This window comes from Embleya sp. NPDC055664 (assembly GCF_053618075.1).
This window is the reverse complement of the sequence record NZ_JBSHGZ010000049.1, coordinates 1-57,671: the sequence shown is the minus strand read 5'-3', so window position 1 is coordinate 57,671 and position 57,671 is coordinate 1. Positions and strand designations below refer to the sequence as shown.

The following is a 57,671-nucleotide window of genomic DNA, read 5'->3' as shown; positions in this document are numbered from 1 at the left end:
TTCCCGGCCCCGCCGATCCCGCGCGAGCTGGTCTTCGAAATCGACGAGCGCACCACCGCCACCGGTGAGGTCCGCACCGCCCCGAGCGAGGCCGAACTCGACGCGCTGGCCGTGCGGTTGGCCGCGCACGAGGTGGAGTCGGTCGCGGTGTGTCTGCTCAACTCGTACGCGGACGCGACCAACGAGAGGACGGTCGCCGAGGGGTTGGCCAAGCGGCTGTCCGTGCCGGTGTGCGCGTCGCACGAGGTGACGCCGCAGATCCGCGAGTATCCGCGCATGGTCACCACCGCGTGCAACGCGGCCACCATGCCGGTGATCGGGCCCTATCTGGCCGAGTTGCAGGCCTGGTTGAGCGCCGAGGGCTTCGGCGCGTCGGTGCTGATGATGCTCTCCAACGGCGGGGTGGTCTCCGCCGACGACGCCCGCCGGGTACCGATCCGACTGGTCGAGTCCGGGCCGGCCGCGGGCGCCCTCGCCGGTGTCTGGTATGCCCGAAGGCTGGGCGAGGAACGGCTGTTCTGCTTCGACATGGGTGGCACCACCGCCAAGTCCTGCCTGATCGAGGACTATCGGCCGGAGTTGACCAACGCGTTCGAGGTGGCCCGGGTCTACCGGTTCAAGAAGGGCTCGGGCTACCCCTGTTCGATCCCCTCGGTCGACCTCGTGGAGATCGGCGCGGGCGGCGGCAGTCTGGCCCGGGTGGACGAACTCGGCCTGCTCAAGGTCGGTCCCGACTCCGCCGGGGCCGATCCGGGCCCGGTCGGCTATGCCCGAGGCGGCACCGTACCCGCCACCACCGACGCGGACCTGGTGCTCGGGCTGCTCGACCCGCAGTACTTCCTGGGCGGCGAGATGCCGCTCGATCTGCCCGCCGCCCGGGCCGCGTTCGCGCCGCTCGCCGAACGGCTCGGCGCCGGCGCCGACGCGGACCACGTCGCGGTCGGCGTGTACGAGGTGATCAACCAGAACATGGCCGCCTCCGCGCGGATGCACGCCGTCGAGCGCGGCATCGACCTGCGCGGCGTCTCGCTGATCGCGTTCGGCGGCGCGGGACCGGTGCATGCGTGCGGAGTCGCCACGCTCCTGGAGGCGCCCCGGGTGATCTTCCCGGTCAACGCGAGCGTGTTGTCCGCGTTCGGCACGCTGGTCAGCCCGGTGCGCATCGACCTGGCCCGCAGCATGGTCCGCACCCTCGACGAGGGGGTGTCCGCCGACCGGGACACGCTGCTCGCGGACATGCGCCAGGAGGCACGTCGGGTACTGGCCGCCGCCGGGGCGGAGGCGGGCGATGTGCGCTACCGCTACGGCCTGGACGCGCGCTACGAGGGCCAGGGCAACGAGATCACCCTGTGGGTGGGCGAGGGCGACGCCTGGCCGACCACACTTGCCGACACCGTCGAGCAGTTCCACACCGAGTACCAGAAGATCTACGGGCTGCGGATCCCCGACGTCGGCGTCGAGGTGGTCACGTGGCGGGTCGCCGCGTGGTCGGACGCGCCGGGCTTCGAGGTACCCACGGTGCCGATCGGCGTGGGCGAGCCCACGCCGAACCGGTATCGCGCCGCGCGCTTCCGGTTGGGCGCGCCCGCCGTCGACGTCCCGGTGTACCGGCGGGCCGAACTCGGGGCGGGGCACCGGTTCGTCGGGCCCGCGCTGGTCGAGGAGCGGGAGACCACGTCGGTCATTCCCGACGGCTGGACCTGCGAGGTCGCGCCGGACGGGTCGATCGTGGCCACGGCGACGGCTGCCGCTCCCGCTGCTTCCGGTGTTTCTGCCGCTCCTGCTGTTTCTGCTGCCGCCGCCGGCGCTGCCACCGCTGCCACCGAGGAGGGATCCGCGTGACTCGCACCTTCGACGCGATCGAGTTGGAGGTCCTGTGGGGCTCCCTCGTCGCGACCGTCAACGAGCAGGCCAAGGCACTCCAGCGGGCCGCGTTCAGCCCGATCGTGCGCGAGGCCGGCGACCTGGCCAACGCGCTGTTCGACCGGCGCGGTCGGATGGTCGCCCAGGCCGTCACCGGTACCCCCGGGCACATCAACTCGCTGGCCATCGCCTGTCGCAACATCCTGGACCGGCACCCGGTCGACTCGCTCGCCCCCGGGGACGTACTGGTCACCAACGACCCGTATCAGACCGCCGGGCAACTGCTGGACGTCACCGTCCTGGTGCCGGTCTGGCGCGGCGGCCGGGTGATCGCCTTCTTCGGCTCCACCATCCACCACACCGACGTCGGCGGCTACGGCATCGGCGCGGGCGCGCGGGACGTGTTCGAGGAGGGCCTGTGGATCCCGATCAGCAAGCTCATGGTCGGCGGCGAACGCAACGAGCCCGTCTGGGACTTCATCCTGGCAAATGTCCGCCAACCCACGCACATGGCCGGTGACCTGCACGCCCAGATGGCCTCCGGCGAGGTGGGCGCGGCGCGGCTGAAGACACTGCTCGACGCCTATGCGTTGGCGGACATCGAGGATCTGGGCAACGAGGTGATCCGCCGCTCCGAGGAGGCCACCCGGCGAGCGATCCGGGCGCTGCCGGGCGGTACGTACGAGGCCGCGTCGGTGTTGGACCTGGCGGACGGCTCGGAGATCACCATCAAGGTGGCGGTCACGATCGACGCCGAGGCGGGCGAGATCCTGGTGGACTACGCCGGTTCGTCCGGGGCGAGTCCGTTCGGGATCAACGTGGTGAAGAACTACACGCACGCCTATACGACGTTCACCCTGCGCAGCCTGCTCAATCCCGATGTGCCCAACAACGCGGGCTCGTTGGCGCCGATCCGGGTCGAGGCGCCGGTGGGCAGCATCGTCAACGCGGTGTCGCCGGCGCCGTGCACCGCGCGCCACGTGGTGGGCATGTTCCTGCCGATGCCGCTGCTGAACGCGATGTCCCAGGCGCTGCCGGAGGCGGTGATGGCCGAGGGTTCGGCGGCCGTGTGGACCATGCAGGTCAGCGGACACGACGCGGAAGGCAGGCCGTTCATCACCGCGATGTTCACCTACGCGGGCGGCGTCGGCGCGCGGGCCGGCAAACCCGGGCTGTCCACCACCTCGTATCCGACCGGCGTGTCCGCCGTGCCGTTGGAGGTGGTCGAGGCGTCGGCACCTATTCGGTTCCTGCGCAAGGAACTTCGGCGCGGTTCGGGTGGACTCGGCGCGCAGGAGGGCGGGATGGGGCAGACCATCGAGTTCACCGTGGACTCGCCGTCGCCGTGGGTGCTCAACGCGGTCGCCAGCCGGCTCGCGCGCGGCCCGCGCGGGATCTTCGGCGGCGGGGAAGGGGCCACCGGGCGCTTCCTGGTCAACGGCGAACCGGTGCGCACGCAGGCCCGGATCACGCTGCAACCGGGGGATGTGGTGCGGCTGGAGCTGCCGGGCGGAGGAGGGTACGGGACGCCGGTGGCGGCGGGGGTGGCCGGGGCTGCTGGGGCGGGCGGCTCGGCGTGACGCGTGGGCGTCGGCGCGCGGCTCCTGCCTGGTCGCGCGTCGGCGCCCGGTCGCGCGTCGGCGCCTGGTTGTGCGTCGACGCTTCGCTGGGCGTCGACGGCCGGTTGTGCTCCGACGCCCGATTGTGCGTCGACGCTCGGTTGCGGCGCACCCGTACGGTGGCGAAGTTCCGTGAGTTTTGTGCCGTCAGCCGAAGTCCTCATGTCCGTACGACTGTTGCCTTGGAGGTTCATGTGGCGTCCGAAGCGCCCACCTTCGCCGCGTGCTGGTCCGCGACCGTGGCCGGTCGGCCGCATGCGCCGTTCCTGATCTGGGAGGGGCCGGACGGGGAGGTTACCCGCTGGACCTATGGCGAGTTCGACGCTCTCGTGGCGCGGGTGGCCGGCGGGCTGACCGCGCGTGGCGTGCGGCCCGGGGACCGGGTCGGCATCGTGCTGCGCAACTGCCCGGCGTACGTGGCGTTGTGGCTCGCCTTGGTCCGGCTCGGTGCGGCGATGGTCTGCCACGATCCGTCGGCGACTGCCCCGGAACTGGCCGCGCAGCTGCGGCGGACGGGGGCTCGACTCGGGTTCTGCGCGCCCTCGCGTGCCGCCGACTACCGGGCGGCGGCGCTGGATTCGGACTCGGCCGTGGTCGTAGTCGAGGTCGGGGAGGACGACACCGCTCTTGCGGTCCTGTCGGGTCGGCCGGCAGTGGTCGGTGATACTCCCCCGCCGGGGCCTCACGACCTCGCGGGGTTGATGTTCACCTCCGGCACGACGGCCGCGCCCAAGTGTGTGATGGTCACTCAGGCCAACTACGCCTTCGCCGGAGACGTGATGGCAGCTGCTGCCGAACTTGGCTCTGATGACCGGCAGTTCGTTGTGCTGCCGATGTTCCACGCGAACGCGCAGTACTACTCCTTCGCGGCGGCGATCGCGGTGGGGGCGAGCGTGGTGTTGTTGCCCACCTTCTCCGCGAGCCGCTTCGTCGCCCAGGCCGCTCGGCATCTGGTCACCCACGTCAGCCTGTTCGCCGCGCCGATCCGGATGATCCTGGCCCGGACGGCGCGGCGGGAGCCGGTCGCCGGTCTGCGGGTGCGGCATTGCTGGTACGCGCAGAACGTGACGGACGAGCAGTACGAGCGCTTCGCGACGCTGCTCGGCGGTTGTCGGCCGCGCCAGTTGTACGGCATGACCGAGACCATCCCGGCGGTGCTGAGCAATCCCGTCGCGGCGCCGATCCCGGGGTCGATGGGTCGGCCGACGCCCGGGTGCGTGGTGGCGGTGCACGACGGGGAGATCGTGGTCGGCGGTGCGCCCGGGGTGAGCCTGTTCGCCGGGTATCTCGACGATCCGGCCGCCACCGCCGCCGCCTACCGGGACGGCTGGTTCGTCACCGGGGACCGCGCTCGGGTGGACCCGGACGGCCACTTCCACTTCGCCGGCCGGCGTGGCGATGTGCTCAAGGTGGCCGGGGAGAATGTCTCGATCGTGGAGATCGAGGCGGTGTTGGCCGAGCATCCGGCGGTGCTGGAAGCGGCCGTGGTGGGTGTACCGGACGAGATGCGCGACGAGGTGCCGGTGGCGTTCGTGGTGGCCGCGCCGGGGGTCGAGCCGGCCGCGCTCGACGACCTGGCCGACTGGTGCGCGGCGCGGCTCGCGAAGGCGAAGCGGCCGGTGCGCTTCGAGCGGGTGGCGGAGTTGCCGCGTACCTCCGTGGGCAAGATCCGCAAGTTCCTGCTGACCGAGAGGACTTCTCCGTGACCGACGTCGTACCCTGGCCGCTGCCCGCCACCGCCGCGCTTGCCGATGTGCTGCAACTCCGGGGTCGGGCGGGGTGGTTGACGCCGCCGTTGCGGCCGTTTCATCGGGGTTCGGGCGCTGTGCTCGGGTCGGCGCGTACGGTGCGGTTGGCGGCCGGGGCGGGCACGCACGGGCTCAAGCCGCTGCATGCGCTGCTCGCGGAGGACCTGGCCGGCCGGGTGGTGGTGATCGGCGGCGCGGACGCGGCTCCGGGGGCGGTGTGGGGCGAGATCCTGAGCACCGCCGCGCTGGCCCGCGGGGCGGTCGGCGCGTTGATCGAGGGGGCGGTGCGGGACGTGCCGGCGGTGGCCCGGCTGGGGTTGCGACTGTGGGCCCGGTCCGAGGCGACGGCGGGTCCGGGCGGGGCGGTACATGTGGCCGAGATCGGCGGCCCGATCCGGATCGGCGACACCGCACTGGTGGAGGGCGATCCGATTCTGCTCGACGAGGGCGGTGCGGTGGCGTTGCCGGCCGCCGACGCGGACGTCCTGCTGGCGGACGCGCTGACGTATCACCGCGCGGAGGAGGAGGTGCTGGCCGCCCTGACGGCGGGCCTGCGCCTCCCCCGGGCCTACACCCCCAAGGCCGAGGCGATCACCCGTCTGCGCAACCGCTGACGCTCGGGACGCACGTGTGGGCCGCCGGCGCGGTGCTCGGCGGCCCACACGTGATCGGGGCGGACGTCAGTCGTGGGCCGGCTGCTCCAGGAAGGAACGGATCGCATCGGCGACCCGGTCGGGGAACTGGGCGTGCGCGTAGTGGCCCGCGCCCTCGACGAGTTCGAGCCGGGCGAGGCCCTTGGGCATGGCGTCGACGACGGCCCGGCCCTCGGCGCCGGCGTCGGGCCAGTCGGGGTCGAGGGTGCCTTCGAGGACGAGCGCCGGGCACTGGATGTTGCCCAGTTCGGCGCCGGCGTCGGTGGGCGGGACCATGCCCATCCTGGCCACCACGGCCATCCGTCCCGGGCGGCGCAATTCGGTGTCGAGCGTGGCGATTTGGGCGGCGAAGTCGGCCGGCTTGGTACCCGGGTAGGCGTGGTCGAGGTAGCGCTTCCACACCCCGACGTTGCGGAACATGCCGGCGCCCATCAGCAGGGTCATGCCCTTGCGGTAGCGGGCGTTGGACCCCAGGGCCCGGAAGTCGACCTTCTGGGCCCGGGTGAACGGGGCGATCTCCACGATGGCGTCGACCAGTTCGGGCGCCCGAGCCGCGGCGATGGTGGCCGATCCGCCGGAGAAGGAGTGTCCGACGATGACGGCGGGGCCGCCGCCCAACTCCCGGATCAGGGCGAGTAGATCGTTCGCCGTGTCGGTGCGGGTGTAGGAGGGCCATCCGACGGTCGACTCGCCGTGCCCGCGCAGGTCCACACAGGCCACGCGGTATCCGGCGGAGAGCAGGATGTCCGCAAGCTCCCGAAAGACCGACCGATTGTTGCCCATGCCGGGCGAAAGCACCACCAGCCGCCCCTCGCCGCGCACATCGTAGGCTAGCCGCCCACCCTCGATCTCCAGGAACTCGGTCATCGCCGTCGCCTTCTTCCCCGTGACGCATCCTCGAACACCCCGAAGCTAACACCGTTAGCCACCCAAGTCAACGACCCCACCCACCCCAAGAACCCCACCCACCAGCCCAGCCGAAAGAACCCGACACGGGAGCGAGACGAGACCAAAGGCGGGCACAGCCACGCACCCGGAGACGGCCGGACGCGAAGGCGCACGGTCGGGCGCGGTCGGATGCGGAGGCCGGCGGGCGCGGTCGGCCCCGAAAGAACCCGACACGGGAGCGAGGCGAGGCCCAGACGCGGGTACAGCCACGTACCCGGAGACGGCCGGACCCGAAGGCGCGCGGTCGGGCACGGGCGGACGCGGGCGCGGTCGAGTGCGGAGGCCGGCAGGGCACGGTCGCGGTCGCGGTCGCGGAGAGGTGACGCACGGCGTGGCGCAGCGTGGTGGCACCGGCGGCGAACCGACGACGGCGCGGAGCGGCGAGGGAACGCGGTGAGACGACCGAGCGGGTTGCGCAGGGCGGAGACGTCGGCGAGGCAACAGCACACGGCAGCATCTCGGGAATCCCGGCCGACCGGTGGATATCACCGGGTGACCCAGCGGATCTCCCGATCCCCGGATCCGCGACCCACCGGGCCGGCGGATCGGCGGGCGGGTGCGGGTGCAGAGCCGGGCGGGTGCAGGCCCGAAGGCGAGCGGGTGCGGGCGCGGAGGCGAGGGGTGGGGCTGCCGTGGCCGGAAGGAGGCCGGCGTGAGCGTGGGTGGTGTCCGGCGCCCTCCGGCGGGCGGGGGTGGGCGTGCGTGCGTGGTGGATCGGGTTTGGGCGGTGGCTTTGTGGTGTGTGTGGCCCTGTGGAGGGCTGGGGTCTGGTGTCGATCAGGTTCTGCGGGAGATGACCATGATGTATTCGCAGGGGGCGTTCGTTCGGTTGGCGAAGCCATGGTCCGCGTCGGCTTGGAAGAACAGCGAGTCGCCTGTGTCCAGCGTTTCGTTGATACCGCCGATCGCGACGGTGAGGGTGCCTTCGAGGACCACGAGTTGTTTCTCCGTCCCCGGCGGGTACGCCGGCAGCAGCCCCGTGGAGACCTGTGCCGGGAGGTGATGGACGACCATCTCGGCTCGCCCCGCACCCGGCGCCGCCGACACGATGTGCCGCTCGAAGCCCGTTTCCGGGTCACGGAAAACGGGGCGATCGTTCCTGCGCATGGCAACGGCCACCCCGGCCCCGGCGGCAGCCGGCGCACCGATCAGGTCCGAGAGCGACGCGTCGAGCGCGTGGGCGATCCTGGACGCGACACCGATCGTCGGGCTCTTCTCGCCGCGTTCGACCTTGGACAACATCGCCCGGCTCACCGACGACCGCGTGGACAACTGCTCCAGCGTCAGGCCCGCCTCCTCGCGGCGTCGCCGCACATTGCCGCCGAACGCGCCGGCCAGGTCGTCACCGTGCCGTGGCTCGGCCGCGTTCTCGTCTTGCTCGACCACCGTGCTCCTCGATCGACGGATGCCTCACTGCCCACAGTGTAGGGTTTCTTCTATAGAAGATTCATCGTCTTCTATCAGAGACATGCTGTGTGCGCCCGATACGACGGAGGGGTTCCATGCGTTTGATCTCGAGTGGCCGGCACCATGCCACGTTCGAATTCGGCGATCTGCAGGTGGTCGCATTGCGAGACGGGTACATCGACATGCCGCCGACCCGGCTCCGCGACGAGCACGGGTGCACGCTCGACGAGTTGCCGGCCGCCGTACCGCTGGCCGGCGACAACCTGCGGCTGTCGGTCAACGCCTTCTTCTTCACCGACGGCACGCGGTCGGTGCTCGTCGACACCGGCGCGTCCGACGTTTGGCACGAGCCCACCATGGGATTGCTCCACGACGCGTTCGACGAAGCGGGCATCGACCGCGCGCGAGTCACCGATGTGGCCATCACCCACAGACACGAGGACCACGTGAGCGGCCTGATCGCGCCGGACGGTTCGGAGGCGTTCCCCAAGCTCGAACGCGTGTGGATCGGCGCGGGCGACGTCTCGGTGTTCACGGGCCGGCTCGAACCGATCCGCGACCGGGTCGTACCGGTGACGGACAAGGTCGCGATCAACGACTGGACCACCGCAATCCCGACGCCGGGCCACACCCCCGGTCACACCGTCTACGAGGTCGGGAGCGGCGCCGGCCGGCTGCTCGCCTGGGGCGACACCGTGCACGTTCCCACGCTTCAATTCGAACGGCCGAAGGTGACCTGGGAGTTCGACGGCGACCAGTCCCAGGCCCGCGCCGCACGGGCGGCACTGCTCGAACAACTCGGCCGGCCACACCACTTCGTGGCCGGCGCCCACCTCGACTCACCCGGCATCGCCCGCGTGACCCCCTCCGGCGACGGTTACGCGCTGGAATACCTCGCACCACCGATCGGCTGATCGAACCCGCCGGCGGCGGACCGCGCCCGCGTTCTGCGGGTAGCAGGCGTATTCCCCGCGCGTACAGCCGGGCCACGGGCACCACCGGGAAAGCCCGGGCGCTCGTCCCACCCGCGATCGCCCGTCGACTCTTGCCACAGGGTGTACTACGGCAAAGGATGGTCGGCGCAAGAACGCGACCCGGCCCGCCCCCGGTTCGGTTCGGGGGGCGGGCCGGGTCGTTCTCGGGTGTGGTGGCGTTACTTCGCTGCGGCCTCGGCGGCGGCGAGCTTGACGCAGACCGCGACGGCCCGCATCGCGCGGTGCACCTCGTCGACGGTCGGGTAGCTGGGGGCCAGCCGGATGTGGTGGTCGCGCGGGTCGTTGCCCTCGGGGAACGCGGCGCCGGCCGGGGTCAGCGCGACGCCGACCTCCTTGGCCAGCCGGACCACCTCGGCGGCGCAGCCGTCCGGCACCTCCAGGCTGACGAAGTAGCCGCCCTCAGGCCGGGTCCAGCTCGCGATGCCGAGCGCGCCCAGTTCGCGATCCAGGACCTCGTACACCGCGGCGAAGCGCGGCTCCAGCAGCTCGCGGTGCAGCTCCATGTGCGCGAGCACGCCCTCGGCGTCGCCGAAGAAGCGCACGTGCCGCAGCTGGTTGACCTTGTCCGGGCCGATGGTCTGCTTGGCCAGCAGCCCTGTCAGCCAGGCAGTGTTCGCCGCGGAGGAGCCGAAGAAGGCCACCCCGGCGCCGGCGTGGCTGATCTTCGAGGTCGAGCCGAAGACGAACGCGCGGTCGGGGTTGCCCGCCTCGGCACAGGCGTCCAGGATCGACAGCAGCTCGACCGGCTTGTCGGTCAGGTGGTGCACCGCGTAGGCGTTGTCCCAGAACAGCCGGAAGTCCGGCGCGGCGGTGGGCATCGCGGCGAGCCGGCGCACCGTCTCGTCGCTGTAGCTCTCCCCGCTCGGGTTGCTGTACTTGGGCACACACCACATGCCCTTGATCCGCGCGTCGGCGGCGACCAGCGCCTCGACCGCGGCCAGGTCCGGGCCCTCGCCGGTGAGCGGGACCGGGACCATGCCGATTCCGAACCGCTCGCACAGCGCGAAGTGCCGGTCGTAGCCGGGCACCGGACACAGGAACAGCACCTCGGGCTCGTCCACCCAGCGACGCTCGGCGCCGGGCACCTTGGACAGCAGCGCGTGCGCGATCACGTCGTGCATCAGGGTCAGGCTGGCGTTGCCGAGGGCGAGCAGCTGCGCGGCCGGGACCTGCAGCAGTCCGGCGAAGATCTCCCGCAGCTCGGGCAGGCCGTTGAGCCCGCCGTAGTTGCGGCAGTCGGTGCCGTCGGCGGCCTTGAAGTCGTCGCCGCCGGGCAGCGAGAGCAGCCCGTTCGCCAGGTCCAGTTGTTGCGGCGAGGGCTTGCCCCGGGTGAGATCGAGGCGAAGTCCCTCGGCCGCGAGGGCCGCGTACTCCTCGCGAACGGCCGCGAGGTCGATTTCCGGACTGGACACGTCGGTGCTGAGCGGCACGAGATCCCCAAAATAGGCGGAGGCCGCAGACACGTGCGGCGGGGGCCCGCCCAATCTAGCAATACCCGGGGCCCGGCTCCGCCCCGACGGCGGCCCCGCTCCCGGATCGACGATCACGCGCCGCCGCGACTCCTCGTTCGTTCATCCGTTCGGGAAGTCCGCCCGCACGAAGCGCAGCTCGCGCCGGGAGCGATGGTCGTTGATCAGGCTGTGCGTGTCCACGAACAGGGTCAGCGCGTCCTCGGCGAGCCGGCCCACGTACTCCACCGTCCCGGACCCGTCGGTCGCCGCGAACGAGATCGCGGCCCCGTCGAGGTGGTAGGTGCCCTGGCTGCTGCCCTCGTGCCGGGGCCCGAACCAGCGACAGATCAGCGGGATCATCTCGGCACCGGTCACGCAGGTGACGGTGCTGACCCGATCCGGGTCGGTGAAGCGGACGTAGTGGGTGCACGAGAGATCGCCCATCACGGTTTCCGGCTCGACGTCCACGTACAACCCGTCGCGGCGCGGCACCGGCCCGCCTCCCGCGAGCGGCGCCGCCTTGGGATCGTCCGGGTCGGTCGGTCCACGGAACTCGCCATCGCCGTCCAACGGTTGCTCCTTCGGTCGATTCCGAAGGACGCTACCGCTCGCGCGCGCCGGCGCCCGTGCCCCGGGCCGGCGGGTCCGCGCGGCCGGCGCCGCGGCCCGCCCGCCGGGAGCCGGACCGCCGGGATTCCTGCGATGTAGGCCCCCCGCAGAGGGGTGGTGCCGCCTACGATCGGGCGAGACATCCTCGATTCGGGAGCAGGACGATGAGCTCGTGGCGGACGACGAAGCGCTTTCGGCCCGGCGGCGCGGTACCGGCGGGCGCGGAGGCGGCGGGGGCTCGGCGGGCGCCCGTGGTGGTGGACTGCGCGCTCTACGACAAGGGGGTCCGACGCCCCGGTGAGGTGCCGTTGCAGGACGCACTCGACGCGGCCGAGGCGAGCGAGGACTGCTTCGTGTGGATCGGGCTGCACGCCCCGCTCACCGAGGATCTGGCCGAGATCGCCGCCGCCTTCCACCTGCACCCGCTCGCCGTGGAGGACGCGGTCGAGGCGCATCAGCGGCCCAAGCTGGAGCGCTACGACGACACCCTGTTCCTGGTGCTCAAGACCATCGTCTACGTCGAGCACGACGCGCTGACCGCGACCAGCGAGGTGGTGGACACCGGCGAGATCATGGTCTTCGCCGGCGACAAGTTCGTCGTGGTGGTCCGCCACGGCAGCGCGCCGCCGCTGGTCGAGCTGCGCCAGTCCCTGGAGGCCGATCCCGAGCGGCTCGGGCACGGCCCGGCCGCGGTGGTGCACGCGATCACCGACCGGGTGGTGGACGACTACCTGCTGGTGGCGGACAAGGTCGAGGACGACTTCGAACGCCTGGAGGAGGAGGTGTTCTCGCCCCGGCCGAGCAACGACGCGGAGCGCATATACCAGCTCAAACGCGAGCTGATCGAGTTCAAGCGCGCGGTACTGCCGCTGGCCCGGCCGCTGGAGCGGCTGGCCGACGGGGGGCTGCCGGGGGACGGCACGGTCTTCGACGCCTATCTGCGCGATGTGGCCGACCACCTGGCCCAGGTGCGCGAACGGCTCGTGGCGTTCGACGAACTGCTCGACTCGATACTCTCGGCGAGCCTGGCCGGGGTGACGGTCCGGCAGAACACCGACATGCGCAAGATCGCCGCCATCGCGGCGATCCTGGCCGTCCCGACGCTGATCGTGGGCATCTACGGGATGAACTTCGAACACATGCCGGAGCTGAAGTGGACGTACGGCTATCCGAGCGTGCTGGTCGTGATGGTCGGTGCCTGTGTCCTGATGTTCCGCGCCTTCCGCCGCAACGACTGGTTGTGAGTCCCGGCCGTCGCGGCCGGGGTTCGGCTCAGCGCCGGGCCGGTACGGCTGCCGCGGGGACCGGTTCCGGGGCCGGTCGGGGTCGGTCGAGGGTGGCGGGCCCGGGCGGACCGGGCGGCGGGCCCGGGTGGGTGGGTCGGCGCGGCCGGATGCGCGCAGGCGCGGCCTCGCCGGCGCGGTATTCGACCAGGCGCGTCCGTACGCCCGCCCAGGTCGCCCCGGCCGCGGCCAGGACCAGGAGCGTGGCGATCAGGCCCAGGTCGGCGAGCGCGTCGCGGCCGGCGTTCGCCTCGGCGTCCATGTGCGTGCGGTTGATCGCGGTGACCGCCTCCAGCGACTCGATCAGGTGGTCGAAGGCCCAGTTGGAGTTGTTCTCCCGGTGGCTGGTGGCGAAATCGATCGCGCCCCGCAGGTCGCCCCGGGCGACCATGGTGCGCAACTGCCGGTCGTAGTCCTGGTATCGGGCGTACCAGCGCAGCGCGTCCTCGGCCGCCGCACGCTCGCCGGCGAAGGTGATGTTGCGGAACTCCCGGCCGAACCGCCCGTCGAACGGCGGGGTCGCCCCCTTCGCGAGGCCCGGGAGGCCGGTGATCGCCGACCGCAACGCCTCGGCGTAGCCGTCGAGTCGCACCCCGTCGAAGCCGGCCAGCTCGCGGGACTTGGCCTCGAACGCGCGTTCCGCGTCCGTCGCGCGGGCGCGGTCGAGCAGGAATCGGCTCTCGTCGCGGTTGGCGTCCGTGGCCACGGCCCGGGCCCTGGTGAGTTCGAGGACCGAGTCGAACGCGTCCTTCTTGGCGGTACGCAGGTGCTCGGCGGCGGCCAGGGTGGCACCGGTACCCGTCCACACCAGCGCCACGGCCAGCACGGTCGCGATCAGCATCCCCGGATTGACCACCCGGCGCGTGCGCACGGCCACGAACGCCTGCCCACAGAGCAGGACGCCGATCGCGCCCGGGCCGAGCGCGAGCAACCAGCCGCCCAGGTCACGGGCTCGCCCGTAGGTGTCGCGATAGGTCGCCTCGACCGCGCCGGCGTTGGCCGCCGAGAGGCGATCGGCCTCCGGCAGCAGGGTGTCGCGCATCAGGTCGGCCGCCTGGCGCAGCAGCGGGAGCGCGGGGGAGGCGTCGGTCAGGGCGCGGGCGTCCGACTGCCGGTCGAGCAGGGTCGCCTGCCCGGCCAGGTTGTCGTACAGCCCGACCTTGTCGACGAGGTCGGCCAGCGTACGCCGGGCCTCGTCGCCTTCGATGCCGGCGCCGGTCTCCTCGATCGCGTCGCCGAGCGCCTTGCGGTCGGCCGCGTAGTTCGCCGCCGCCTGCTCCCGGGCGAAGCCCAGCCCCCGCTCGTCGCCGACCAGGACGGTATTGGCCAACTCGGCGTCCATCCCGGACAGGGCCCCGTGCAGCGCGTTCGCGGACACGACGCGCGGACCGGCGCCGGCGCCGACCGTACGCAGCCCGTCGTCGGCGGCGGAGATCGCCGCGAGCAGGACCCCGAGGTAGGCGACGAGCGTCACGACCACGCCGGCGACGAGGAGCCGCAGCGAGACGGGCGTGGTCAACCGCCTCGCGCGCCCACCCCCGGCACCCACCGGATGGTCGCGGCGAGGCCGACCCCGGAGCGCCATCCACCCGCCACGACCACGCCGAGCACTCGGTCTCGGACCCGAATTCCCGCTGTTCCCCGTGCTGTTGCTCCCCCGCATGACGCCGACGCTAGGCAGCACCGACGACTTGCACCGTTGCCGGAACGAACCCGTACGCCCTGCATATGCGTTCACGCGGAATCCGTACGCGTCCTTGATGCGGAAGGGGGGCGTTCGCGGGGGTGGGAGCGTTCGCGGGCGCGGGGTGGGGGGTCGCGCGGCGCGGGCCGGGGGGTTCGCGAGACGGGGGCGTGAGGGGCTGCGAGGCGCAGGTGTGGGGTGTGCGGGTTCGTGGGGCTTGGGGGCTCGTGGGGGTGGGGCGAGGGCGGGTGGCGGGTGGGGGCGCTGCCGGGGGTACCGGGCATGGCGTGTTTGTACGTGGGTGTGTCAAGAGGGCGTCAGGTGGGGGTGGTTTGGGCGTCAGGGGGGTGTGAAGGCGGGGAGTGGGGTGGCTTGGGGAACGTAGCGTCGGATCCATGGCACGGCCCTCGGGGCTCGCTCTCGGCACGTTCCTCAATGCGTGTCCCGGGCGGGGTCGACGGTTTCCCGGGGGTCGTGCCCGATGCCGAGTGGTGTCGGGCACCTGAGGCCGTCATTTCGCGCCGGGAGGAGAACCCCATGAAGGTCACGGGCTTGGGTATCGCCGCCGTGGGAAGCTGCTCGGCCGCCGCGCCGACGTCGGCGCTGCTGCTCGACGAGGCCGCCGTACGCGACACGTTGGCCCGTTGCGGGCTGAGCGGCCGCGACCTGGACGGGCAGTACTGCCTGCTCTGTGACGAGGCCGCCGCCGGCGCGCCGATCGCGTTGTCCGGGCGGCTGGTCCTCGACCGGGTCGGCGTCGGGCGCATCCACGCCTACCACGCGGTGCACTGCGGCGATCATCCGCTGTCCGCGCTCGGCACGCTCGCCGCGCACCTCGGGGTCGACCCGGCCGCGCGGCGCGGCCTCGTGCTGGCGCCCGCCCACGACGAACACCCCGCGGCGGCGGCCCTGGTCCTGGAGAAGGGGCTGGACCGCCATCGTCTGCTGGCGGTCTCCGTACGGGACCCACACCGTGCCGGCGCCGGTCACTCGCGGGTACGGATACCGGCCCGGGAGCGCACGCCCGTTCGTGTCGGCGCCGGATCCGGCACCCGCCGGGTCGAACCGGGCCGGTCCGCCGTGGCCACCATGGTCGACCGGGTCCACGTGTCCTGGCGGGAGCACCACGGCGAGTCGCTGCGGAACGACCCGATCGCCGTGTCGGCCGTGGTCGCCCAGACCCTGCGCCAGGCCGGCATCCCCTGGTCGACCATCGACCACGTCGCGCTGCACACCCCGTCCGCCGAGATCAACCGGGCCTTCCGCCGCCACTTCGGCCTCCAGCACCACCAGGTCACCGACATCGGCCCGGAAACCGGCCGCCCGCGCGCCACGGGCCTGCTCATCGCCGCCCGGATGGTGCTCGAATCCGACCGCCCGCGCGGCACCCGCGTCCTGCTCACCTCCCTGGGCGGCGACGGCGCGATGGCCGCCGCCGTACTGGAGATCTGAGCGCGCCGAACCCCCGCAACGCGGCTCCGCCGCCGACAGCCGGCCTCGGCTAGGGCTTCACCCGTAGGCCGGCGATCAGGATCTGCGCCAGCCGCCGCGCGTCGTAGCGGGCGTCGTTGTCGGCGCCGATGCAGAGGTTGCCGACGCCGCGCATCAGGTCGTACGCCTCGATGTCGGGGCGGATCTCGCCGGCGACGGCCGCGGCGGCCAGCAGTTCGGTGCACACCGGCAGGAGCCGATCGAGGAAGTAGTGCAGCAGCGCCTCGAAGCCGGCGTTGTCCGACTGCAACACGGCCGCGAGGCCGTGCTTGGTGACCAGGAAGTCGACGAACAGGTCGATCCAGCGCCCCAGCGCGACGTACGGGGTCGCACTGGTCGCGAGCAGCTCCGGTCCGGCCTCGGCGCAGGTCTGCACCTGGTGCCGATACACCGCGATGATCAGGTCCGCCCGGGTCGGGAAGTGGCGGTAGATCGTGCCCGTGCCGACCCCGGCCCGGGCCGCGATGTCGCGCACCGGGGCCTCCACGCCCGAGGTCACGAAAACCGCGGCGGCGGCATCGAGCAGGATCTCCTCGTTGCGCCGCGCGTCCACGCGCTTGGGCCGCTCCACGCCGTCCTTCACCCTGCCGCCCCTCTCCCGCCGGATCCGCCGTCGGAACAGCGTTCCGCTTGTCCATGATGCCAGAGCGGGTACGGCCGGCCCGCTCCCGCTCGGCGCGACGATCGCGCACGCCGGCCGGGCGTGGCCGCCGCCTCGACCGATCCGGTCGGCCCGCCGCCGGTGCCCGATACCGTACGAGCCGGCCGCCGCATCCCGGCCTCGTCCACCGTCGTGGCGCAAGTCCCGTGGGTCCGGCGGGCGTTGGCACTGCGGCAGGCGGGGGCGCCGGCCCGCGGTGAGGGAGTCCCGGTCGCGAGGGTGGACGGGCGGATGCCGGCCCGCGCCGGGGCGGTGCTCGACGGGCCGGCCGACCGTGTCGGGCACGGCCGTTCGTGGCCGGGATCATCGCGGCGCGGCCGACGTCCGGATTGGGGTTCGGCATCGACCCGAGCAGCCGCACACCCGCCGGGCGCGCGAGCACCACACAGTGCGCCGTGACCGCCGACGGCCCGGCCCGCGCCGTCGTCACCGCGGTCCACGTGGGCGCGCGGCGCCGAGGCGGGCAATCCGCAGAGCTTCCCGGAGGCGTATCCCGACGTGCTCACGGCCGGCACGATCGGCCCGGACGGCGCATGCGCGGCGTACGCGCAAACCCGACCCGTGTCTGGGGCCGGGCCGCACCGGGCGTGTCGGCCCGGGCCGCTTCGCCGGGAGCGGGGCGCGGCCGGCGGCGGTTCGGCGGCATGCGGAAAGGGCTGCCACGGCCGGACCGACCCGACAACGGGTGCTCCGTGTCCCGAGGCAGGCCGCACCAGTGGCCGAACCCGAGCCGGCCCGGCGCCCTTCCGCCCCACCGGCCGACCTGTGTCTTACTCCGCCCGGCCCGGCCGCGCCGCCCCCCACCTACCCCACCGGCGCCCCCCGCGCCGCCAACCGATGCCGGGCCGCGCGTCGTTCCGCCTGGCGGGCCGGGTTTGGCACCGGGGCGGCCAGCAACAGGTTGCGGGTGTACGGGTGTTCGGGGTCGGTGGTGACACGCGCCGCGTCCGCGCATTCGATGATCTCGCCGCGCGACATCACCGCGACCCGGTCGCTCACGTGGCCGACCACCGACAGGTCGTGCGCGATGAACAGGTAGGCCACGCCCGTGGCCTGCTGGAGTTCGACGAGCAGGTTGATCACCTGTGCCCGGGTGGACAGGTCGAGTGCGCTCACCGGCTCGTCGCAGATGATCAGGCGCGGCCCGGGCGCGAGCGCGCGGGCGATGGCGACACGTTGCCGCTGGCCGCCGGAGAGTTCGCGGGCCGCGCGGGTGGCGGTGTCCGCCGGGAGACCGACCGCGTCGAGCAGTTCGCCGATGCGCTCGCGTGCCGCCCGGCGGGTGTGCGTGTGCCGCGCGGTGAGCGGTTCGGTGAGGATGTCCCCGATGGTCATCGACGGGTTCAGCGAGCCGTACGGGTCCTGGAACACCACCTGGATGTCCCGGCTCAGCCCGCGCCGCGCCCGGCGGCCCAGGCCGTCGATCCGGGTGCCGGCGAAGGTGATCGTGCCGCCCGCCACCGGCGCGAGGCCGAGTACCGCGCGCCCGAGGGTGGTCTTGCCGGAGCCGGACTCGCCGACCAGGCCGAGGGTTTCGTGCGCGTGCACCTGCAGGCTCACCTCGTGCAGCACGCGCAGCGGCGGGCGCCGCCGACCGACGGTGCGGTACTCCACCACCAGTTTGTCGACGGCGAGCAGCGGCTGCGCCGGGTCCGCGGCGGCCGTCGCGTTCACCGGTTCCATACGATCACCTCGTTCTCCACCCGGACGCAGCGCACCGCGCCGTCCCGGTGGGTGGTCGGCTCCGGGTGGACCGCGCAACCGGGTGCGGCGTACGCGCAGCGCGGGGCGAATCGGCAGCCGCTCGGCCGGTCGTGCACCGAGGGCACTCGGTCCGCGATGGTGGGCAGTCGGCTCCGGGCGCCGGCGCCGTCCGGGATGGCGGCGAGCAGCGCGGCGGAGTACGGGTGCGCCGGGCGGGCGAACAGGTCCGCCGAGGTCGCGGTTTCGACGATCTCCCCGGCGTACATCACCGCCACCCGGTCGCAGATGTCCGCGACCACCCCCAGGTCGTGGGTGACCAGGATCATCCCCATGCCGTGCTCGCGCTGCAGCGAGCGCAACAGGTCCAGGATCTCGGCCTGCACGGTGACATCGAGCGCCGTCGTCGGCTCGTCCGCGATCAACAGGTCGGGTTCGGCGGCGACGGCGCCCGCGATCAGGATGCGCTGGGCCATGCCGCCGGAGACCTGGTGCGGGTAGGCGGCGAACACCCGGGCCGGGTCGGCGATGCCCACCCGGTCCAGGAGTTCCAGGGCCCGGCGGCGGGCGGCGTCGCGGGACAGGCCCAGGTGCGCGCGCAGCGGCTCGACCAGTTGGCTGCCGATCCGGAAACTGGGGTCGAGGTTGGACATCGGGTCCTGCGGGATGTAGCCGATCCGGCGCCCGCGCAGCGCGTTCACCTCCCGCTCGCACAGCGCCGCGAGGTCACGCCCGTCGAACACCACCCGTCCGGCCCGGATTTCGCCGCCGGCGGGAAGCAGGCGCAGTACGGCCAGCGCGGTTTGCGTCTTGCCGCACCCGGATTCGCCGACCAGGCCCAGGATTTCGCCCCGATCCACGCTCAGCGACACCGCGTCCACGACGGCGGCCTCGCCACCGGGCGCCGGGTAGGCGACCTCCAGGCCGTCCACCACGAGCAGCGCGCCGGTGTCGACGCCCACCGCCCGCTCGCGAGCCGGCCCCCGCACCCGCCGGCGCCGCGTCGCCGAGGCGGGCTTCGGCGCGTCCTCGAAGGCGTCCCGAAGTCCCGCGCCGAGCAGCGTGACCGCCAGCACGGTGAGGGTGATCGCCGCGCCCGGCCACACCGACAACATCGCGTTGTCGTACACGTGTACCGAGGCGTCGTTGAGCATCGCCCCCCAACTGGCCCGGTCCGCCTCGCCCAGGCCGAGGAAGGCGATGCCGGATTCGATGATCAGCGCGAGGCCGAAGATCAGCGACGCCTGGGTGATGATCGGGACCCGCACCACGCGCAGGATGTGCCGCCCCATGATCCGCGGGTCGGACAGGCCGGCCACCCGCGCGGCGTCCACGTACGGCTCCCCGCGCACCCGTTTCACCTCGCCGCGCACCAGCCGAAAGACCGGGGCGGCGGTGAGCACGCCGAGCACGACCATCGAGCCGACCAGGCCGGGCCCCTGCACCGCGACGAGCGCGAGCAGGACCACCACGCCGGGCAGGGCCAGGAACAGGTTGGCCACCCAGCTCGACAGCGCGTCCCACCAGCCGCCCACGTAGCCGGCCGCGAGCCCGGTGGGCACGCCGATCAGCAGCGCCACCCCGGTGGCGATGGCGCCGGCGAGCAGGCTGGTGCGGCTGCCGTACAGCAGTCGGCTCAGTACGTCCCGGCCGGAGCCGTCGCCGCCGAGCGGATGGGTGCCGGACGGGTCGGCCAGGACCGCGTCCAACGCAGCCTTGTTGGGCCCGTGTTCGCTCAACAGGCCCGCGAATACGCCGGTCACGATCACCAGCAGCAGCACGGCCGAGGCGGCGACCGCGATCGGGTCCCGGAGGAAGCGCCCGGCGGGCCCGTGCCGGCGCGGCGCGGCGGCCGGGACGAACTCGGGCGCGGGCTTGCCCCGTTCCGCGAGCTCCACCGGGGCCTCGGCGGTCGGCGGCGCGACCGCCGCGGTCTGGTTGTCGTTCATCTCATGCCGACTTTCGGATCGAGCACGCCGGTCGCCAGATCGACGACCAGGTTGACGGAGACCACGACGCACACGCTCACCAGGACGACCCCCTGCACGGTGGGTACGTCCGACTGCGAGGTCGCGCCGATGGCCAGCGAACCGAGCCCGGGCAGCGCGAAGATCTGCTCGATCACCAGCGCGCCGCCGAGCAGCCCGATGAACTGCAGGCCGACCACGGTCAGCGCGGGCGGGGTCGCGTTGCGCAGCACGTGGACCAACAACACGCGTCGTAGCGGCAGTCCGCGGCTGCGCAGGGTGCGCACGTAATCCCGCTCCAGGACCGTGGCCACCGCGTTGCGGGTCTGCTGGGCGATCGCGGCGATCCCGGAGACGGCGATCGTGGCCACCGGCAGCACCAGCGAACGGGCCCAGTCCACGGGCGATTCGGCGAGCGGTACATAGCCGGTGGCGGGCAGCCAGTCGAGCTTCACCGCGAACACGGCCACCAGCAGGATGCCCACCCACAGGCCCGGGATCGCGAAGCCGGCCACGGCGAGCACGTGCACCGAGCGGTCCACCATCCCGCGCCGGATCGCGGCGAACAGCCCGAGGGCGATGCCGAACAGCGCGCAGACCAAAGTCGCGGTCAAGGTCAGGGACAGTGTCACCGGCAGTTTGGTGCCGATCGAGTCGGCGACGTCCAGACCGGTGGTCCACGAGGTGCCCAGGTCGCCGCGCAGCGCCGCCCACAACCAGTCCAGGTAGCGCGGCACGACCGGCCGGTCCAGGCCCAACTCCACGCGTTTGGCCGCCAGTTGCTCGTCGGTGGCGGACACGCCCAGGATGCCGCGGCCCGGGTCGGGCAGCAGGTCCATCAGGAAGAAGGTCAGCGCGGAGACCACGAGTAGCAGGGCCGCGGCCGAGATCAACCGACGGGTGAGGAAGGTGATCATGGCGACGCTCAGCCGGCGAGCTTGTAGTCGGACAGGGAGAAGAAGGTCTGCCCGGGCTGGTTGCTCAGCGTGATCCGCTTGGCGGAGAACATCACCGTCTCACCGCGAAAGAGCGGCGCGAACCATGCCTGTTCGACCACGTGTGCGTTCAACTGGCGGTACAGCGGGCCCTGGTCCTGGTCGTTCGCCTTGGCGATCCGCGCCAGCAGGTCGACCGCGACCGGGTCGTTGACCTTGAACGGATTGGTCGGCGCGGTCGGCGACAGCAGCGCGTTGGCGTCGATCCAGTTCTGCGTGGTGCCCCAGACGTACATGAACGCCGGGAATCGGCCGCTGAAGTACTGCACGGAGAGCTGGTTGGTGCTCACCGGGGTGTACTCGACCTTGATGCCGACCTGGTTCAACTGCTCGGCCAGCACCGGGTAGATCGCGGGCACGAAGGCGTTCTCGCTGGGCAGGCTGAGCTTGAAGCCGTCGGGGAAGCCGGCCTCGGTGAGCAGCTGCTTGGCGCGGGCCGGGTCGTAGGGATACTTGCGGTCCAACTCCGGGTCGTAGGCCGGGGATCCGGCCGCGAACATCTGCGTGGTGGGGGTTCCGACGCCGGCCATGATGGCCTTGAGGATGCCGGGGCCGTCGACCGCGTGGTTGATCGCCTGACGCACGCGGGCGTCCTTGAGCGGCGGGGCGATCTTGCCGTCCCGGTCGACCAGCCACAGGCCGGTGACCTGGCCGGGTTGGCGGGTCACGGTCAGGCCGGCCTGTTTGGCGGCGTCCATCCGGGCCGGGGCGCCGATGCCGGCGTCGGCCTGGCCGGTGAGCAGCGCGGTGGTGCGGGCGTTGGTGTCCGGGATCGCCTTGATCACGACCTTGTCGAACGGGTACGCGGCGGGGGTGCGGTAGCGCGGGTTGCGGGTGTAGGTGTAGCGGTCGCCGCGGGTGGTGTGGCCGGTGTCCAGGATGTACGGGCCGGTACCCACGGGTTGCGCGTTGGCGTTGGCGTCGGCGAAGGCTTTGGGGCCGACCATCATCCCGGCGACCAGACCGAGGTTGAACAGCAGTGCCGGATCGGGGGTCTTCAGGGCCAGTTCGACCTCGGTGGGGCTGTTGACGGTGACGCCGGCGACGGTGGCGACGGCGAAGGAGCTGGGTCCGTTGCTCGTGGCCATGCGGTCCAGGTTCTGTTTGACCACGGACGCGTCGAACGGGGTGCCGTCGCTGAACGTGACGCCCTCGCGCAGGGTCATCCGCAGGTGCCGGCGCTCGGGGTCGGTGTAGGTCCACGCGGTGGCCAGGCCCGGGCCCACGCTCTGGTCGGGGTTGACCGTGGTGAGCGCGTCGTACAGGGGCTGGAGGTAGGCGAGCATGTTGCCCCCGGCCGTCTTCGCCGGGTCCAGGCTCGCCGCGTCGGCCGCGGCGGCCAGGGTCAAGGTCTTGCCGCCGGCGCCCTTCGAGGTGTTCGAGCCGCCGCAGCCGGCAACGGCGGCCACGACGAGTCCGGCGGTGGCGAGGGCCGCTACGCGGCGGCGTCCCAGGATGGTCATGACTGGTCCTTAGTCGAATTCGCGGGACGAATTCGGGAATCGAATTCCCCGGTGCGGTCGGCCGGCCGAAATGTTGGCCGTTACACGTAACGGAAGCGTGCGGTCGGGATACCCGGCGTATTCACGCGACGGTTACGTGGGTGGATGGATTCGGCTGGGCATTTCGGCCGACCTCGCGGCGTGCTCGAATCGCCGCCGGACGGCCCGGGGGTGCGGGTGGGCGCGGCGGGTGCTGCGGCGGTGCGGGTGTGGTGGGACGAAGGTGGCGCGGGCGCCGGGTGGGGTGGGCCCGGGTGGGCCCGGGTGGGCCGAGCAGGCCAGGCCGGTGGGGTCAGGCCGGGTGGGCCGCCCGCCACGTGTTCGCCTGGGCGGCGATCAGCGCGGTGAGGTCGCCCATCGCGACGTTGTAGTCGACGGTGTGCGTGCCCAGCGGGACGGACAGGCCACTGTCGGGGAACATCCCGGCGCCGCCGGTGATGTCGAACCAGGTCGCGGTGCCGTTCGCGTCCTGGGTGAAGGCGCACTTCCCGCTGATCCTGTCCTGGTATCGGGTGTAGCCCGACGGGTCGTCGGCCAGTTCGTACGCGGACAACACGTGCGCGAGGTGGCCGCGCGGGTTGAGCCAGTTGCCGTCCATCAGGCGGCGGGTGGGCATGTACATGTCCAGCGGTGTCGCCGTGTCGGCCGGTGTGCCGCGCAACAACGCGGCCGGGTTGACGCACATCATCTGGTGCCCCGGTATCGGTGTGCGGCCGAACGCCGATCCGGCCGGGAGCCCGCCGCCGGGCGGCAGCGCGTAGCTGTTGTAGGCCACCACGCACCCGGTCGGGATCGGCGCCTGGGGCCCGGAGCGTACGCACGTGGGGATGTGCTGGAACGTCGAGGCCGGGTCGGCGCCGCCGCCCTGGGTCCCGCCGATCGGCACTTGGAGGTAGCCGCCGAGCAGCACCGCCGACACCAACCGGTCCTGCACGGCCGGGTTGCCGTCGATCTCCTGCTGCATCACCCGGGACAACACGCCGGTGCCCTGGGAGTGGCCCAGGAGCACCACGCCGCGCCGCTGGTGGGTGACCGGGTCGGTGTTGTGGTTGGCCCAGTAGTCGCGCCAGGCGTCCAGGACGTCGCGCGAGCCGGTCTCCGCGTCCAGCGGCACGCCCAGGCCGCCGACCAGCAGCTCGGAGAACGACGCCTGCCGATACATCGGGGCGAACACCCGACACGTGCCGGCGAAGCGGCCGATCTGGTCGAGGGCGGCCGCGAGCGCGCTGTTGGACGGGCTCGGGGGCAGGGATCCGATCCGCAGCAGCGGGTTGGGCAGCAGATCGACGGTGGGGTACGCGTAGAAGCAGTCGATCTGCGGGTTCGCCGGTGCGGCGAACGGCTCGGGTACGCGCGAGCCGTCGGCGCGGACCGAGGTGGCGTCGAGTGTGGTGGTCGCGCCGTTGAGGTAGCGGGCGCTGAACGTGCCGTCGGGGCCCGGGCGTTGCGGGTTGCCGGCGAGGTCCTGATTGCAGGGGTTGGTCGCGAGGCCGGGGCGACAGAGCCAGACCGTCTCCTTGAGCGGGGAGGTCAGGCTCTTGCCGGCCGGGTCGGCGGTCGAGGTGGTGTTGGCCGGGATGTTCGTGGCTGTGTTCGTGACGGTGTTCGCGGCGATGTTCGTGGCGCTGTTCGGCGTGCTGTTCGGGGCGGCGGACGTGCCGGTCGGGATGACGGCGGCGGCCAGGGTCAGGGACAGCGCGCCCAGGGCGAGGAAGATTCTCGATCTGCTCATGGCGTGAGCTCCGATCCAGGTGTCGTGAACTTTCGACGAGATGGAACTTACTAAGGACTAAGTAAATAATCTAGAGTGCCGATGTGACTGAGAATTCGGATGCACGTAAACCAGCCGTCGGCCGCGCCCGGGGCCGCACCAAGGCGCCGACCGCGAAGGGGGAGGAGCGACGTCGGGAGATCGTCGCCGCCGCCTCGGAATTGTTCGCCCGGGCGGGCTTTCGCGGCACCGGTATGGCGGAGGTGGCCCAGCGGGTCGGCATCACCGAGCCCGGCCTGCTCTACCACTTCGGCAGCAAGGAGGGCCTGCTCCGGGCCGTGGTCGAGCACCGGGACCTGCGCAGCCAGGCGTTCGCCCGGGACATCGCCGCGGTGGGCGGGCTGCAGGCCCTGCGCGAGATGCCCGCGTTCGCCCACCGCAACCGCGAACAGCCCGGTCTGGCCAAGCTGTTCGCGGTGCTGCTCGCGGAGAACCTGGATCCGGGCGACCCCGAGCACGACTTCTTCGTCCGGCGCTACCGCGAGATGCGCGCGGTGGTCGCCGGAATGATCCGCGAGGGCCAGCGCGGCGGCGAGATGCGGGCGGATGTGAGCCCGGAGCTGAAGGCGATCGAGATCCTGGCCGCGCTCGACGGCATCGCCTCCCAGTGGCTGCTCGATCCCGAGGAGGTCGACCTGGTGGTCAGCATCGAGGAGTACGCCCGGACGCTGATCCGGGACCTGGCCACCCATCCCGAGCCGGCCGAGACCGGCGCGCCCGAGGAGGTACAAGGATGATCGACGGCGGCGGTCGGGACTTCCCGCCCGCGTTTCTGTGGGGCGCGGCGACCGCGGCCCACCAGGTCGAGGGCGGCCTGACCGACAACGACTGGATCGACTGGGAGAACGCCGGCCGCACCGCCGAACCCAGCGGCGCGGGCATCGACCAGTGGCGCCGCTGGCCGACCGACATCGCGCTGCTGGCCGAACTCGGGCACACCGCGCACCGGATGTCGATCGAGTGGTCCCGGCTCGCGCCCTCACGCGGAGTGTGGGACGCCGCCGCGTTCGACCATTACGCGCGGGTGCTGGACGGCCTGTACGAACACGGCCTCGCGGCGTTCGTCACCCTCCAACACTTCACCCTGCCGAGGTGGTTCGCGGCGGCCGGCGGCTGGCTCGCGCCCGACGCGCCCGAGATCTTCGCGGAGTTCGCCGCCGAGGCCGGGCGGCGGCTCGGGGATCGCATCCCCTTCGCGGGCACGGTCAACGAGCCGCAGATCGTCGCTTTCAACGGCTACCTGAAGGGCAACCACCCACCCGGGTACCGCGATCGGGATCGGATGGTCACCGCCAACGAGACCCTGATGCGCGCGCACGACGCCGCCGTGACCGCGTTGCGCGCGACCGCGCCGAACACGCGGGTGGGCGTGTGCCTGCAACTCCCGCTGGTGCAACCGGCCGACCCGGACAATGCCGCCGACGTCGAACTCGCGGACTGGTACCGGGAGATGCTGGTCAGCCGGCACCTGGAACACCTGCGCGACGCGCCCGATGCGGGCGATTGGGTGGGCGTGCAGTACTACACCCGCGCCCGGGTGAACGCGGCCCTGGAACAGCAGCGACTCGGCGAGCCGCCGGCGGGCACGCCCACCACGCAGATGGGGTGGGAGGTCTATCCGGACGGGCTCACCGAGATGTTGCGGCTGACCGGCAAGACCACCGGTCTGCCGATCTACATCACCGAGAACGGCATCGCCACCACCGACGACGCCGAGCGGGTGGCCTACCTGGACAGCCACCTGCGCGCCGTCCGGGCCGCCCTCGCGGACGGCGTCGACGTGCGCGGATACCTCCACTGGTCCGCGTTCGACAACTTCGAGTGGACACACGGCTACCGCCCCCGCTTCGGCCTGATCGGCATCGACCGCGACAACGACCTGCAACGCGTGATCCACCCCAGCGCACACGCGTACCACCGGGTGATCACAACGGGCCGGCTGGCCGCCCTCCACGAGCCCGACATCGACCCGGCAACCGCCCCGCACGAGCCCTCGGCCGCCGACAGCGCGGGGGCTGGGGCGGGGCGCTTCTCGGCCGGTGGGGCGGGGCTTCGATTCAGGTCCGAAATTTCTGAGTTGTCCGGTCGTTCGGCCGGCTTGTTGAAGGAGATGCTTGTGAGGATCGATCCGCCTGTGGTGCGACTGTTGCAGCGTGTGGCCGCCGGGGCGCAGCCCGAGTCGCGGGATCTGGCGTTGCGGCGCGCGCAGTCGGCCGCCACCATGCGGCTCGCGGCGTTCCCGCCGGGGCCCGACATCGAGGTCACCGAGCACACCGTGCCCGTCGCCGACGGCGAGATCGCGGTGCGGGTGTGGCGGCCGAGGAACCCGCAAACGCCAGTCCCCGCCTACTTCTTCCTGCACGGCGGCGGCTGGGTGCTGGGCAACCTGGACACCGCCGAGGCCGAGTGTGGGCCCGTCGCCTCGCTCGTCCCGTGCGCCGTGGTCCACGTCGACTATCGGCTCGCCCCCGAACACCCCTTCCCCACCCCGCTGGACGACTGCCTGACCGCCTACGCGTGGCTCCTGGAACACGCCGACGAACTCGGCATCGACCCGAACCTGGTCGCCATCGGCGGCGCGAGCGCCGGCGGCAACCTGGCCGCCGCGATGTGCCTGGCGCTGCGCGACCGCGGCCTGCCGCAGCCCAGCCTCCAGGTCCTGGACGCCGCCCCGTTCGACCTCACCCCGATGCCGGACCCGGTCGCCGCCGGCGAACCGGCCCGACCCGGCCTGTCCGTCGCCGAGTTCAACATGTTCGCGCGGCACTACGTGCCGGAGGCCGAGGCCGCCGTCAACCCGCTCGTGTCCCCGCTGCGCGCCGCCGACCTGTCCGGCCTGGCCCCGGCCCTGGTCGTGGTGGCCGAGTACGATCCGCTGCGCGACCAGGCCGAGGACTACCTCGCGGCGCTGCGCGCGGCCGACGTCCCCGCCGCCGGCATCCGCGTACTGGGCCACATCCACGGCGGCTGGGTCGTCCCGGCCACGGTCACCCACACCCTGGTCAACGAAATGCGCGCCGCGGCCCTGCGTCACGCCTTCGCCGGCACCCTGGTCGGCCCACTGACCCCGCGCCTGATCGACCGCCTCGCCGCCGCCGAGCCGGCCCCGCAGCCCGCCTGACCGGCGGCCCGGCACCTCCGGGCCGAACCGGGACGGCGGCCGGCGCCGCACGCCGCGACACGTGCCCGTCGCGGCGCGCGGCGCCGGGTTCAGCGGACCGTGACCTGGTCGACGAAGACGACGGCCCGGCCCGTACCACCCGCGCCCCGACGCTCGAACTGCACGCCGATCTCCCGGATATCGCCGGGCGAGCCGACCCCGGCCAGGTTGAGGGTCAAGGTCGTGGCGTCCGGCCCGAGCGGAACGGCGCCGGCGTCGTACCACGTATTGGCGGCGGTGGTCTTGACGTAGAGCTTGGCCGTGCCGCCCGACGCCGTGGCCCGGACCGTGGCGGTCAGGGTTCGGCGACCGGACAGGTCGAGCTGCGCGCGGCGGTCCACGTACGCCTCCGGGGCCGCGAGGTCGATCTCGACGCCGAGCGAACGGCCGCCCTCACTCGCCCAATCGTTCGTACTCGCGGGCGCGGTCGCGGTGAGGTAGCCGGTCCAGCCCTCGGTACCGGACTCGAAACCCGAGAGCAGGGTCGGCGGGGCGAGCGCGGTGACGTCGTCCACGTACACCGCGCTGCGCCCGCTCGCGCCCGGGGCGGGCCGGAACAGTACGCCGATCTCGCGGACGTCGCCGAGGTCGGCCACGCGGCTCAGATCCAGGCTCAACACCGCGCCGTTCGGGCCGATGCCGACCGCTCCCCCGTCGTACCAGGCCGACCCCGCGCCGGTGCGGATGTAGAACTTGGCGGTGGTGCCGGCGGCGTGGTTGCCCCACTCGGCGGTGCGGACCGTCGCGGTCAACGCCCGGTAGCCCGTCAGGTTTTGCGGGGCGACGCGGTTCAAGTACGCCTCGGGGGCGGCAAGATCGATGTCCGCTTTGAGGGATCGGCCGCCCTGCGCCGCCCATTCGTCCACCGACCAGGGCCCGGCCAGGACCTGCCATCCGCCCCAACCCTGCGCGCCGGACTCGAAGTCCGCGAGCGGGACGGGCGTTCCGGCGGGGATGAGCCCACCCTCGGTACGCGCGGACAGCGCGATCTCACCGCGCGTGATCGTCCACGGGTCGCCCATCAGCCGGGCCGCGCCGATGTTGGCGGTCGGCCGCCACTGGTCGTTCCAAGCCATGAAGTAGGCGGTGGCCGGGAATCGGGTACGAATCGCGTCGATCCACTTCCCGTAGTCCAGCGGCACGTCGATCACCCCACCGGGACCGCTTCGCGGCCCGATCTCGGCGAACGCGAATGGCTTGCCCAGCGCGAGGAGTTCGTCGTACCCCTGAACGGCGGCGGGCTCGCGCACATAGCAGTCCAGGCCGACGACGTCGGTATACGCCCCACCCGGGTAATAGGACGAGCGTTTGCCGTAGTTGCAGTCCGGCGCGTACACCCACAGCAGGTTGTGCAAGCCCTTGACCTCGGTGAGATAGCCGTACATGTCCCGCCACACCGCGGCGAACGTCTGCGGATCCTGCGCACTCCACCAGAACGAGTCGCCGTTCATCTCGTGCAACGGCCGGAACAACACCGGCACACCCGCATCGGCGAGATCGCGCAACCCCTCCGCGACCCGGTCGAGTTCGGCCTGCCAGCGCCGACCGGTCCCGGTGGTGCGGTCGGTGAGCCGATCGAACGTGGCCAACCTGCTGAACAGCCCGCTCCAGTCCGGCTGATCCGGATTGGGCAGGTGGGCGCTGACGGTGACCAGGCCACCGGACGCCGCCCAGTCCTTCAGGGTCGCGTTGCAGGTGTGGTCGATGGCGTTGCCGTCATGCCCGTAGTCACACCCCAGCAGCCCGGGATACGCACCGGTCTGCGCCTTCGACTCCTCCACCTGGTCGAGGGAGAAGGTCTTCCCGCTGTATCCGGCGAACTGTCCGGACACCACCCGGTTCTGCGCCCGATTGCCCAAGTGCCCGAGCCAGTCCCGGACATCGCGGGTGGCGGAGGTGGCCTGCGGATCACTCGGCGGCACCGAATGCGCCCGAGCCGCCGACACCCCCGTCCCCGCCGAAACCACCAACGCAGCCACCAGGGCCGCACATCTTTGCCCCCATCGCGATCGCACGCAGCTCAACCCCCGTCGAAAGTGATCATCACGACGGCACACAGGCTAACCACGTCGGCGACACCAGGACCGATGGCGGCCCACGATCTCGCGGCTTTCGGCTGATGCCACCCGGTGGACGGCCCCAATGCTCGTATTCCGACCACGCCATGGCGAAGCCCCGACGGCAGCGTGCCCGCGCAGGGCGCCCTCTCGGCTTGGACGTCCCCTCCCCCGATGTACCGGCCGACCTGGGGAAGCGGCTGGAGGCAGGCCGGCTACCGGACTTCCTCCGCACCCGGCTGCCGTGACCGGGCGGCCCCGACGTGCGTCGGTGCGCACAACGTTCGGCGGACCGCGTCGCGGAGCCAGCGGTGGGCGCCGTCGGCGGTGTGTCGGGGGTGCCAGGCCATGCCGATGGTCACCACCGGCAGGTCCAGGGGGATGTCCAGCAGGTGCAGGCCCAGGACCTCGGCATCCCGGGTGAGGGGTGAGTGGGCCGCGCCCGGGAGCGCGGCGGGTACGAGGCAGACGACGTCACTACGGGCGGCCAGCGTCATCGCGGCCAGGTGGGCGGGCAGGACGATGCCGACCCGCCGCCGCAGGTCGTGCTCGGCCAGCGCCGCGTCCAGGGGGCCGGTGAACCTGCCGCGGCGACTGACCGCGACGTGTTCGGCGGCGGCGAGCCGAGCCGGCGTCAGCTTCCCCTCGGTCAGCGGATGGCCGGGCCGGACGGCCGCCACCATGCGCAGTTCGACCAGTTCCTCGACCCGGGTCTCCGGGTCCACGTGGTCGATCGAACCGACCTCCAGATCGATCCGGCCGTCGCGCAGAGCGGGCCCGGCCTCCAGTTCCTCGGCCCGGATCCGGAACGAGACACCCGGCGCCTCCCGCCGACCCAGCTCCAGCAGCCCCGGGGCCAGCGCCGCGCCGACCACGTCGGCGGCCTGGAGCGTGAACGTGCCGCGCAGGCCGGCCGGGTCGACGCTCGCGCCGGGCCCGAGCAGCGCCCCCAGGCTGCGGACGACCGCGGCGGCCTCCTCGCGCAGGGCCAGGGCGCGCGGGGTGGGAACCATCGCCTGCCCGGCCCGGACCAGGAGGGGGTCCTGGAGGATGCGGCGCAACCGGGCGAGGTTGCGGCTCATCGCGGCCGGCGAGGTATGCAGCCGCTCGGCGGCGCGCGTCACGCTGTGCTCGGCCAGCAGGGCGTCCAACGCGATGGCGAGATTGGCGTCGATGACCGGATCCGGGCTGCTCACCAGCATTATTCCATTTCAGTCAATGATTCCGTGCCGAAGTTCCCATTGTGGCATCACGGTGACCCTCAGCAGGATGAGGGACGTAACGAACCGGCACGACACACGAGGTTTTCCATGATCGTCATCACCGCTCCCACCGGGAACATCGGCCGTCACCTGCTCTCCGCGCTGCTGAAGTCCGCCCCCGCCGCGGGCGAGGAACTGCGCGTGATCGTGCGCGACCCCGCCCGACTCCCCGAACGGGCGCGCGGAGCCGTCGACGTGGTCACCGGCTCGCATGCGGACGCCGACGTCCTCGACCGGGCCTTCGACAGCGCGGACGCCGTCTTCTGGCTCGTCCCCCCGGACGCCGCCCTGACCCCGCACGACGCCTACATCGGCTTCAGCCGCCCCGCCGTCGAGGCGCTCGCCGCCCACGGCGTCGGCCACGTCGTCGGCGTCTCCGCACTCGGCCGCGGCACCGCGCTCGCCGACCGGGCCGGCATCGTCACCACCTCGCTGGCCATGGACGACCTCATCGCCGAAAGCGGCGCCGCCTACCGGGCCCTGGCCTGCGCGTCCTTCTTCGAGAACTTCCTGGAAGAGGCCGACTCGATCCGCGAGCACGGCTTCTTCACCGACACCGTCGAGGCCGACCGCAAGGCCCCCCTCGTCGCCGTCGCCGACATCGCCGCCGCCGCGGCCGACCTGCTCCTGGACCGCTCCTGGACCGGCACCGGCAGCGTTCCCCTCCTCGGACCCGAGGACCTGTCCGTCAACGACCTGGCCCGCATCATGACCGAGCAGTTCGGCCGCCCCGTGCGCTACGAGCGCCAGTCGCTCGACGACATGTACACCACCCTCGTCGGCTACGGCCTCAACGAGGCGTTCGTGCAGAGCATCGTCGACATGAAGCGGGCCAAGGACCAGGGCCTGGACGCCGGCATCACCCGCACCCCGGAAACCACCTCGCCCACGAGCTTCGAGCAGTGGTGCGCCCAAATCCTCAAGCCCGCCGTCCTGTCCTGACATCCGCCGCCCGGCGCCCGCCGCTCGGCGCCCGGCGAACTCCCCGATACCACCCACCACCCACCTTGGAGGCATCCCGATGTCCACCGACCAGACCGAACCCCCGGTCACCGCGTTCATGCTGGTCAAGACCACCCCCGAGTGGCTCGCCTTGACCGTCGAGGAACGTGTGCACGCCTTCACGACCCAGGTCCTGCCGGCCATCGAGGCCAAGACCACCGGCGTGCGATCACGCTTCTACGACACGGAGTTCTACTCCGTACGCGTCACCGACATCTGGGTATGGGAGGCCGACGACCACAAGGCCTACCAGCTCCTGATCGACGCCCTGCGCGAAACCCCGTTCTGGGACCGCTACTTCGAGATCGTCGACCTCCTCGTCGGCACCGAGAACGGCTACGCCCGCACGTACGGCCTCGAACCCGTGACCACCATCAGCACCTGACCCACCGATGCCACATCACACTTGTGAGGCGACCGGCTGTCGCCGGGAGTTGAGTGAAACGCTCGGCCGGGATTCCCGAATCCCGGCCGAGCGTTTCGCGTTGCCCACTCGCTACGCGCAGGAATCCGTCCACACGTGCGAACGCGGGGACACGCTCCCGTCGAGGTTGCGGCGGGTACCGGGGGGAACGCAGCCGATTTGCTTCTGCAGGTGTTTGTCCGCGAAGTAGGTCACATTGATCAAGGTCTCGCCCGCCGCGGCGCCCTTTCCGTTGTTGAAGACCGATCGTGGCGCCGTGGTGCCCGCCCAACTACAGACGTTCTTCCCCGTGAGCCAGTCGGCTTCGTCTCCCACCCAGGCACACATCCGGCCCCCGCCGTCGGGCTCGGTGAAGAAGCAGACGCTGCCCGGGATGCAGCGGTCATAGGCGACGGGAGTGGCCGGGACCGACGGCGTACCCGCCGAAGCGGACGGGGGTTCCGACCCCTTGGCCGTCGGGGAGTTCGAGTCGTCCGAGCCCAGGAGAAACGCCGTACCCGCCGCCACCACGCAGACCGCCGTGACGAGGGCGGCGGAGAGCAGGAGGCGTTTTCGGCGCGGCGACTCGGGGACCCCGGTGGGAAGTTGCAGCCGCTCGATGCGCCGGAGCAGGGAGCGCGCATCGTGCGGGGCGCGCGCGTCGTGGCTCGGCGCCAGACAGTCGCCGATGATCTCCCGCCACCCGGGCGGCAGTTCTGGAGCCAGGCGCAGATCCTGCTCGCCTCGTACGTAGTGCGTCAGCGCCGTGCGGCGCGCGGCGGCGGTGGGGCCGGGCAGCGGCATGGTCCCGGTGAGCACGAGGTGGGCCAGTACCCCGAACGCCCAGATGTCGGCGGTGGGGCGCACCAGTCGGCCGCGTTCGGTGATGTCGCTCCACAACAATTCGGGCGGGGTGAAGTCGGGTGTGGCGAAGCCGGGCGCGTAGGCGTGGGTACCCTCCAACTCGGCGGCCATGTTGAAGTCGGCCAGCCGGATGGTGCCGTCCGCCATCACCAATACGTTGCCGGGCTTGAGGTCGCCGTGCACCCAGCCGGCCCCGTGCAACTGCACCAGCCCTTCGCAGATCTGGGTGAGCAGCACCGGCGCGGACGGGAGTTGCGGTGTCCGGGTGAGGACTTGGTCGAGCGAGGTTTCGGCATGGTCCAGCACCAGGACGGTGGCGCCGTCGAGGTCGGGCAGATCCGGGTCGTCGACGGTCAGCACGTCGTGCATGCGGATGAGCCGAGGCGCGTGCACGCGGCGCAGCACCTCGATCTCACGCTCCGCCAGGTCGCGCAGGTGGCGCAGTTGGCGCGGCGTGCGCGTACCGGTGGGCAGGAACTTGAGCGCGGCCCGGCGCGGTTCGACCGCCGTGGTCCGACGCGCGGTGTAGACACTGCCGAACCCGCCGGAACCCAGCAGGCGTTCGACCCGCCAGGGGCCGATCTCGTACCCCTCGGGCACAGTCACGGTGCTCGGTCGCGGCTGCTGCCCGGTCACCGCTCCTCTCCGACGCCGGCGGCCTCACCCAGGAGGGCCAGGTCCTCTTCCCGAACCAGATCGAAGCGCAGCGCCACCGCGACCAACGACTCCTTGATGCCGTTGCGCCGCAGGCCCGTCTCCGCGCTTTCCCGCGGTGGCCGCAAACGCAGCTTCACGGCAAGGTAGTTGATGTTCCACTGGACCGTCGCGCGGTTGGCCGCGGACCACCCGGGACGCAGCCGCCGTACGATCTCCTCGGACGTGGGCAGCGCGGTGTGCGCCGGCATGTCGCGCAGTCGCGGCTCGCACAGGGCGACCAGGACCGCGAAGTAGCGTTTGCTGCGATCCAGGCAGAAGGCCGGCACGGTGGTGGCGCCCTGCGGCTCCCACGGCTCCGAACCCAGGTAGTCGTGGCGCGGCGCCCACACCTCGACGGCGAGCAGTTCGTCCGCCGCGGGTAAGAGGATGCGCGCGAACTCGAAGGGAATGGGCGCGTCCAGGCGACCGGGAGCGAGCTTGATGTGCTCACCCGCCCCCTCCGGGTTCTCCACGACATAGGTCTGCCGGCGGTTGAGATTGCTCAACGTCCAGAACGCACCCACGGCCGTGATCTCCCCCGCCAAGCGGGACACCCCCTTGTGGGCGAGCACCAGACTGTGGCTGTGACCCAAGAACTCGGCCTCGCGGCCGAAGACCAGCCGCTCACCGGGAACGAGGCCCACTTGGTCCTGACGTCCCGTACATCCCGGCGGTACCACGATGATGCCGTGCATACATCCCCCATGAGTTTGTCGACCAGCGTACGGCCGCACCCGGTCGTCCATGCCGCGGTTCCAACATCTCGGTTCGTGGGGACAACCGTGGGGCGGGCTCGGGGTGACGGTTCGGGTCGGTAGCGTGGTCGGCGTGCACATACATCCCGAAGTCGAGGCGCTGGTGGCGGAGTTCCCGTGGTTGGGGGACCTCGCCCGGGTCGCGGTGTTGCTGAATCCGGCGAGCGGTGTACCCGATGTGGGTGACAGCGGTGTGGGCGGGCCGTTGTTGTGGCCCGCCGGCGAACCGTGGCCGCAGTGCTCCGTCGGTCACTGGGTCTACCACCGCGACCCGCTCAGCGCGGCGGAGCGCCGGGAGTGGCAGGAGATGGACGAGGCCCGCAAGGCCCGCGCACGCAACGGCACCGGCGCACACAACGTCCTCACGCACGAGGAGGAGGCCGCGCAGAAGCGGATCATGAACGGTGCGAGTTCCCTGGACATGCTCACGTGGGAACGGATCTCGACGCGAGCGGACCCGTGTACCGATCCCGTGGCGATGGTGCCCGTGCTGCAGTTGCGCGCGTGCGATGCCCCTCGCGTCTTCGAGGGAAGCGACACGGACCTCCTCCAGGTGTTGTGGTGTCCGAACGACCACGAACACGAGGACGTGGCCGGCGGATACCCGTACGGCGGCCCGCGGCTCGAACTGCGGTGGCGGCGCAGCACGGAGGAAGGGCTCACCCCGGCCACACCGCCGCAGCCGCGACGGGCGGCGGACGGGTACATCCCGCAGCCGTGCACGCTGAGCCCCGTCGAGGCACAGGACTTCCCCGAGCACGACGACCTTCCGGAGGACCTGCGGAACGTGGTCGAGACCTGGTGCGAGGAGCAAGACTGGGACTACCACGACGACTTCGCCTGCCTGGACGGATGGAAAGTCGGCGGTTGGCCGTCCTGGCACCTCACCGACCTCCAGCGGATCATGTGCTCCCGACCGGATTGCGGACGCCGCATGCAAATGTTCCTGACGATGGACAGCGGCGGTGATCCGTCGCTCGCTGTCGCCCGCTTCGGCGAACTTCGTGTGTTCGTGTGCCCCGACGAACCGGGTCACCCCATCGCCTTGAACATTCAGTAGCCGGTTTCGGCGAAATCCCGCGCTCCCGCTTGGACCATCGCGGTCGCCACCCGCCGCCCCGGGGCCTGCGCGCCCTGGTCGTATCCGGCGGTTTCGCCGCCAACCCGGTGACCTCGAAACCGTGGAAGGCCCTGATGCGGGCGATCGGCAAGGCCCGCGGACCGCTCTACCGGCAACTGACGCCGCGGGCCCACGCCCACCGGCCGGCCTCCCCGTTCGACGGCGAGGGACAGGTGCCCTGGAACGGGGCGCGCAGCCGCGAACTGTTCCTCGACAACACCCCCGCCGTCTCCTTCGGCGCCCGCGTGCGGACCGCTCCGACCGCCGACTACGTCGACGTGCTCGGCCGGATCCAGGTCCCGGCTGATCCTGACCGCGTCGTCGCGGCCGGGCTGGTCGAGCGCCGCACCGACGACAGGGACCACCGCCGCGGCCGATGCCCTTGCCCGCGCACGCGCCGTCCCCCTCACCGAAGCCGAACGCAGCCGACTCACCGCGCACTTGGCCGGCCTCGACCTGGAGGCCGTTCTCCATCTCGCCCAGCGGCCCGCCAACCACAGTTCCGGCGATCCTCAAGCACGCGCGAACTTCACTACCGGGTGAGTGAGTTCGGCCCGGCCCCCCGACCCCGGACCCGAGTACCGGCCGGACGAGCCGAAGGAGGACTCCGGTCCTCGGGCCGGCGGACGATGCGCGCCGAAAGCCCGGGTTCCTAGCCTGGGCGCCATGCCAAACGCAACGCCGCGTGTACCGCGCGCCACCCTCGACCACCCGTCCGATCAACGGATTCACCCGCATTCGCGGGCAGTCAGGCAAGTGCTGCGTACCTTCGTGCCCCTCGTGCTGTGCGTGGGCGCGACCGCCGGCGGCATCGGCACCGCTTACGCGGGATCGGCGACCGACAGCAACCCACCGGCCACCGCGTCGGTCTCCGCCGACGCCGCAGCGTTCCGCTCCCCCGAGGCGGCCCTGAGCCGGGTGGCCCACCCGCTGCGCACCACCGAGCCACGCGGCGGCCTGGTCGATCTCCGTCCGTTCGGCCGCATGGTCGGCGACGCCCGGGTGGTGGGCCTGGGCGAAGCCACCCACAGCTCGCACGAGTTCCTCACCGTCAAGCACCGGGTCCTGCGGTACCTGGTCGAAGAGAAGGGCTTTCGGGCCTTCGCCCTCGAAGCCGCGTGGAGCACCGGAGTGCGGCTCGACGCCTACGTCGTGCGTGGCGAGGGCGACTTGAAGCAGATCATGGACGAGGAGTTCCAGGGCTCCTACCGGTTGTGGAACAACGCCGAGTACCGCGATCTGCTCCAGTGGATGCGCTCGTACAACGTCAAGCACCCCAAGGACCCCGTCCGCTTCATCGGCGACGACAACGGGTTCGCCGGTGCCGATCTGTACGACAAGGTCGGCGCCTACGCGGCCGCCGCCCGCCCCGAACTCGTACCGCAGCTCACCGAGTTGTACCGGGGCCTGCGGCCCACCACCAACGTCGACACATACATCAACGAGTACCTGTCCAAGCCGATCGCCGAACGCAAGGCAATCGCCGAACGCACGGGCCAAGCAGTGGAGTTGCTCAAGCAACGGCCCGGCACGGGCACCGACGCCGACGCGCACGCCTGGGCCGTGCAACACGCCACCGCGATCCACCAGATGACCACGCTGTACGCCTTCGACTGGGACGACCCCCGAAGCATCCCCGAAGCCATGACCTACCGCGACCGGAGCATGGCGGACAACGTCGTCTGGTGGCAGCGGCAGACCGGCAACAAGATCATGCTCGCCGCCCACAACACCCATGTCGCCTTGAACACCTACGCCCCCGCCACTCACCCGAAGGTCCAGGGCGCCTTCCTCCGCGAGCAGTTGGGCAGCGGCTACCTGAGTGTCGGACTCACTTTCGACCAGGGCTCGTTCAACGCCTTCGGCCAGGACGGCGGCATCCACGGCTTCACCGTCGGCCCGGCCGCACCCGGCACCGCCGAATACACCCTCGACCGGGTGCGCTACCGCGACTTCGTGGTCGACCTGCGCAACGCCCCCGCGGAAGCCCGCACCTGGCTTGCCGAGCCGCACACCATCAAGAACATCGGCGCCACCTACCCCGGGATCGCCGACGCCCCACAGATCCGACTCGCGAAGACACACGACGTCGTGATCCACCTCCGGCAGGTGAACGCGGCCGACATGCTCGGCTAGCACGTATCGGGTCGCGAACAATCTGTGCGACTCGTCGTCGAGGCGGTCCGGAAGTTCCGTACGGGTACCGCCGCCCCCGCGGGCGGCGGCTCCGTGCCCATGCGCCCGAGACCCCCGGCGCGCCGCCCCGCCGACGCCGGTCGCGTGGTGCTCCAACGCACCCGGCGGAACCCGAATCGCGGCGTGTGCGCCCCAGATGCACGGCACCACGGCAACCGGCCCCGGCCCGGCGGGCGGCTGTTCGCCACGCGGAGCGCGGTGTGGACGGCGCAGCGGCGGGTACGCCTGCCGTGGCGGGTCCTGGGCCGAAGGCGGCTGAGGGGGAGGCATGGGGGACTATGGAACCAACCGTGACGGCACGGAAGTTCGTTGGCATCACGACCTGCGCGACGGACATCACCCGGGACCCCACACCGAGTCGTCCCCGCCGCCGCACGCGCCGCCCCGTCAGGACGGCCCCCATCACGAACCGCATCACCCTCCCGCCCACCAGCCGCATCCCCAGCCGGTCCACGACGCGCCGCACCAGCCGCCCGCACACGACGGGAACGCCGGCCATCACAGCGACAAGCACGGCTATTGGGACCACAAACCCGATGACCACGGCGACAAGCACAGCCACACGGATCACACACCCGGTGACCACGACAACAAGCACGGCTACCAGGACCACAAATCCGGTGACCACAGCCACCCGCCGGCCCCTCGTCACGCGCAGCCCGACGCCAGGCCGTACCAGGCGAATCTCGACGCGCTGGACGCCGCCTACGCCGCCGACTCCGACGTCGCGTCCCTGAGCGGCGCCTTCGCCGGCGACGTGAGCCTCGGCCTGCTCGACGCCGCCTACGCGGGCGACGCGGACGCGGCCGGGTTCGAGGGGCCGGTCTCCGGTGCACCGGACGGCTGGGCGGGTTCCGGTGATCCCGACCCGACCACGGACGCGGATGGCGGCCCATGGCTCACGTGAACGGACAGCGGCAAGCGGTACCGGGCGGAGCAGGCGGAAGGGACGGGGTACCCATGACCCAGCAGGGCGGCATCGATCTGAGCGGAGTCGTCAACCGGCCCAGTCCCGGGGCGGTGCTGTGCATGGTCCATGAGATCACCGAGCGGCGCGAGAACTTCGGCGCCGAGGTCAGCGCCCTGCGCGTCGTGGACATCTCGCGCGCAGGCTGTTCCTCACGGGACCGGCGACGGCGACGTTCGGTCCGCCGCTCGCCCTCCAGCTACGCGGTCTGCGCATCCACGGAGCACTGCCCCTGCGCGGACAGATCCTGGAGATCGACGCCGACGCGATGAAAGCCGACGGCAGGGTCAAGTGCTTCACCAACATGCACACCGGACAGAACGTCAAGGCGATCTTCAGGGAGATCGTCGTCCCCCTCGCCGGTGATCGGCGTCTCGCTGTGGCTCGTCTGGATGGCCTGGATCTTCTCGATCTGACCTCGAACGGATGACCCGTGGTGACCGCGTGTCCTGGGGTTCGACGTCCGTCCGGTGCGAATCGGGGTGGATTTCGGAGGGACGGGTTCAGAGGCGGTAGCAGCCGTAGGCGCGGGGGGCGGGGGCGCCGGGTGGGATGGGGAAGGGGCTGGATCTGGCGGGTGGGGCGCCGTCGCTTGGGAACCAGACGCCGTCGTCCGGTACGAGGAGGGCGAGCGAGGCCGTCCAGGTGGGTTGGGCCGGGTCGAAGGGTTGCACGCGGGCTTCGCCGGTGTCCGGGTCGATGTGCTCGATCGTTCCGGGCGGGTGGGTTCGGCGCAGGCTGTCGCTCGTGTGTTTCGCCTTGTCGCCGACGCCGAAGCGGCCGGGCCTGGGCGGAGGCGGGATTCGGCGTACGTCGTCCGAGGGCATGACCCAAATGACCCGGCCGCCGCGCGGTTGCACGGTGAGCTTTTGGCCGCCGTCCGGGAGGGGCTGCGCCATGAGGATCTGGCCGGGCCGGCGTACCTCGCGGATGGCGTCGTCGGTCGGTTCGACCCAGTCACCCTCGCGATACATCACGGCCCACCCCCGCAATTTCGGCGGATTCGTCTTCCAACACCCGCAGGTGGCCGCAGTGCGTCCGGAACTCGGTGCCGCCGGCGAGGCGCACGAACGCCTGGAGGTTGATCACGGCGGCGAACGTCCCGATCCGGCCGGAGAGTTCGCATCGGACGGCGCGCTTGCCGTTGGCCTTCCAGAAGCGGGCCACGTGGTCCGTGGTCCAGTCGTGCGGGTCCTCGGGATAGTTATCTACGGTGGGCATACCTGTCCTCTCGGTTGCCGCCAGTACTGATTCGGCCACTCTGTGAACAAGCATCGATCCGACGCCTAGGCTGCAATAGCCATTGGGGTTTACGTGACCTGCCATAAAGGGGGGATCCATGAGCGACGAGGCCCAGGAAGATGCGCCGGTCGTAGAAGTGTTCGGACGCATGGTCGCCACGCTTCGAGAAGCCGCCGGATACCGGCAAGCCGAACTCGCGCGTGCCACCTACGGTTTGAGTGCCACACGGCTGAACCAGATCGAGCGAGGCACCGGGCACCCTCCCACTATGGCGAACGCAATCGCCTTGGACACCGCGCTCAAGACGGGCGGCCTCCTCACGAAGCTGTGGAAGCACTTGACGACCCGGGTATTTGCGGCGTGGTCACAGCCCTTCATGGATTTCGAGAGCACTGCCGTCGAGATCCGCAAGTACCTCGTCCAGTTCGTACCCGGGCTACTCCAGACGGAGAACTACGCTCGGGCTCTGCTGCGTGGAGGTCGAACCCTCCGAGACGATGCGCATCTCGAAGAACGAGTCTTCGGACGTTTGGGTCGACAAGAGCGGCTCAGCGGTCCGGAAGCGCCACACCTATGGGTAGTTCTTGACGAAGGTGTCATTCGCAGGCCGGTTGGCGGCCCAAACACCATGCGGCAGCAGCTCGCGCGGCTACTCGAAACCGAGAACGACAGCCGAATCAGCGTGCAGATCCTCCCCTTTGACGAAGGGGAACACGCAGGTATGGGTGGCTCATTGACGCTGCTTACGATGCCGGAAGGTCGCAAGGTCGCCTACATCGAAGGTGCCGGCGTCGGACGTATGATCGAGGACCCGATCGAGGTCGAGCAGTTCGCCGTAACTTACGATCGGCAACGGGCACGAGCCCTACCGGTAGGTATGTCCATGGACATGATCCGAGAAGCTATGGAGGGCCTAGACCATGCTCGCTTCCCACGTTCAGCCCGAGCCCTACGCCTGGCGAAAGTCCAGTCACAGCGACCAGGACGGGGGAGATTGCGTGGAAGTCGGCACCGCCACCTCCCTCGTCCCCGTTCGTGACAGCAAGGACCCGGAGATAGGCCGGCTCATATTCGGCGCCGCCTCGTGGGCGGCGCTGACGGCTTCGCTGCGGGCCTGACATCCCGTCAGCCCGGTGTCGTGTGGCCGGCGCGTGTGAAGCGGGCGCCCCACTCCCGGATGTGTGCGGCGAACTCCGGTGGGCCCAGGATCTCGAACTCGGCGCCCACGTTGCCCAGTGCCTGGGTCGGCCAGTCGAGGGACGTAGAGGTCATCGTGAGCAGACAACTGTCCGCGTCGAGCGGTTCGATCGTGCCCCAGCGGCCGACCAGTTGCCGCACGTGCGAGGACGGCGCGTGCACACGGACCTCGACCGTATACGGAGCCGGCGCCCCGCTCGCCGCCCGAACGAAGGCCACGGCGTCGTCGGCCGGTAGCGGGCGCGGTCGAAAGCGCGCGCCGGTCGCCGTCGGGTCGGTCAACCGGTCGAGGCGGAAACTGCGCCAGTCGTGCCGAGCGAGGTCGTAGGCGACCAGGTACCAGCGTCCGCCGAGCGCGACGACGCGGTGCGGCTCGACCTCGCGCTCCGTAGGCGCGGATCCCCTGGCCGTGTAGCCGAACCGCAGCCGCTCCTCGTCTCGGCACGCCTGCACGATCACGGTGAGCACCCCCGCCGCCACGACCGGCCCGGACACGGCGGCGGAGAGCGTCATCGCGCGCAGGGCGTCCACCCTGGCCCGCAGCCGGGGCGGCAGGACCCGTACCACCTTGGTGAGCGCCCGCAGCGACGCCTCCTCCAACCCCGCGATCCCGCTCTGCGCCGCGTCGCCGATGCCCACCGCGAGGGCCACCGCCTCCTCGTCGTCCAGCAGCAGCGGCGGCAGTACCGCGCCGGGCGCGAGCTGGTAGCCGCCGTCGGTACCCCGGGCGGCGTTGACCGGGTAGCCGAGTTCGCGCAACCGCTCGATGTCGCGGCGCAGCGTGCGTTCGGAGACCCCGAGCCGGTCGGACAGTTCCGGGCCGGACCAGTGCCGATGGGTCTGCAGCAACGAGAGCAGTCTGAGGGTCCGTGAGCTGGTGTTCGCCATGCCGACAATCCTGCCCGGACTTCCGGTCGGAAAGTGACCGGAAGCCTCCCTAGAGTCGATCTCGAAGGTCACACCCGAGGCAAGGAACAAGACACGTGATCACTCGTGAAGTCCGACTGACCGCCCGAATCACCGGTACGCCCACGCTCGACCATTTCGCCGTCGCCGAGACCGAGGTGGACGGCGAGGTGCTGGTACGTACCGACCGGATCGGGCTCGCCGCGACCTACCTGGAGCTGATGCGGGCCGACTGCACCATCCCGGTGCCGGCCTGGCAGCCGGGGCAGCGGGTGGGGGTGGCCGTCGTCGGTACCGTGGTCCGATCCGACAGCCCCGACCTCGAAGTCGGCGACCTGGTGCAGTCGATGGCCGGCTGGAGCGAGTATTCGGCCGGACCGGCCGACTCGTACCTCAGGCTCGACCGCGAAGCGTTCGCCGACCCCGGCCACCACCTGGGTCAGGGCCCGACCGCCTACTACGGGATGGCCGACGTGGCGGGCGTGGGCGAAGGCGACGTGGTCTTCGTCTCCGGCGCGGCGGGCGGGGTCGGCTCGCTGGCCGGGCAGATCGCCAAGTGCCGCGGCGCGGCACGGGTGATCGGCAGTGCGGGCAGCGCGGCGAAGGTCGACTGGTTGGTGAACGAGTTGGGCTACGACGCCGCCTTCGACTACCACGACGGCCCGACGGCCGAACGGCTCGCGGAACTCGCGCCCGACGGCATCTCGGTCTTCTTCGACGTCGTGGGCGGCGAGCAGTATCGGGGCGCGCTCCAGGCGGCCCGCCCGGGCGCACGCTTCGCCCTCTGCGGGTCGCTGTCCAGCCAACTGGGCGACGCGGCGGACCGTTTCCCGCAGCCCGACCGCGCGGCGGCCGAGGCCGCGGGCGTCGAACTGCTGCCGTTCTCCTGCCACCACACACCGGATCAGATCGCGGCTTGGCGCAAGCACTTCGGCGGTTGGCTGAGCGAGAGCCGGTTCGTCTACCCACAGACGGTCGTCGAGGCCGGAATCGCCGACGTACCGCAGGCGTTCCTCTCCCTGCTGCGGGGCGCCTACCGCGGCAACGTCTCGGTACGGCTGCCGTAGGCACCCGTCCCTGCGCCCCCTCCCCGCACCGAACCGACCACAGCAGCCCCACGCCGGGAAGTCGGGTGCTCGGCGGGTCGATTGTCCCCTCGGCCCCGGGTGCCGGATCGGTCCGCAGGTCCAAAGGCGCGGATCGGTCGCGACCGGGGCCGTCGTGCGCGTATCCTCCGGCTCCTGCCAACTTCGTGATCTTGGAGGCCCTTCGTGCCCACCCTGCCGTGGACCGTGCCCAACGCGCCCGGGGACACCACGTCCGCCCTGGTCATGGCGTCGCGTTTCGAGGTGCGCAGCCTCAAGGACGTACCGCGCTTCTTCACCAAGTCGCTCGCCGCCTGGCGCCAGGTCAAAAGAGCCCCCGGCTGCCTGGGCGCCTCCCTCATCGCCCGTCCCTTCAAGCGCACCTTCCTGACGCTCTCCGCGTGGGACGACCGCCAGTCGCTCATGACCTTCAACGGCACCGATCCGCACCGCGGCATCGTGACCGCGATGCGCCCGACGATGAAGACGTCGACCTTCGTCTTCTGGAACGTCGAGGTCGGCGACCTCCCCATCAACTGGGCCGACGCCGAACGCCGCATCGCGGAAAAGGCCGCGACCCAACCGGACGCCGGCTAGCACTCGGCGGCGGCTCCCGGGGGCCGGAACGGCCCGACGGCGGTTGCCGCGGGGTATACGCGATCGACCGACACCCTGGGCCCGGGGTGTCGGTGCGACCAAGCGAAAGTGCCGTATTCGGCTGAACGGAACACCGGTTCAACGAAGTGACCGGGGCGTACTCCTGGTATGACTACCTATTCACGACTCGCAGTCGGCGACAGTGCCGCCGTCGGGGCCGACGTCGCACTGGTCGATCCCGGTGCCACCGAAGAGGGCGTCGACGCCCGCTCCACCCTTGAGGATGTCGTTCCCGGCGTCGCCTTCCAGCGTGTCGTTCCCGTCGCCGCCGATCAGCAGGTCGTCGCCGGCGGCGCCGCGCAGCTGGTTGTCGGCGGCGTTGCCGGTGATGGCGTCGTTGTACTGACCGCCTCGCACGTTCTCGACGTCGGAGTGCACGTTGATGTTCGTGTAGCCGTTCTGGCCGTCGTCGGCGACGTCGTCCAGGGTCACCGTCACCGGGCCGGTGGCCAGGGTGAAGGCGATCTCGTCCCGACCGGCGCCGCCGAAGACCTCGCGCGGCGCGGTCGAGGTGGGGTCGTACACGACGATCGCGTCGTCACCGTCGCCACCTCGGGTGACGGTGCCCACCCTTGCGTAGAGGACGTCGTCCCCCGCGCCGCCGTCGAGCTCGCAGCGCGACGCGTCCACGACGTCGTCGTCCGCGCCGCCGTTCACACGGCAGTTCACGCCTGCCCTACCCGTCAGCTGAACGATGTCGTCTCCGGCACCGAGGTCGACGACGACCGAGGTGAAGTTGGCGCTCTGGCAGACGGCCGCTCCGGAGGCGTTCTTCGTGCAACCGTTCCCGACCGTCACGCCACCGCCGGGGGTGGAGTCCGACACGGTCCAGCCGGATGCGGATCCGGTGACCGTGACGAGGTTGTCCACCGCGCCGGCCGAGGTCGCGTGCAGCACACCGTCGTTGTCGACGTACACCGCGGTGCGCGCGACCGCGGCAGCCGATCCGGATGTGCCGGCTCCGGCGATCCCCGTTCCGGCAATCCCGACCGTCACGAGCAGCGCGGTCGATAACCGCGCTAACCGACGTCCATGAGACATCGAAGTTCCTCTCCTTCTCTCACTCTTCGCGCGTATACCCTTCCGGGGGACGCTCGAGATGACACGAACACCGCCACGTCGCGCGGCCATTGGCGGCCCGCGTACGAAACGGGCCCAGGGGAACATCCCTCGTGGACCCGCGACGGCGTGGGCGTCTACCCACGCGTCACAGAATCCCCTTCCGGAACATCCGCCACAGCGAGGATTTCAGACAAAAAATTCGAATAGTGACGATCTTGGTGTCGGCGGCGCGCGCGGTCAGTAGACGCCCCCAGGGCCGCTTCGAACGCCATTTCGAGTGCTGTTCCGCCGGTTTTCGGTCAACCCATCCCACCTCCGACCCGGCGGATACATCCCGAGGTCATCCGAACAATCCGAACAGGACACCCGAGACCGTGCACCGGAGTGGCCCGATCTCGGCGGCTCGGTGACCAACTCCCTTCGGGGAAAGGTGAGTTCGAAGATCCGGTGGCGGCTTTCGGTGACCCGCACGAGCCGGCCCGGTGCCGCGTTACCGGGGTCCTCGGTCGGGCAACGGGGTGCGTGGGCGCAGGCGTTCGCCCTGGGGGCCGAACATGATCAGGTATTCCACCGGACCGCCGGGGCCGGCGTTCGCGACTCCGTGGGCGGTGCGGGTGTCGAACTCGGCCGTCTCGCCGGCGGTCAGGACGAGGTCCTGGTCGCCGAGGGCCAACCACAGGCGCCCGTACAGGACGCACAGCCATTCGTATCCGTCGTGGGAGACCTGCCGAGGCCGTGCGGGCGGGGCGTCGACCGCCGGCAGGACGTGTTTGTGGGCGTGCAGGCCGCCGACGTAGCGGGTCAGCGGCAATACCGCCTTGTCGTCGCCGGCGCGCTGCGGTGTCGCAGGGCGTGGTCCGGCCGGGCCAACGGGTGCGGTGCCGGCCAGCTCGTCGAGGGAGACGTCGTACGCCTTCGCGAGGCGCAGCAGCACCTCCAGGGTCGGTCTGCGCCGGCCGTTCTCGATCCGGGACAGCGTGCTCGGCGCGATGCCGGTCGCGCGGCCGACGGCGGTGAGCGTGGCGCCGCGCCGCTCGCGCGCGAGCCGCAGGCGCGGGCCCATGGCCGCCAGAGCGTCGGCCATCCCGCCGTCCATCCCCGGCCCCGGCCCCGGCCCCGGTCCCCTCCCCGACTCCGACTCCGACTCCGACTCCGACTCCGACTCCACCATCCCGCTCCCTCCGCCCGTGTCACCTCCACCCCCTGTCCTGCAAGTTTGCCAGGATGGCAATGCCGCTCGCCCTCCGCACCCACCGCGCCGCATGATCGGTGGGTGACCGCGGCCGGCCGTGAACCGAGGAGCCGCCCGTGAACCGAGGAGAAGCGATGCACCACCCCGCGCCGTCCGCCGACCGACGCCACCGCACCATCGAGGCCCCCGCCGGGCGTCTGCACCTGGTCGAGCAGGGCACCGGACCGCTGGTCCTGCTCGTCCACGGCTTCCCCGAGTCCTGGTACTCCTGGCGCCGGCAACTCCCGGCCCTCGCCGCGGCGGGCCACCGGGCCGTGGCACTCGACGTACGCGGCTACGGCCGCTCCTCCAAGCCCGCCGCCCCCGACGCCTACCGCATGCTCGACCTGGTCGCGGACAACGTCGCCCTGGTACGCGCCCTGGGCGAGGAGCAGGCAGTGATCGTCGGGCACGACTGGGGCGCCAACATCGCGGCGACCTCCGCCCTCCTCCACCCCGAGGTCTTCCGCGCCGTCGCGCTCCTGAGCGTGCCCTACGCCCCGCCCGGCGGCCCCCGCCCCACCGACGTCTTCGCGCAGATGGGCGGCGACGAGGAGTTCTACGTCTCGTACTTCCAGGAGCCCGGCCGGGCCGAAGCGGAGATCGAGCCGGACGTCCGGGGTTGGCTCGCGGGCTTCTACGCGGCGCTGTCCGCCGACACCATGCCGGCCCAGGGCGCGCCCGACCCGCACTTCGTGGCCCGCGCCGGCGGCCGGCTGCGCGACCGCTTCCCCGCCGGCCGCCTGCCCGCGTGGCTGACCGAGGACGAACTCGACGTGTATACAGGCGAGTTCGAGCGCACCGGCCTGACCGGTGCCCTCAACCGCTATCGCAACATGGACCGCGACTGGGCCGACCTCGCCAACCACGCCGGCGCCCCGATCAAGCAGCCGTCCCTGTTCATCGGCGGCGCCCTGGACGCCTCCACGACCTGGATGGCCGACGCCATCGCCGCCTACCCCACCACCCTCCCCGGCCTGACCTCCTCCCATGTCCTGGACGACTGCGGCCACTGGATCCAGCAGGAGCGCCCCGACGAGGTCAACCGCCTCCTGACCACCTGGCTCGCCGGCCTCCGGGGCTGAATCACCCGCCGCGACCGAATCACCCGCCGCGCCGGCCGGACTTCGCCCGAGGGCGCCCCCGGCCGGCGCAGCGGCCGGTCAGGACAGGCCGGAGCCCAGCGCGAGGAAGGCACAGATCAGTACGAACAGGATGGCCAGCAGCGGCGCGGCGAAGCGCAGGTATTGGTTGTAGCCGACCTTGGCCAGCGACACCCCACCCATGATCACCGCCGTCGTCGGCACCCACAGATTCATCCACCCCGACGCCGCCTGCCATGCCGTGACAACCAACGCCCGTGGCACATCGGCGAAATCGGCCAGCGGCGCCAGGATCGGCATCGCCAGCGTCGCGTGCCCCGAGGTGGACGGGATCAGGAACGCCAGTGGCAGGTTGACCGCGAAGATCAGCAGGCCGAACACCGCCGATGTGGAATCGGAGACCGTGCTCTCCATCGAGTGCAGCACGGTGTCGGTGACCAGAGCGTTGTTCATGATCACGGTGACCCCGCGGGCCAACATGATGATCAGCGCCGGCGAGATGAAGTCCGCCGCGCCCTGGATGATCGTCTCGGACAACTTCTTCTCGCCCATCCGGGCCAACAACCCGACGATGACCGCCGCCACGATGAACAGCGCCGCCAACTGGGCGAAGGACCAGTCGAGTTCCCACCCGTAGGGGGTGGCTTCGGCATCGCCCGTGAGGACCTGCGCCCACGGGATGATCGAGAAGATCATGAACACGAACGTGATCGTCACCGCGACCAGCACGATCTGGTGCGTCCGGGTCAACGGCGCCGGATCCGCGCCGGTCGCCGCCGCCTGCGCCTGTTCGCGGTCCCCCGGCAGGAAGCCCACGAACGAGCGGGACGGATCGGCCTTGACCCGGCGCGCGTAGCGCACCACGTACAGGATCGTCACCGCCGTCAACACGATCAGCATGATCAACCGGAGCACGATGCCGTCGCCCAGCGAGATCCCCGCCGCCGACGAGGCCACGCCGGTCGCGAAGGGGTTCACAGTGGAACACAGCACGCCCACGCCCGCGCCCAGGATGATCGTGCCGGTGGCCACCATCCGGTCGTAGCCGAGCGCCAGCATCAGCGGCACGATCAGGCCGTAGAAGCCGAGTGTCTCCTCGGCAAAACCCTCCACCGAGCCGAGGATGGAGAACACCGTCATGATCGCCACGATCAACACCGCGCCGCGTGTGCGCAGTCGATGCGCCAGCCGGGCGATGCCCCGATCCAGCGCGCCGGTGGCGAACACCACCGTGATGAACGCCCCGATCGCCAGCACGAACAGGAACACCGCCGCGCTGCCGTACAGATCACCGGAGTTGTCGGGCGCGACCTGTCCGCTCTGCCCGTCCTTGATCCCGTACAGGCCGTTGACCGGCGACAGGAACAGGTCGTTGAGCCGCTGGATGAAGTCCTCGGGCGACTTGGTGTGGTGGTAGCTGCCCGCGATCGGCTTACCGTCCTCGCCGCGCCGGTACTCGCCCGTCGGAATCGCGAACGCCAGCGCCCAGACCGCGATCGTCACGATCGCCAATACCGTCAGCGCGCTGGGAAAGCGGAACCCGCGCTTCGGCGAGGGTGTTTCATCCTCGGCCTCGGTCGGCGGGGCTTGGTCGGTGCTCACGCGGTGCTCCTCGCGGCTGCTGGTGGTTCGATGTGGCTGCCGGTGGTTCGTGGGGCGTCGGGGTCGAGGCGGTGGCGACGCGGGCGCCGGGGCGGGTCCCGCGTGTCCCGCCTCAGTCGCGCCGGAACCGCTCGGCGTATGCCGTGAAGAAGGCCGCCTCCGCGATCACCGCGTCGCGCAGTTCGCTCACCAGGACCCGCTCGTTGGGCCCGTGCAGGTTGCACATGCTGTCCTGCGCCCCGAACAGCAGGATCTCCGCGCCGGGTTGAGCCGCCGCCAGGCTGTTGACCAACGGGATGGACCCGCCCGCCGCCGCGTGTACAAGCTCCTCGCCCCACGCCGTGCGCAGCGCCTCGTGCGCGGCGGCGTAGGCCACGCCGTCGGTGGCCGCCGCGAACCCCGACCCGGGCGCGCCGGCCTGAGTCACCGTCAGCGGTACGCCGAACGGCCGCAGGCCTTCCAGGAATTCGATCAGCAGGCGCTGTGCCTCGGCCGGGTCCTGGGCCGGGTGGCAGCGCATGTTGAGCTTGGCCCGCGCGGAGGGGACCACGGCGGAGGCCGCGCGTTCGACGGAGGGCGCGTCCAGGCCGGTCACCGTGATGGCCGGGCCGGACCACAGGCGCGAGCCGAGATTGCCGGTGCCGATCAGCGGCATGCCGGCACGGATCCCGGCGAGCCGACGGAACTCCTCCTCGCTCCAACCGCCGCCTGCCCACTGCTCGCGGCGCAGGCCGGGCACGGCGACGTCGCCCTTGGCGTCGTGCAGGGCGGCCAGCGCGTGCAGCAGTACCAGGAGCGCGTCCGGTGCGGCGCCGCCGAAGTTGCCGCTGTGCTTGGCCTCTTCGAGCGTGTGCACCTCGACGATCACCTCGACCACGCCGCGCAGCGCCACGGTCAGCGTGCCGGTGCCGGGGCGGATGTTGCCCATGTCGGCGATCACCATCGCGTCGCAGGCGAACTCGTCCGGGTGCGCCTGGGGGTAGTCGTCGAAGTCGCTCCCGTACTCCTCCTGGCCCTCGAACACGATCCGGATCCCCACCGGCGGCCGGCCGTCGAACGCCCGCAGCGCGCCGACGTGCACGATCAGGTTCGACTTGTCGTCCGCCACCCCGCGCCCGTGGATCGCCCCGTCGACATCGGTCGGCTCGAACGGCTTGGTCGTCCACAACGCCTCGTCGCCGGCGGGCTGTACGTCGTAGTGCCCGTAGAGCAGCACGGTCGGCGCGTCCGGATGCGGCGGCGGGATGTGGCCGGTGATCACCGGGGAGGTGTCCGGCAGCCGCAGCGCCGCGATGTCCTGCACGCCGGCGTCCCGCAGCAGGTCGACCACCAGGTCGTGGGCCTGGGTCACCGGCTCCGGCGGGTAGCCGGGGAAGGCGATCGACGGGATCCGGGTGAGCCGCCGCAGTTCGGCGCAGAGGTCGTCGAGCATCCCGTCGACCCGGGTGGTCAACTCGTCCATCGTGGTACTCCTTGGCCGCCCCGCACGCGGCGCGCCGATCGCGTCGCCCGGCCCATACTCATGCAAACCGGGCACACGGTCAGGGTTCGGCGCGCCTGCGGGGGCGCCCTCACCCGGGTGGGCGCACGGATGCGGCGGCCGATCGAGTGAGGGTGGCCCGGGGTCGGGGCGGGGGCACGCACGGAATCGGCCCCCTGCCTCGGACGGGAAACGAGGCAGGGGGCCGACGGCACCGCGTCACGGGGAGACGCGGTGGGGGTGGGCGGTCGGGTCAGTCCCGTTGCGGACTGATCCGACCACCCAGGTACAGGAATCGCCCGCCGGTGCCGAAGGAGGCGAAGGTGAGCGGATGCCAGGTCGGCGACCCGGGCAGGCGCACCGCGAACACGTCCTCGGCGACCGGCACCATCCGCATCTCGGTGACCGCGTCGGGCAGGGTGTCCGCCAGCGGCCCGGTCAGCTCGCGGCGGAGCACCAGACCGTCGGGCGTCACCGTCACCTCGTCGCGCTGTGCGGCGCGTTCGTAGACCCCGACGTAGCGGTCCACGTCCACGGCCGGCGGCTCGGCGGGCGGCGCGAACGGCTCGTTCGGTGCGATGCCCGCCACCTCGGCGAGGATCTCCGCGAACAGCTCCTCGGAAAGCACCTCCCCCTGCCCGCCGTTGGTCAACAGCGCCACCGCCAGGCCGTGTTCGGGCAGTACCTGGAGGAAGGCGAGCTGGCCGACGGTGCCGCCGTTGTGGCCGCACAGCTCCTGTCCGTCCACCGACCACAGGCGCCAACCCAGACCCCAGGCGGTGCCGGTCAACGCGGTGTCGGGTACGTCGACCTGCCGCTCGCGCATCGCGGTCGTGTGCTGCGCGGCGAGCAGTCGGCGGCCGTCGGCGGCGAGGCCGTCGGTCAGGTGCAGCCGGGCGAAGGCGAGCAGTTCGGCCGCGGTGGAGGAGATCAGGCCGGCCGGTCCGAGGCAGCGGGGCAGCCCCGAAACCGGTGCCACGGTCGGCGCGCCGCCGCCTTCGGAGACGTGTCCGATCGCGGCGCTGAGCAGTAGCGCCTCCTCGGGCAGCGTGACGGTGCGGGTCAGCCCGAGCGGGACGCTCAGCCGTTCGCGCAACACCTCGTCCCAGGTCTTGCCGGTCAGGTGCTCGATCACCCGGCCGGCCAGCACGAAGCCCGCGTTGCAGTACGACCAGCCGGCGCCCGGCGGGAAGACCTGCGCGACGTCGACGAGGGTGTCCACGTAGCGGGCCACGCAGTCGTCGCCGCGCCCGGTGTCGGGGAAGTGGTCGCCGTCGATGCCGGAGGAGTGCGTGAGCAGGTGGCGCATGGTGATGCGCTTGGGCAACTCCGGGTCGGACAGCCGCAGTTCCGGCATCAGCTCGGCCAACGGCTGGTCCAGGTCCAGCAGTCCGTCCTCGACCAGCTGCATGACCAGCGTGGTGGTCCACACCTTGCTGATCGAGCCGATCTGGAAGACCGATTCGGTGGTGACCGGGACGCCGGTGTTCAGGTTGAGGACGCCGTGGGCCGCCTCGATCAGGTCGTCGGGGCCGTGGTCGCCGAGGCGCAGGACGGCGAGCGTGGCGCCGGGGACCTGGTGGCGCGAGGCCAGCGTGGACAGGCGGCGCTGCCAGTGCGCGGCGTCCAGGCGTGCCGGGCGGGTGCGGCCGGCGGGGCCGGCGTACTGCTCGACCCAGTCGATGATCCGCCGGTTCCAGTCGAGGCGGTGCGAAGGGCGGCCCTGCAGGATGAACAGGTGCGAGCCCTCGGGGTAGAGCACCATCCGGGTCGGCACGCCCTGCTCGCGCAGCGCGCTGAACCACTGCTGGGCCTGGCCGACGGGGCACCGCATATCGGCGCCGCCGTGCACGATCAGGGTCGGGGTGCGTACGTCGCCGACCCGGGTCAGCGGGTTCATCGCGGCGTAGCGCTCGGGCTCGTCGCGGTAGCTGATGTCGCCGAATTCGGCCCGGGCGAGGAAGGTGCCGGCGTCGGAGGTGCCGGAGATGCTGACCAGGTCGCTGACCACGCCGCCGGCGACCGCCGCGGCGAAGCGCCGGTCGCGGCTGGTCAGGTAGCAGGTCATGTAGCCGCCGTAGCTGTAGCCGGCGACGGCGAGCCGGTCGGGGTCGGCGATGCCCTCGGCGACGAGGGTGTCCAGCGGCTCCAGGAAGTCGGCGGCGTCGGCGAGGCCCCATTCCCCGACGGCGGCGGTGAAGAAGTCCTCGCCGTAGCCGTCGCTGGCCCGGGGGTTGGGCAGCAGGATGGTCCAGCCGCGCTCGACCAACACCTGGTGGTAGAGGTGGATCGAGTCGGCGGTGCCGCCCCACGCGTTGTGCGGACCGCCGTGGATGTCCATGAGCAGCGGGCCGGGGCCGGTCGCCTGCGGGTCGCGGATCACCCGGGCGTGTACGACGGTGCCGTCGGAGATGGTGAACCGGCGGTCGACGGCGGTGAACAGTTCCACGTCCGGCAGCGCGTCGGCGACGTGCGTGGTGAGTACGCGCTCGGTGCCGTCGGCGGGGTCGACCAGGACGATCTCGCCGTACGAGGTGGGGGTGGCCAGCACGATGGCGACCGGCCCGGGGGTCTGCGGGATCGAGAGGCCGGAGACGCTGCGGTTGTCGCCGCCGACCAGCACGCGCGTGGTGTCGGTGACGGGGTCGAGGACCAGCAACTGGGTGTCGCCGGCCTCCCGGGCGCAGAACAGCAGTTCGCGGCCGTCGGCGGTGAATCGGGGCAGCGCGCCGGGGTACCCGCCGCCGCCGGACATGATGTTGCGGTCCAGCGAGGCGGCGAGTTGGGCGACGGGGCCGCCGGCGAGGGGAATGCGGAGCAGGCGCGCGTGTCCCGTGCCGTTGTGGGTGGCGCCGACGACGAGCAGCGCCTCGCCGTCGGGGGTCCAGTCGACCGGGCCGATCATGGCGTCGGCGGGGCCGACCCGCTCGGCGGGTACGCCGGGAGTGGACGGGTCGAGCACGTACGCCGCCGACAGGTTGTTGATGTCCGCGTCGGTGCCGCGGCCGGCGGAGAAGGCCAGTCGGCGGCCGTCGGGCGACCAGGCCGGCTCGCTCGCGTGCCACTCCCCCTCGGTGAGCTGGGTGACCTCGCCGGTGTCCGGGTCGAGCACGTGGAGGTGGCTGCGCATGGTGCCGAGCAGGCCGGCGCCGTCGGCCTGGTAGTCCAGGGCATCGACGACCAGCGGCGCGTGGCCCCGGGCGGCGCGGGCGGCGTCGTCCTCGCCGGGGACGGCGTGGGTGTCGACGGCACCGGTGAACGCGATGCGGGAGCCGTCCGGGCTCCAGACCGGGCGGCCGGCGCCCAGCGGGAGGCGGGTCAGCTGCCGGGGGTCGCCGCCGGTCACGGGCAGGATCCAGATCTGCGGCGGGCCGCCGGCGGCGCGCAGGAACGCGATCCGTGTACCGTCGGGCGACCAGGCCGCGCTGCCGTCGCCGGGACCCTCGGTAAGCCTGGTCGCCGGGGCGTCGGCGGCGGTGGCCACCCACCACAGGCTGCGCACCGGACGGTCCGCCTCGGCGTCGACCCCGACCAGCGTGTAGACGACACGAGTCCCGTCGGGGGAGATCGACGGCTGCTCCGGCAGCACAATCGCGGTCAGGTCGTCCAGACGCAGACGTCGTGTCATGGCTTCCTCCATCCTGGGTCGGCCTCGGCCCGGTCCCGCCGACCCCGGCGGCGGCGAATGCCACGACGCTAGAACGCCGGACGCCCGGGAACTTCGTGGCAACGAACCAAGGTGAAGCCCCCTTTCGGTGCGACCCCACCAGGCGGGGTGGAACGGGAGGGGGTAGGCGGGAGAGGCGGGGCCGGGGCGGGGGCCGAGGGCCGGGGGCCGGGGGCGGGGGCGGGGGCCAGGGTCCGGGGTCGGGAGCCCGGGGCCCGGGGCCGGAACCGGGAGGCGGGGGCCAGGACCAGGCGCCAGGGTCCGGGACCGGGGGACGGGGGCCGGGGGCCGGGGGTCGGGGGCCGGGACCGGGAGGCGGGGCCGGGGTCGGGGTCCAGGGTCCGGGACCAGGGGTCGGGGGCCTGGGGTTGGGGTGGCGGTCGCGGGTGGGGAGAAGGGGCCGGCGAACGACAGGGCTGGGCGGCGAGCAGCGGGCAGCAGAGGGGCTGCGGCACGCGGAAGGCGACAGGGCAAGGGGCGAGCGTCGGACGGCGAGCGGCAAGCGGCAAGCGGCAAGCGGCAAGCGGCGGACGGCAAGCGGCAAGCGGCAAGCGGCGGACGGCGGACGGCGGACGGCGGACGGCGGACGGCGGACGGCGGACGGCGGACGGCAAGCAACGGCAGCTGGCAACGGGCAGCAGCGGACAACGAGCGGCAGACGGCAGACAACGAGCTGCGGGCAGCGGGCAGCGGGCAGCGAGTAGCGGGCAACGAGCTGGGGCGGCAGGCGGCAGGCGGCAGGCGGCAGGCGGCAGGCGGCAGGCGGCAGGCGGCAGGCAACGAGCGACGGACAGCAGGCGGATTGCCTGAGGTGTGCGGTGTCTATGCGCAGCGGATGGCGAGCGGTGAAAATTGGGGGCGGGGGATGGGGCGGGGTGGGGATACGGGACAACGACTTCGGCGCCACCGCTCGACCCGCGAGCCGGCGCGGCGTCACCCGCCTGCCGCCTACTGCTCGGGCCTACGGCCGTCGCCTGTAAGTCGCCGACCACCAACCGCGACTACTACCTACCGGTCACCGCCAACCCGCAACCCCCAACCGCCGCCTATCGACTGCCACTGCGGGATGGCGCCCCGCCGCCTTCCGACTGCTGTCCACCAACAGCCGACTGCCCACGCCTACCGGCCACCGGCCACCACGCGCCGCTCGTCACGCCACCGCCTGCCGACCACTGCTCGCCAACGGACAACCGCACGCGTCCACCGTCTGCCGGCCGCCGCTGCTCGGCAATGGGCAACCGACGGACAACCGCCCGCGTCTATCGCTGCGGGTGGACGCTGCTTGCCAACGGCCGCTCGCGCGCGTCGACCACCCGGCGATGCCCGCAGCCGCCGGACGCTACGGCGTCGGCGTCGACTCCTCGCCCTCCAAAGGCAGTTCGTCCCTCAGGAGGCTGTAGAAGACCACGTCCCGCCACCGGCCCGCTCGGAAGAGATACGCGCGGGCCACGCCCTCCGGTGTGAAGCCGACCTTTTCCAGCGCGCGTTGTTCGGCGACGTTGTCGACCTCCGTCGCCGCCTCCACCCGCGCCACCTGAGTGTGGTCGAACAGGTAGCGGACCAGCAGGAGTTGGGCTCGGGTGCCGAAGCCCTGGCCCCGCACCTCGGCGAACAGGTTTATCCCGACGTTCCAACAGTAGGAGGTGCGTGAGGTGACGATTTTGCGCCAGGCCACGAAACCCAGGACATCCGCCCCGCGAACCACCAGCAACTGCCCTCCGGCGTCCCCGAGAAGGCCGCTCTCGGTCCACTCGCGCCGCCACCGCCCGGGATCCGCCCAGCCCTGCCAACCGAACGGACCGACCGCCTCGGGATCCGTCGAAAAACGTTCGAGAAGGGGGAGGTCGCCCTCGACCACCGGCCGCAGCGACACCTGTTCGTCACTCATGGTCCCGAACTCCGTTCGATCGTCGCGCTTTCGTCGACACCGCCGGGGCGCGGAGCCGACCAGCCGGGTACACGATCGGCCCGATCACCACGGCAGCCGAGAATACCGCCGCAACGGCCGCCTGCCGATGCCCGAACACAACGCCCCTGGGCGGCGCGGAAATCGAACGCCTACTCGGACACTGCCGATTCGAGGGAGTCCTTCAGATACTCATTGCGCGCGACGATCAACCGCACCATGTATCGATGCAGCCCGATCCACCCCACGACGGCGCCGATCGGCCCGAACGGAGCGGCGTAGTCGACGACATCGCGCATCACCGTGCCGCCGGCCCCGTCCGAGGTGAAGCGGTGCTCGTGGCGCCAGTGCGCGAACGGCCCGCCGACCTGCTCGTCGACGAACCGACTCGGCTCCTCGTACACCGTGATCCGCGAGGTCATCCGCCACACCACACCGAAGTGCCGCGCCCGCCAGGTGACACTCTCGCCGAGTCCGATCCGCCCGGCCGTCACCCCACCGATCGCCCGCTCCCCCGACGAAGCCATGGACGCGGTATGCGTGTCGATGTCCAGGGACGCTTCGAAAGCCCGTGCGGGCGCGACACGGATGCGCGTGGTCGTCTCGAAGTGCGGCACGGATCGAGCGTACGCGCCCGCCGAGAACGGCCGGCGGACGGGTGCCGGGCGCCCACCCGGCTCAGGCAACTCCCGTGAGAGCACCGGGATTTGCGACACCCTGACCCCGGTCCGGGGCGGACCGGGGTGCCTGCCGGATGCCCCGAAGCTTCGTGCGGCCTCGATGCACGCCCGCGTTCCCGTGAGGTCGCCCGGTGTTTCCCTCCCGGTCGCCCCATGTGGTCCGCGGTTGGGCTTGGGTGGTCGCGGACGAGCCATCCCGCCGCGCGCGGCGCGGCGCGGACCCGCCTGCACCCCGCTCTGCCGTTCGACACACCCGACGTGACGAATCCAAGGAGTAAGGCCATGGCGTTCCCCCAGTGCCCCCGGTGCGGCTTATCGAACGAAGTCGTGCCGGATCGGAGCAGGCAACCGGACCCCGGGCCCTCGACCGAGATTCCCCTGTGGTTCGGCTGGGCGCTCCTGCCCGCAGCCACACTCGCCCTGTCTGTGTTCGTCGGCTTGTACATCGGAATGCCGTTCGGGGCGGTCTCGTTCGGAGCCTGGTTCTGGATCCGTTCGGACGCGAACGGCGGCAGCGGTCGCCCACAGCCGCCCGGCAACGAGTTCCTGTGCAACCGCTGCGTGCACAGGTTCGCCACGCCCGGACACATCTAGGCCGCGTGCAAGCACCGCAACCGGCGGACCACCAGGGTGCGTTCGGCGGTCGAGAGCCGTCAGTGTCCGCTCACATTCGCGGTCACCGCCGGACAGGCGGGCCACGCACCGCAGTTCGAGAACACCGAGCCCGGACACGGTATCCGCATCCGCACCCGCACCCGCACGGTATTTCCCAAGTCGCCCGACGGGCAGGCGCACCGGAGGCGTCGCGGTCGACGCGGCGGGCATCCCGTCGCCCTCGACCCGCGCGGCATCACCATCCGCCCCGACGCCGCCTAGGGCCTGTACGGAGTTGTGATCAATCCCGATCGCGAAGTGGTAGAACACTTTCGTGGCGCGACGTCGGCGTGTTCGCCGCGCTGATGGACGCGATGATCGCCGAGGCCGCGGGGCGCGGACAGGTGGACATGTCCCTGGTCGGCGTCG

48 protein-coding genes (1 of these 48 running past the window's edge) are annotated in these 57,671 nt (G+C 71.7%); 23 read left to right on the top strand and 25 right to left on the bottom strand.

What is annotated here, in order from left to right:
• The 4 genes from ACWGR4_RS43835 to ACWGR4_RS43820 form a co-directional block, all read left to right on the top strand.
• Nucleotides 1-1,842: the 3' portion of a hydantoinase/oxoprolinase family protein gene (locus ACWGR4_RS43835; protein WP_452133147.1), read on the top strand. The gene continues 336 nt to the left of window position 1, outside the view; only the last 1,842 of its 2,178 coding nucleotides appear in the window; its start codon lies beyond the left edge, outside the window; the stop codon is at nt 1,840-1,842.
• A complete protein-coding gene (locus ACWGR4_RS43830; protein WP_452133146.1) occupies nt 1,839-3,443 on the top strand; it encodes a hydantoinase B/oxoprolinase family protein in 1,605 nt (534 codons plus the stop codon). The genes ACWGR4_RS43835 and ACWGR4_RS43830 overlap by 4 nt, the downstream gene beginning before the upstream one ends.
• Before the next feature lie 233 nt (nt 3,444-3,676).
• The gene (locus ACWGR4_RS43825) at nt 3,677-5,188 is read left to right on the top strand and encodes a class I adenylate-forming enzyme family protein (protein WP_452133145.1); all 1,512 of its coding nucleotides are present in this window, start codon (nt 3,677-3,679) and stop codon (nt 5,186-5,188) included.
• Nucleotides 5,185-5,844 (top strand): RraA family protein, encoded by a 660-nt coding sequence (locus tag ACWGR4_RS43820; RefSeq protein ID WP_452133144.1) that lies wholly within the window; start codon nt 5,185-5,187, stop codon nt 5,842-5,844. Before ACWGR4_RS43825 ends, ACWGR4_RS43820 begins: the two co-directional genes overlap by 4 nt.
• Before the next feature lie 66 nt (nt 5,845-5,910).
• Here ACWGR4_RS43820 and ACWGR4_RS43815 read toward each other — a convergent pair whose 3' ends face one another.
• Both ACWGR4_RS43815 and ACWGR4_RS43810 read right to left on the bottom strand, forming a co-directional pair.
• Entirely contained in the window at nt 5,911-6,750 is an 840-nt protein-coding gene (locus ACWGR4_RS43815; protein ID WP_380011843.1) for an alpha/beta fold hydrolase, read from the bottom strand.
• Nucleotides 6,751-7,608: 858 nt separating this feature from the next.
• Nucleotides 7,609-8,217, bottom strand: coding sequence for a helix-turn-helix domain-containing protein (locus tag ACWGR4_RS43810; RefSeq protein WP_380011846.1), 609 nt, complete (start codon nt 8,215-8,217; stop codon nt 7,609-7,611).
• Between the two features lie 116 nt (nt 8,218-8,333).
• On the opposite strand from ACWGR4_RS43810, the gene ACWGR4_RS43805 reads away from it, so the two are divergent.
• On the top strand, nt 8,334-9,152 hold the full coding sequence (locus ACWGR4_RS43805) for an MBL fold metallo-hydrolase (protein WP_452133143.1): 819 nt from the start codon (nt 8,334-8,336) through the stop codon (nt 9,150-9,152).
• Nucleotides 9,153-9,391: 239 nt separating this feature from the next.
• On the opposite strand, the gene ACWGR4_RS43800 is transcribed toward ACWGR4_RS43805, so the two are convergent.
• Both ACWGR4_RS43800 and ACWGR4_RS43795 read right to left on the bottom strand, forming a co-directional pair.
• A complete protein-coding gene (locus ACWGR4_RS43800; RefSeq protein WP_380011852.1) occupies nt 9,392-10,663 on the bottom strand; it encodes an aminotransferase class I/II-fold pyridoxal phosphate-dependent enzyme in 1,272 nt (423 codons plus the stop codon).
• A 141-nt stretch (nt 10,664-10,804) separates the two neighbouring features.
• Nucleotides 10,805-11,254, bottom strand: coding sequence for a hypothetical protein (locus tag ACWGR4_RS43795; protein WP_452132873.1), 450 nt, complete (start codon nt 11,252-11,254; stop codon nt 10,805-10,807).
• 203 nt (nt 11,255-11,457) lie between these two features.
• Between ACWGR4_RS43795 and ACWGR4_RS43790 the strand changes: the two genes are divergently transcribed.
• Nucleotides 11,458-12,537 (top strand): magnesium and cobalt transport protein CorA, encoded by a 1,080-nt coding sequence (locus tag ACWGR4_RS43790; protein WP_452132874.1) that lies wholly within the window; start codon nt 11,458-11,460, stop codon nt 12,535-12,537.
• A 28-nt stretch (nt 12,538-12,565) separates the two neighbouring features.
• Here ACWGR4_RS43790 and ACWGR4_RS43785 read toward each other — a convergent pair whose 3' ends face one another.
• Nucleotides 12,566-14,095, bottom strand: coding sequence for a hypothetical protein (locus ACWGR4_RS43785; RefSeq protein WP_452132875.1), 1,530 nt, complete (start codon nt 14,093-14,095; stop codon nt 12,566-12,568).
• 702 nt (nt 14,096-14,797) lie between these two features.
• Between ACWGR4_RS43785 and ACWGR4_RS43780 the strand changes: the two genes are divergently transcribed.
• Entirely contained in the window at nt 14,798-15,712 is a 915-nt protein-coding gene (locus ACWGR4_RS43780) for a 3-oxoacyl-[acyl-carrier-protein] synthase III C-terminal domain-containing protein (protein WP_452132876.1), read from the top strand.
• A gap of 49 nt (nt 15,713-15,761) precedes the next feature.
• Here the strand turns inward: ACWGR4_RS43780 and ACWGR4_RS43775 are convergent, their stop codons facing one another.
• From ACWGR4_RS43775 to ACWGR4_RS43750, 6 genes are all read right to left on the bottom strand, one after another.
• Nucleotides 15,762-16,334, bottom strand: coding sequence for a TetR/AcrR family transcriptional regulator (locus ACWGR4_RS43775; RefSeq protein WP_380011867.1), 573 nt, complete (start codon nt 16,332-16,334; stop codon nt 15,762-15,764).
• 882 nt (nt 16,335-17,216) lie between these two features.
• Nucleotides 17,217-18,095 carry an ATP-binding cassette domain-containing protein gene (locus ACWGR4_RS43770; RefSeq protein ID WP_452132877.1) on the bottom strand — a complete coding sequence of 293 codons (879 nt, stop codon included), beginning with the start codon at nt 18,093-18,095 and terminating at the stop codon, nt 17,217-17,219.
• The gene (locus tag ACWGR4_RS43765) at nt 18,083-20,062 is read right to left on the bottom strand and encodes a dipeptide/oligopeptide/nickel ABC transporter permease/ATP-binding protein (RefSeq protein WP_452132878.1); all 1,980 of its coding nucleotides are present in this window, start codon (nt 20,060-20,062) and stop codon (nt 18,083-18,085) included. The genes ACWGR4_RS43770 and ACWGR4_RS43765 overlap by 13 nt, the downstream gene beginning before the upstream one ends.
• The gene (locus ACWGR4_RS43760) at nt 20,059-20,997 is read right to left on the bottom strand and encodes an ABC transporter permease (protein WP_452132879.1); all 939 of its coding nucleotides are present in this window, start codon (nt 20,995-20,997) and stop codon (nt 20,059-20,061) included. The genes ACWGR4_RS43765 and ACWGR4_RS43760 overlap by 4 nt, the downstream gene beginning before the upstream one ends.
• 8 nt (nt 20,998-21,005) lie before the next feature.
• Complete coding sequence (locus ACWGR4_RS43755) at nt 21,006-22,538, bottom strand: ABC transporter substrate-binding protein (RefSeq protein ID WP_452132880.1); 1,533 nt, start codon at nt 22,536-22,538, stop codon at nt 21,006-21,008.
• 331 nt (nt 22,539-22,869) lie between these two features.
• Entirely contained in the window at nt 22,870-24,309 is a 1,440-nt protein-coding gene (locus tag ACWGR4_RS43750) for a DUF3089 domain-containing protein (protein WP_452132881.1), read from the bottom strand.
• Nucleotides 24,310-24,392: 83 nt separating this feature from the next.
• On the opposite strand from ACWGR4_RS43750, the gene ACWGR4_RS43745 reads away from it, so the two are divergent.
• Entirely contained in the window at nt 24,393-25,085 is a 693-nt protein-coding gene (locus ACWGR4_RS43745) for a TetR/AcrR family transcriptional regulator (protein ID WP_380011885.1), read from the top strand.
• Nucleotides 25,082-27,469: a family 1 glycosylhydrolase gene (locus tag ACWGR4_RS43740; protein WP_452132882.1), complete on the top strand. Its 2,388-nt coding sequence runs from the start codon at nt 25,082-25,084 to the stop codon at nt 27,467-27,469. Before ACWGR4_RS43745 ends, ACWGR4_RS43740 begins: the two co-directional genes overlap by 4 nt.
• An 89-nt stretch (nt 27,470-27,558) precedes the next feature.
• Here the strand turns inward: ACWGR4_RS43740 and ACWGR4_RS43735 are convergent, their stop codons facing one another.
• Together ACWGR4_RS43735 and ACWGR4_RS43730 are read right to left on the bottom strand one after the other, a co-directional pair.
• Nucleotides 27,559-29,487: a glycosyl hydrolase gene (locus ACWGR4_RS43735; RefSeq protein ID WP_452132883.1), complete on the bottom strand. Its 1,929-nt coding sequence runs from the start codon at nt 29,485-29,487 to the stop codon at nt 27,559-27,561.
• Between the two features lie 293 nt (nt 29,488-29,780).
• The gene (locus tag ACWGR4_RS43730; protein WP_452132884.1) at nt 29,781-30,767 is read right to left on the bottom strand and encodes a LysR family transcriptional regulator; all 987 of its coding nucleotides are present in this window, start codon (nt 30,765-30,767) and stop codon (nt 29,781-29,783) included.
• A gap of 108 nt (nt 30,768-30,875) precedes the next feature.
• Here ACWGR4_RS43730 and ACWGR4_RS43725 point away from each other — a divergent pair, with 108 nt between their 5' ends.
• Both ACWGR4_RS43725 and ACWGR4_RS43720 read left to right on the top strand, forming a co-directional pair.
• A complete protein-coding gene (locus tag ACWGR4_RS43725; RefSeq protein ID WP_452132885.1) occupies nt 30,876-31,769 on the top strand; it encodes an NAD(P)H-binding protein in 894 nt (297 codons plus the stop codon).
• A gap of 79 nt (nt 31,770-31,848) precedes the next feature.
• Nucleotides 31,849-32,214, top strand: coding sequence for a darcynin family protein (locus ACWGR4_RS43720; RefSeq protein ID WP_452132886.1), 366 nt, complete (start codon nt 31,849-31,851; stop codon nt 32,212-32,214).
• A 111-nt stretch (nt 32,215-32,325) separates the two neighbouring features.
• Here the strand turns inward: ACWGR4_RS43720 and ACWGR4_RS43715 are convergent, their stop codons facing one another.
• Nucleotides 32,326-33,702 (bottom strand): protein kinase domain-containing protein, encoded by a 1,377-nt coding sequence (locus ACWGR4_RS43715; RefSeq protein ID WP_452133304.1) that lies wholly within the window; start codon nt 33,700-33,702, stop codon nt 32,326-32,328.
• 26 nt (nt 33,703-33,728) lie between these two features.
• Nucleotides 33,729-34,487: an FHA domain-containing protein gene (locus tag ACWGR4_RS43710; protein ID WP_452133305.1), complete on the bottom strand. Its 759-nt coding sequence runs from the start codon at nt 34,485-34,487 to the stop codon at nt 33,729-33,731.
• 133 nt (nt 34,488-34,620) lie between these two features.
• On the opposite strand from ACWGR4_RS43710, the gene ACWGR4_RS43705 reads away from it, so the two are divergent.
• The 5 genes from ACWGR4_RS43705 (at nt 34,621) to ACWGR4_RS43685 (ending at nt 39,260) form a co-directional block, all read left to right on the top strand.
• Nucleotides 34,621-35,607 carry a hypothetical protein gene (locus ACWGR4_RS43705; RefSeq protein ID WP_452133306.1) on the top strand — a complete coding sequence of 329 codons (987 nt, stop codon included), beginning with the start codon at nt 34,621-34,623 and terminating at the stop codon, nt 35,605-35,607.
• Nucleotides 35,608-36,423: 816 nt separating this feature from the next.
• A complete protein-coding gene (locus ACWGR4_RS43700; RefSeq protein WP_452133307.1) occupies nt 36,424-37,803 on the top strand; it encodes an erythromycin esterase family protein in 1,380 nt (459 codons plus the stop codon).
• A gap of 328 nt (nt 37,804-38,131) precedes the next feature.
• Nucleotides 38,132-38,770, top strand: coding sequence for a hypothetical protein (locus ACWGR4_RS43695; protein ID WP_452133308.1), 639 nt, complete (start codon nt 38,132-38,134; stop codon nt 38,768-38,770).
• Between the two features lie 53 nt (nt 38,771-38,823).
• The gene (locus tag ACWGR4_RS43690; protein WP_452133309.1) at nt 38,824-39,102 is read left to right on the top strand and encodes a hypothetical protein; all 279 of its coding nucleotides are present in this window, start codon (nt 38,824-38,826) and stop codon (nt 39,100-39,102) included.
• Entirely contained in the window at nt 39,099-39,260 is a 162-nt protein-coding gene (locus ACWGR4_RS43685) for a hypothetical protein (protein ID WP_452133310.1), read from the top strand. Before ACWGR4_RS43690 ends, ACWGR4_RS43685 begins: the two co-directional genes overlap by 4 nt.
• A 73-nt stretch (nt 39,261-39,333) precedes the next feature.
• Here ACWGR4_RS43685 and ACWGR4_RS43680 read toward each other — a convergent pair whose 3' ends face one another.
• Together ACWGR4_RS43680 and ACWGR4_RS43675 are read right to left on the bottom strand one after the other, a co-directional pair.
• Nucleotides 39,334-39,804, bottom strand: coding sequence for a hypothetical protein (locus tag ACWGR4_RS43680; protein WP_452133311.1), 471 nt, complete (start codon nt 39,802-39,804; stop codon nt 39,334-39,336).
• Nucleotides 39,788-40,051, bottom strand: coding sequence for a hypothetical protein (locus ACWGR4_RS43675; protein WP_380011927.1), 264 nt, complete (start codon nt 40,049-40,051; stop codon nt 39,788-39,790). Before ACWGR4_RS43675 ends, ACWGR4_RS43680 begins: the two co-directional genes overlap by 17 nt.
• A 118-nt stretch (nt 40,052-40,169) precedes the next feature.
• On the opposite strand from ACWGR4_RS43675, the gene ACWGR4_RS43670 reads away from it, so the two are divergent.
• Nucleotides 40,170-41,111, top strand: a complete 942-nt coding sequence (locus ACWGR4_RS43670; RefSeq protein WP_452133312.1) for a helix-turn-helix domain-containing protein — start codon at nt 40,170-40,172, stop codon at nt 41,109-41,111.
• A complete protein-coding gene (locus ACWGR4_RS43665; RefSeq protein WP_380011933.1) occupies nt 41,071-41,190 on the top strand; it encodes a DUF397 domain-containing protein in 120 nt (39 codons plus the stop codon). The genes ACWGR4_RS43670 and ACWGR4_RS43665 overlap by 41 nt, the downstream gene beginning before the upstream one ends.
• A 7-nt stretch (nt 41,191-41,197) precedes the next feature.
• On the opposite strand, the gene ACWGR4_RS43660 is transcribed toward ACWGR4_RS43665, so the two are convergent.
• Nucleotides 41,198-42,157: a helix-turn-helix transcriptional regulator gene (locus ACWGR4_RS43660; RefSeq protein WP_452133313.1), complete on the bottom strand. Its 960-nt coding sequence runs from the start codon at nt 42,155-42,157 to the stop codon at nt 41,198-41,200.
• A 95-nt stretch (nt 42,158-42,252) separates the two neighbouring features.
• On the opposite strand from ACWGR4_RS43660, the gene ACWGR4_RS43655 reads away from it, so the two are divergent.
• Both ACWGR4_RS43655 and ACWGR4_RS43650 read left to right on the top strand, forming a co-directional pair.
• On the top strand, nt 42,253-43,242 hold the full coding sequence (locus ACWGR4_RS43655) for a zinc-binding dehydrogenase (RefSeq protein ID WP_380011939.1): 990 nt from the start codon (nt 42,253-42,255) through the stop codon (nt 43,240-43,242).
• Nucleotides 43,243-43,446: 204 nt separating this feature from the next.
• Nucleotides 43,447-43,857, top strand: coding sequence for a DUF3291 domain-containing protein (locus ACWGR4_RS43650; protein ID WP_380011942.1), 411 nt, complete (start codon nt 43,447-43,449; stop codon nt 43,855-43,857).
• 180 nt (nt 43,858-44,037) lie between these two features.
• On the opposite strand, the gene ACWGR4_RS43645 is transcribed toward ACWGR4_RS43650, so the two are convergent.
• Nucleotides 44,038-44,958 carry a calcium-binding protein gene (locus ACWGR4_RS43645; RefSeq protein WP_452133314.1) on the bottom strand — a complete coding sequence of 307 codons (921 nt, stop codon included), beginning with the start codon at nt 44,956-44,958 and terminating at the stop codon, nt 44,038-44,040.
• Between the two features lie 511 nt (nt 44,959-45,469).
• The gene (locus tag ACWGR4_RS43640; protein ID WP_452133315.1) at nt 45,470-46,063 is read right to left on the bottom strand and encodes a helix-turn-helix domain-containing protein; all 594 of its coding nucleotides are present in this window, start codon (nt 46,061-46,063) and stop codon (nt 45,470-45,472) included.
• A gap of 242 nt (nt 46,064-46,305) precedes the next feature.
• Here ACWGR4_RS43640 and ACWGR4_RS43635 point away from each other — a divergent pair, with 242 nt between their 5' ends.
• A complete protein-coding gene (locus ACWGR4_RS43635) occupies nt 46,306-47,295 on the top strand; it encodes an alpha/beta hydrolase (RefSeq protein WP_452133317.1) in 990 nt (329 codons plus the stop codon).
• Nucleotides 47,296-47,373: 78 nt separating this feature from the next.
• Here the strand turns inward: ACWGR4_RS43635 and ACWGR4_RS43630 are convergent, their stop codons facing one another.
• From ACWGR4_RS43630 to ACWGR4_RS43610, 5 genes are all read right to left on the bottom strand, one after another.
• Complete coding sequence (locus tag ACWGR4_RS43630; RefSeq protein ID WP_380011950.1) at nt 47,374-48,915, bottom strand: YfcC family protein; 1,542 nt, start codon at nt 48,913-48,915, stop codon at nt 47,374-47,376.
• A 112-nt stretch (nt 48,916-49,027) separates the two neighbouring features.
• Nucleotides 49,028-50,377 (bottom strand): M20/M25/M40 family metallo-hydrolase, encoded by a 1,350-nt coding sequence (locus ACWGR4_RS43625; protein WP_452133316.1) that lies wholly within the window; start codon nt 50,375-50,377, stop codon nt 49,028-49,030.
• A gap of 271 nt (nt 50,378-50,648) precedes the next feature.
• Nucleotides 50,649-54,023, bottom strand: coding sequence for a serine hydrolase (locus tag ACWGR4_RS43620; RefSeq protein WP_452134088.1), 3,375 nt, complete (start codon nt 54,021-54,023; stop codon nt 50,649-50,651).
• Between the two features lie 1,378 nt (nt 54,024-55,401).
• A complete protein-coding gene (locus ACWGR4_RS43615) occupies nt 55,402-55,950 on the bottom strand; it encodes a GNAT family N-acetyltransferase (protein ID WP_380011959.1) in 549 nt (182 codons plus the stop codon).
• Nucleotides 55,951-56,120: 170 nt separating this feature from the next.
• On the bottom strand, nt 56,121-56,585 hold the full coding sequence (locus ACWGR4_RS43610; protein ID WP_452134101.1) for an SRPBCC family protein: 465 nt from the start codon (nt 56,583-56,585) through the stop codon (nt 56,121-56,123).
• Nucleotides 56,586-56,975: 390 nt separating this feature from the next.
• Here ACWGR4_RS43610 and ACWGR4_RS43605 point away from each other — a divergent pair, with 390 nt between their 5' ends.
• The gene (locus tag ACWGR4_RS43605) at nt 56,976-57,242 is read left to right on the top strand and encodes a hypothetical protein (protein ID WP_452134100.1); all 267 of its coding nucleotides are present in this window, start codon (nt 56,976-56,978) and stop codon (nt 57,240-57,242) included.
• Between the two features lie 36 nt (nt 57,243-57,278).
• Nucleotides 57,279-57,524 (top strand): hypothetical protein, encoded by a 246-nt coding sequence (locus tag ACWGR4_RS43600; protein WP_452134099.1) that lies wholly within the window; start codon nt 57,279-57,281, stop codon nt 57,522-57,524.
• Nucleotides 57,525-57,671 lie beyond the last annotated feature (147 nt).

Excerpts from the sequence above, each read along its gene's own strand:
- ACWGR4_RS43670 (WP_452133312.1), top strand. The coding sequence starts at position 40,170 with ATGAGCGACGAGGCCCAGGAAGATGCGCCGGTCGTAGAAGTGTTCGGA.
- ACWGR4_RS43815 (WP_380011843.1), bottom strand. The coding sequence starts at position 6,750 with ATGACCGAGTTCCTGGAGATCGAGGGTGGGCGGCTAGCCTACGATGTG.
- ACWGR4_RS43685 (WP_452133310.1), top strand. The coding sequence starts at position 39,099 with ATGAAAGCCGACGGCAGGGTCAAGTGCTTCACCAACATGCACACCGGA.
- ACWGR4_RS43640 (WP_452133315.1), bottom strand. The coding sequence starts at position 46,063 with ATGGCCGACGCTCTGGCGGCCATGGGCCCGCGCCTGCGGCTCGCGCGC.
- ACWGR4_RS43750 (WP_452132881.1), bottom strand. The coding sequence starts at position 24,309 with ATGAGCAGATCGAGAATCTTCCTCGCCCTGGGCGCGCTGTCCCTGACC.
- ACWGR4_RS43645 (WP_452133314.1), bottom strand. The coding sequence starts at position 44,958 with ATGTCTCATGGACGTCGGTTAGCGCGGTTATCGACCGCGCTGCTCGTG.
- ACWGR4_RS43675 (WP_380011927.1), bottom strand. The coding sequence starts at position 40,051 with ATGCCCACCGTAGATAACTATCCCGAGGACCCGCACGACTGGACCACG.
- ACWGR4_RS43790 (WP_452132874.1), top strand. The coding sequence starts at position 11,458 with ATGAGCTCGTGGCGGACGACGAAGCGCTTTCGGCCCGGCGGCGCGGTA.
- ACWGR4_RS43755 (WP_452132880.1), bottom strand. The coding sequence starts at position 22,538 with ATGACCATCCTGGGACGCCGCCGCGTAGCGGCCCTCGCCACCGCCGGA.
- ACWGR4_RS43710 (WP_452133305.1), bottom strand. The coding sequence starts at position 34,487 with ATGCACGGCATCATCGTGGTACCGCCGGGATGTACGGGACGTCAGGAC.
- ACWGR4_RS43765 (WP_452132878.1), bottom strand. The coding sequence starts at position 20,062 with ATGAACGACAACCAGACCGCGGCGGTCGCGCCGCCGACCGCCGAGGCC.
- ACWGR4_RS43770 (WP_452132877.1), bottom strand. The coding sequence starts at position 18,095 with ATGGAACCGGTGAACGCGACGGCCGCCGCGGACCCGGCGCAGCCGCTG.
- ACWGR4_RS43620 (WP_452134088.1), bottom strand. The coding sequence starts at position 54,023 with ATGACACGACGTCTGCGTCTGGACGACCTGACCGCGATTGTGCTGCCG.
- ACWGR4_RS43680 (WP_452133311.1), bottom strand. The coding sequence starts at position 39,804 with ATGTATCGCGAGGGTGACTGGGTCGAACCGACCGACGACGCCATCCGC.
- ACWGR4_RS43690 (WP_452133309.1), top strand. The coding sequence starts at position 38,824 with ATGACCCAGCAGGGCGGCATCGATCTGAGCGGAGTCGTCAACCGGCCC.
- ACWGR4_RS43740 (WP_452132882.1), top strand. The coding sequence starts at position 25,082 with ATGATCGACGGCGGCGGTCGGGACTTCCCGCCCGCGTTTCTGTGGGGC.
- ACWGR4_RS43730 (WP_452132884.1), bottom strand. The coding sequence starts at position 30,767 with ATGCTGGTGAGCAGCCCGGATCCGGTCATCGACGCCAATCTCGCCATC.
- ACWGR4_RS43760 (WP_452132879.1), bottom strand. The coding sequence starts at position 20,997 with ATGATCACCTTCCTCACCCGTCGGTTGATCTCGGCCGCGGCCCTGCTA.
- ACWGR4_RS43805 (WP_452133143.1), top strand. The coding sequence starts at position 8,334 with ATGCGTTTGATCTCGAGTGGCCGGCACCATGCCACGTTCGAATTCGGC.
- ACWGR4_RS43695 (WP_452133308.1), top strand. The coding sequence starts at position 38,132 with ATGGGGGACTATGGAACCAACCGTGACGGCACGGAAGTTCGTTGGCAT.
- ACWGR4_RS43635 (WP_452133317.1), top strand. The coding sequence starts at position 46,306 with ATGCACCACCCCGCGCCGTCCGCCGACCGACGCCACCGCACCATCGAG.
- ACWGR4_RS43725 (WP_452132885.1), top strand. The coding sequence starts at position 30,876 with ATGATCGTCATCACCGCTCCCACCGGGAACATCGGCCGTCACCTGCTC.
- ACWGR4_RS43780 (WP_452132876.1), top strand. The coding sequence starts at position 14,798 with ATGAAGGTCACGGGCTTGGGTATCGCCGCCGTGGGAAGCTGCTCGGCC.
- ACWGR4_RS43615 (WP_380011959.1), bottom strand. The coding sequence starts at position 55,950 with ATGAGTGACGAACAGGTGTCGCTGCGGCCGGTGGTCGAGGGCGACCTC.
- ACWGR4_RS43625 (WP_452133316.1), bottom strand. The coding sequence starts at position 50,377 with ATGGACGAGTTGACCACCCGGGTCGACGGGATGCTCGACGACCTCTGC.
- ACWGR4_RS43660 (WP_452133313.1), bottom strand. The coding sequence starts at position 42,157 with ATGGCGAACACCAGCTCACGGACCCTCAGACTGCTCTCGTTGCTGCAG.
- ACWGR4_RS43720 (WP_452132886.1), top strand. The coding sequence starts at position 31,849 with ATGTCCACCGACCAGACCGAACCCCCGGTCACCGCGTTCATGCTGGTC.